Annotated in this window: 45 protein-coding genes (1 of these 45 running past the window's edge); 38 read left to right on the top strand and 7 right to left on the bottom strand. The window is 39.3% G+C overall.

The genetic code is table 11. The features are described 5' to 3' along the window. The 12 genes from V7150_RS09720 to V7150_RS09665 form a co-directional block, all read left to right on the top strand. On the top strand, positions 1-564 hold the end of the coding sequence (locus tag V7150_RS09720; RefSeq protein WP_335516883.1) for a NarK family nitrate/nitrite MFS transporter. 729 nt of this gene lie to the left of the window's left edge; the window shows 564 of its 1293 coding nt (coding positions 730-1293); its start codon lies off the left edge, out of view; the stop codon is at positions 562-564. A gap of 50 nt (positions 565-614) precedes the next feature. Continuing rightward, positions 615-1829, top strand: a complete 1215-nt coding sequence (locus V7150_RS09715; protein ID WP_335516879.1) for a nitrate/nitrite transporter — start codon at positions 615-617, stop codon at positions 1827-1829. A gap of 45 nt (positions 1830-1874) precedes the next feature. Next, on the top strand, positions 1875-5567 hold the full coding sequence (locus tag V7150_RS09710; protein WP_335516875.1) for a nitrate reductase subunit alpha: 3693 nt from the start codon (positions 1875-1877) through the stop codon (positions 5565-5567). After that, a complete protein-coding gene (gene narH, locus V7150_RS09705) occupies positions 5557-7068 on the top strand; it encodes a nitrate reductase subunit beta (protein WP_420490270.1) in 1512 nt (503 codons plus the stop codon). Before V7150_RS09710 ends, narH begins: the two co-directional genes overlap by 11 nt. After that, on the top strand, positions 7031-7606 hold the full coding sequence (gene narJ, locus V7150_RS09700) for a nitrate reductase molybdenum cofactor assembly chaperone (protein WP_335516872.1): 576 nt from the start codon (positions 7031-7033) through the stop codon (positions 7604-7606). Before narH ends, narJ begins: the two co-directional genes overlap by 38 nt. Before the next feature lie 3 nt (positions 7607-7609). Beyond that, positions 7610-8284, top strand: coding sequence for a respiratory nitrate reductase subunit gamma (narI, locus tag V7150_RS09695; RefSeq protein WP_335516870.1), 675 nt, complete (start codon positions 7610-7612; stop codon positions 8282-8284). A gap of 540 nt (positions 8285-8824) precedes the next feature. After that, positions 8825-9343, top strand: coding sequence for a sigma-70 family RNA polymerase sigma factor (locus V7150_RS09690; protein WP_335516868.1), 519 nt, complete (start codon positions 8825-8827; stop codon positions 9341-9343). Next, positions 9340-9945, top strand: coding sequence for an anti-sigma factor family protein (locus V7150_RS09685; RefSeq protein ID WP_335516865.1), 606 nt, complete (start codon positions 9340-9342; stop codon positions 9943-9945). Before V7150_RS09690 ends, V7150_RS09685 begins: the two co-directional genes overlap by 4 nt. Then, on the top strand, positions 9942-11033 hold the full coding sequence (locus V7150_RS09680) for a hypothetical protein (RefSeq protein ID WP_335516862.1): 1092 nt from the start codon (positions 9942-9944) through the stop codon (positions 11031-11033). Before V7150_RS09685 ends, V7150_RS09680 begins: the two co-directional genes overlap by 4 nt. Beyond that, a complete protein-coding gene (locus tag V7150_RS09675; protein ID WP_335516860.1) occupies positions 11026-11121 on the top strand; it encodes an LPXTG cell wall anchor domain-containing protein in 96 nt (31 codons plus the stop codon). The genes V7150_RS09680 and V7150_RS09675 overlap by 8 nt, the downstream gene beginning before the upstream one ends. Next, positions 11118-12038 (top strand): hypothetical protein, encoded by a 921-nt coding sequence (locus tag V7150_RS09670; RefSeq protein ID WP_335516857.1) that lies wholly within the window; start codon positions 11118-11120, stop codon positions 12036-12038. Before V7150_RS09675 ends, V7150_RS09670 begins: the two co-directional genes overlap by 4 nt. A gap of 427 nt (positions 12039-12465) precedes the next feature. Next, on the top strand, positions 12466-13407 hold the full coding sequence (locus tag V7150_RS09665; protein WP_335517075.1) for a diacylglycerol kinase: 942 nt from the start codon (positions 12466-12468) through the stop codon (positions 13405-13407). 519 nt (positions 13408-13926) lie between these two features. Here V7150_RS09665 and V7150_RS09660 read toward each other — a convergent pair. After that, positions 13927-14841, bottom strand: a complete 915-nt coding sequence (locus tag V7150_RS09660) for a response regulator (RefSeq protein ID WP_335516854.1) — start codon at positions 14839-14841, stop codon at positions 13927-13929. Beyond that, positions 14819-16114, bottom strand: a complete 1296-nt coding sequence (locus tag V7150_RS09655) for a sensor histidine kinase (RefSeq protein WP_335516850.1) — start codon at positions 16112-16114, stop codon at positions 14819-14821. Before V7150_RS09655 ends, V7150_RS09660 begins: the two co-directional genes overlap by 23 nt. Before the next feature lie 386 nt (positions 16115-16500). On the opposite strand from V7150_RS09655, the gene V7150_RS09650 reads away from it, so the two are divergent. The 8 genes from V7150_RS09650 to rlmD all read left to right on the top strand — a co-directional run bounded on the left by V7150_RS09650 (position 16501) and on the right by rlmD (position 27553). After that, a complete protein-coding gene (locus V7150_RS09650; RefSeq protein WP_335516847.1) occupies positions 16501-17814 on the top strand; it encodes an anaerobic C4-dicarboxylate transporter in 1314 nt (437 codons plus the stop codon). A 101-nt stretch (positions 17815-17915) separates the two neighbouring features. Continuing rightward, positions 17916-19379, top strand: a complete 1464-nt coding sequence (gene aspA, locus V7150_RS09645) for an aspartate ammonia-lyase (protein WP_335516844.1) — start codon at positions 17916-17918, stop codon at positions 19377-19379. A gap of 75 nt (positions 19380-19454) precedes the next feature. Continuing rightward, complete coding sequence (locus V7150_RS09640; protein ID WP_335516841.1) at positions 19455-20069, top strand: succinate dehydrogenase cytochrome b558 subunit; 615 nt, start codon at positions 19455-19457, stop codon at positions 20067-20069. A gap of 24 nt (positions 20070-20093) precedes the next feature. Continuing rightward, a complete protein-coding gene (sdhA, locus tag V7150_RS09635) occupies positions 20094-21857 on the top strand; it encodes a succinate dehydrogenase flavoprotein subunit (RefSeq protein WP_335516839.1) in 1764 nt (587 codons plus the stop codon). A gap of 2 nt (positions 21858-21859) precedes the next feature. Beyond that, on the top strand, positions 21860-22609 hold the full coding sequence (sdhB, locus tag V7150_RS09630) for a succinate dehydrogenase iron-sulfur subunit (RefSeq protein WP_335516836.1): 750 nt from the start codon (positions 21860-21862) through the stop codon (positions 22607-22609). A gap of 740 nt (positions 22610-23349) precedes the next feature. Further along, complete coding sequence (locus V7150_RS09625; protein WP_335516834.1) at positions 23350-23895, top strand: cysteine hydrolase family protein; 546 nt, start codon at positions 23350-23352, stop codon at positions 23893-23895. Between the two features lie 64 nt (positions 23896-23959). After that, complete coding sequence (locus V7150_RS09620; protein WP_335516831.1) at positions 23960-25423, top strand: nicotinate phosphoribosyltransferase; 1464 nt, start codon at positions 23960-23962, stop codon at positions 25421-25423. Between the two features lie 756 nt (positions 25424-26179). Continuing rightward, positions 26180-27553: a 23S rRNA (uracil(1939)-C(5))-methyltransferase RlmD gene (rlmD, locus tag V7150_RS09615; protein WP_335516829.1), complete on the top strand. Its 1374-nt coding sequence runs from the start codon at positions 26180-26182 to the stop codon at positions 27551-27553. 521 nt (positions 27554-28074) lie between these two features. Here the strand turns inward: rlmD and V7150_RS09610 are convergent. Both V7150_RS09610 and V7150_RS09605 read right to left on the bottom strand, forming a co-directional pair. Then, entirely contained in the window at positions 28075-29628 is a 1554-nt protein-coding gene (locus tag V7150_RS09610; RefSeq protein ID WP_335516826.1) for an ABC-F family ATP-binding cassette domain-containing protein, read from the bottom strand. 927 nt (positions 29629-30555) lie between these two features. Further along, positions 30556-31998, bottom strand: a complete 1443-nt coding sequence (locus V7150_RS09605) for a L,D-transpeptidase family protein (RefSeq protein ID WP_335516823.1) — start codon at positions 31996-31998, stop codon at positions 30556-30558. Between the two features lie 421 nt (positions 31999-32419). Here V7150_RS09605 and V7150_RS09600 point away from each other — a divergent pair, with 421 nt between their 5' ends. The 14 genes from V7150_RS09600 to V7150_RS09535 all read left to right on the top strand — a co-directional run bounded on the left by V7150_RS09600 (position 32420) and on the right by V7150_RS09535 (position 49209). Continuing rightward, complete coding sequence (locus V7150_RS09600; RefSeq protein ID WP_335516820.1) at positions 32420-32611, top strand: hypothetical protein; 192 nt, start codon at positions 32420-32422, stop codon at positions 32609-32611. A gap of 226 nt (positions 32612-32837) precedes the next feature. After that, the gene (locus V7150_RS09595) at positions 32838-33800 is read left to right on the top strand and encodes a tRNA dihydrouridine synthase (RefSeq protein ID WP_335516817.1); all 963 of its coding nucleotides are present in this window, start codon (positions 32838-32840) and stop codon (positions 33798-33800) included. Positions 33801-34383: 583 nt separating this feature from the next. Further along, positions 34384-34881 carry a DUF1456 family protein gene (locus tag V7150_RS09590; protein WP_335516815.1) on the top strand — a complete coding sequence of 166 codons (498 nt, stop codon included), beginning with the start codon at positions 34384-34386 and terminating at the stop codon, positions 34879-34881. Between the two features lie 28 nt (positions 34882-34909). Beyond that, the gene (locus tag V7150_RS09585; RefSeq protein WP_335516812.1) at positions 34910-35617 is read left to right on the top strand and encodes a M48 family metallopeptidase; all 708 of its coding nucleotides are present in this window, start codon (positions 34910-34912) and stop codon (positions 35615-35617) included. Positions 35618-36175: 558 nt separating this feature from the next. Then, positions 36176-36811, top strand: coding sequence for a YczE/YyaS/YitT family protein (locus V7150_RS09580; RefSeq protein WP_335516809.1), 636 nt, complete (start codon positions 36176-36178; stop codon positions 36809-36811). 1289 nt (positions 36812-38100) lie between these two features. Further along, positions 38101-40389 (top strand): YhgE/Pip domain-containing protein, encoded by a 2289-nt coding sequence (locus V7150_RS09575; RefSeq protein ID WP_335516805.1) that lies wholly within the window; start codon positions 38101-38103, stop codon positions 40387-40389. A gap of 130 nt (positions 40390-40519) precedes the next feature. Beyond that, entirely contained in the window at positions 40520-40915 is a 396-nt protein-coding gene (locus tag V7150_RS09570; RefSeq protein ID WP_335516803.1) for a VOC family protein, read from the top strand. Between the two features lie 24 nt (positions 40916-40939). Continuing rightward, complete coding sequence (locus tag V7150_RS09565; RefSeq protein WP_335516800.1) at positions 40940-41311, top strand: MmcQ/YjbR family DNA-binding protein; 372 nt, start codon at positions 40940-40942, stop codon at positions 41309-41311. A 405-nt stretch (positions 41312-41716) separates the two neighbouring features. Continuing rightward, on the top strand, positions 41717-42424 hold the full coding sequence (locus V7150_RS09560) for a Crp/Fnr family transcriptional regulator (RefSeq protein ID WP_335516797.1): 708 nt from the start codon (positions 41717-41719) through the stop codon (positions 42422-42424). Between the two features lie 31 nt (positions 42425-42455). After that, positions 42456-43952: a YjjI family glycine radical enzyme gene (locus tag V7150_RS09555; RefSeq protein ID WP_335516794.1), complete on the top strand. Its 1497-nt coding sequence runs from the start codon at positions 42456-42458 to the stop codon at positions 43950-43952. Next, complete coding sequence (locus V7150_RS09550; RefSeq protein WP_335516791.1) at positions 43949-44788, top strand: YjjW family glycine radical enzyme activase; 840 nt, start codon at positions 43949-43951, stop codon at positions 44786-44788. The genes V7150_RS09555 and V7150_RS09550 overlap by 4 nt, the downstream gene beginning before the upstream one ends. A gap of 133 nt (positions 44789-44921) precedes the next feature. After that, positions 44922-46178 carry a nucleoside permease gene (locus tag V7150_RS09545; protein WP_335516789.1) on the top strand — a complete coding sequence of 419 codons (1257 nt, stop codon included), beginning with the start codon at positions 44922-44924 and terminating at the stop codon, positions 46176-46178. A gap of 382 nt (positions 46179-46560) precedes the next feature. Further along, on the top strand, positions 46561-47718 hold the full coding sequence (locus tag V7150_RS09540) for a C40 family peptidase (RefSeq protein ID WP_335516785.1): 1158 nt from the start codon (positions 46561-46563) through the stop codon (positions 47716-47718). A 216-nt stretch (positions 47719-47934) separates the two neighbouring features. Next, positions 47935-49209 (top strand): chloride channel protein, encoded by a 1275-nt coding sequence (locus tag V7150_RS09535; RefSeq protein ID WP_335516782.1) that lies wholly within the window; start codon positions 47935-47937, stop codon positions 49207-49209. Between the two features lie 342 nt (positions 49210-49551). Here V7150_RS09535 and V7150_RS09530 read toward each other — a convergent pair whose 3' ends face one another. Continuing rightward, a complete protein-coding gene (locus V7150_RS09530; RefSeq protein WP_335516779.1) occupies positions 49552-50382 on the bottom strand; it encodes a S8 family serine peptidase in 831 nt (276 codons plus the stop codon). Further along, on the bottom strand, positions 50382-50672 hold the full coding sequence (locus V7150_RS09525; protein WP_335516777.1) for a S8 family serine peptidase: 291 nt from the start codon (positions 50670-50672) through the stop codon (positions 50382-50384). The genes V7150_RS09530 and V7150_RS09525 overlap by 1 nt, the downstream gene beginning before the upstream one ends. Before the next feature lie 494 nt (positions 50673-51166). Between V7150_RS09525 and V7150_RS09520 the strand changes: the two genes are divergently transcribed. The 3 genes from V7150_RS09520 (at position 51167) to V7150_RS09510 (ending at position 54642) form a co-directional block, all read left to right on the top strand. After that, complete coding sequence (locus tag V7150_RS09520) at positions 51167-51793, top strand: GyrI-like domain-containing protein (RefSeq protein ID WP_335516775.1); 627 nt, start codon at positions 51167-51169, stop codon at positions 51791-51793. A 237-nt stretch (positions 51794-52030) separates the two neighbouring features. After that, a complete protein-coding gene (locus V7150_RS09515; protein ID WP_335516772.1) occupies positions 52031-53947 on the top strand; it encodes a Xaa-Pro dipeptidyl-peptidase in 1917 nt (638 codons plus the stop codon). Positions 53948-54189: 242 nt separating this feature from the next. Further along, positions 54190-54642, top strand: a complete 453-nt coding sequence (locus tag V7150_RS09510) for a hypothetical protein (RefSeq protein WP_335516770.1) — start codon at positions 54190-54192, stop codon at positions 54640-54642. Positions 54643-55196: 554 nt separating this feature from the next. On the opposite strand, the gene V7150_RS09505 is transcribed toward V7150_RS09510, so the two are convergent. Beyond that, a complete protein-coding gene (locus V7150_RS09505) occupies positions 55197-55433 on the bottom strand; it encodes a hypothetical protein (protein WP_335516767.1) in 237 nt (78 codons plus the stop codon). 1088 nt (positions 55434-56521) lie between these two features. On the opposite strand from V7150_RS09505, the gene V7150_RS09500 reads away from it, so the two are divergent. Further along, positions 56522-57631 (top strand): tubulin-like doman-containing protein, encoded by a 1110-nt coding sequence (locus tag V7150_RS09500; RefSeq protein ID WP_335516765.1) that lies wholly within the window; start codon positions 56522-56524, stop codon positions 57629-57631. The last annotated feature ends 40 nt before the right edge of the window (positions 57632-57671 follow it).

The following is a 57671-nucleotide window of genomic DNA, read 5'->3' as shown; positions in this document are numbered from 1 at the left end:
CATACTTGGATCATGTCATGGATCTACACAATGTGCTTTGGCTCCTTTATTGGCTATGCGGCAGCATTTCCATTGCTTATTAAAGCGGAATTTCCGGAAATAAATCCCCTTCAGCTAGCATTTTTAGGACCGCTGGTTGGGGCATCGGTCAGGCCGATCGGCGGCTGGATTGCCGATAAGATTGGCGGAGCAAAAGTAACGTTTTGGGATATTATCGTCATGATTGCAGCAACGGTAGGAGTTATTTACTTCTTAAATGAAAAGAATTTTACCGGATTTTTAATCATGTTTATTATTCTCTTTTTCACAACAGGGATCGCCAATGGCTCTACTTTCCGGATGATTCCGATTATTTTTGAACCAAAGCAGGCGGCACCAGTTCTTGGTTTTACGGCAGCCATTGCTGCATATGGCGCCTTCTTAATTCCAAAGATATTCAGTTGGTCGATATCGGTTTCAAACTCTGCGAATTTAGCACTCTACCTGTTTATCGCTTATTACGTGATTAGTCTTGGAATTTGCTGGTTCTATTACTCACGAAAGAACGCAGAAGTGAAATGCTAGCCCTGATTTGTTGAAGAAACAGGATGTAAAAAAGACTAGGAGTGAAACAGATGGGTAATTTAAAAAACTTTTTAAAAAGTGGAAATTTGCCGACATTACTATCATCCTTTCTCTATTTTGATATTAGTTTCATGATCTGGGTTATGGTAGGGGCCACTTCCACTTTTATTGTTCAGGATTTCGGACTGACACCAGCACAGAAGGGGTTAATGGTTGGGATTCCGGTATTAGGTGGATCCCTGCTTCGGATCCCAATGGGACTGCTTGCCGATCGCTTTGGCGGAAAGCGAATGGGGATGATCGGAATGCTGCTAACGATGATTCCACTTTTTTGGGGATGGTGGTTTGGAAATTCATTAACGGAAGTGCAAGCGTTTGGATTTTTACTCGGGATCGCAGGTGCAAGCTTCGCCGTTGCTCTGCCGCTTGCCAGCCGCTGGTATCCTCCTGAGCATCAAGGCCTTGCGATGGGGATTGCTGGTGCGGGAAATAGCGGCACCGTATTGGCAACCTTGTTTGCACCAAGAATTGCCCAAGCGTTTGGCTGGCATAGTGTGTTCGGTTTTGCTCTTATCCCGCTTTTTGTTGCCTTTATCATCTTTGTTATTTTTGCAAAAGACAGTCCCAATGCACCAAAGCCGCAAAAGCTTTCACAATACTTTGGCATTGTAAAAATTAAGGAAACATGGATTTTCAGCTTCTTTTACAGCCTATCATTTGGCGGTTTTGTTGGTTTGACTAGTTATCTTGCGATTTTCTTTGTGGATCAATACGGAATTAGTAAAGTTGCGGCGGGAGATTTTGTGACCATCACCGTCTTTGTTGGGAGTTTTGTTCGGCCAATTGGCGGGTATATTGCCGATCGGCTTGGAGGTATCAATCTTCTCATTCGATTGTTTGGTTTAGCTGCAGTAGTGCTTTGCATGATTGGATTCCTTCCATCACTTTATGTGACGCTGCCGCTGTTTATCATAGCTATGCTCATTTTTGGTATTGCAAACGGAGCAATCTTTCAGGTGATCCCGACAAGATTTCCGCGCGAAGTTGGGATTTTCACAGGATTCGTTGGTGCAGCAGGTGGTTTTGGCGGTTTCTTTTTACCAAACATTCTTGGAATTTTTAAAGAAATGACCGGTTCTTATGCCCTCGGTTTTTGGTGGATTGGAGCGACCTATATTGCTGCCCTTGCCATCACGGTGTGGCTGCAGCACGCATGGAAAAAAACTAGCATCAAGAAATCTCCAACTAGTCTGACAGCAATATAAAAAAAGCAGTTGAAATGATGCACTGAAAGAAGAAAGGGGATTGAAATGAAAACAAAATCGAGCAGCTTTTTAAAAAAGCTTCGCTATTTTAAACCAATTGACACGAGCTTAGATGGCTGGAGCCAGCTGACTGTCGGAGACCGGGAATGGGAAAATGTTTATCGCCAGCGTTGGGCGCACGATAAGGTTGTCAGGACAACACATGGCGTTAACTGTACCGGATCGTGCAGCTGGAAGGTATTTGTCAAGGATGGGATCATCACATGGGAAAACCAGCAGACAGATTATCCGAGCTGCGGACCGGATATGCCGGAATTTGAACCAAGGGGGTGTCCGCGGGGGGCAAGCTTTTCCTGGTATGTGTATAGCCCGCTTCGTGTGAAATATCCTTATGTTCGCGGGGCTCTCCTAAAATTATATCGTGAAGCGTTAAAACAGGAAAACGATCCGGTCAAAGCATGGGCAAGTATTGTCGAAAATCCTGAAAAGACAAAGCAGTATAAATCTGCCCGTGGTAAAGGAGGCTTCATCCGAGCCACAAAGGAAGAAGTCAATGAAATGATTTCCGCATCGCTTATTTATACAACGAAGAGATTCGGACCTGATCGGATTGCTGGATTTACCCCTATTCCCGCCATGTCTATGGTTAGTTATGCTGCGGGATCACGCTTTTTATCGATGCTTGGTGCTCCGATGCTTAGCTTCTATGACTGGTATGCTGATCTGCCGCCAGCCTCCCCGCAAATCTGGGGTGAGCAAACCGATGTTCCGGAGAGCAGTGACTGGTATAACTCCGGGTATATCATGATGTGGGGCTCCAATGTACCAATGACCAGAACACCTGACGCTCACTTTATGACAGAGGTACGATATAAAGGAACAAAAGTGGTAACCGTCAGCCCGGACTATGCGGAAAATGTAAAGTTTGCCGATGACTGGCTTCCAATCCAGCCTGGAGAAGATGCTGCTTTAGCGCAGGCGATGACCCATGTTATTTTAAAGGAGTTTTATGTCGACAAGAAGACGGATTACTTTTATGAATACGCCCAAAAATATACCGATCTTCCATACTTGATTACGCTTAAACAGAACGGGCAAGCTTATGTTTCTGACCGCTTTTTAACGGCAAGTGACTTAGGAATGCCATTCACGCATGCAGAATGGAAAACAGCTGTCATCGATAGGCAGTCAGGGAAAATTATGATTCCTAACGGTAGTATCGGTCATCGTTGGGGGAACAAAGGACAGTGGAACCTGCTGCAAGAGGATGAACAAGGGAATATGTTTGAGCCGGAGTTAACAGTTCTTGGCCAGGAAGACCGTATTGTTGACATCGAATTCCCGTTTTTTGACCGTGATCAAACAAGGACGGTTTCTCGCCCTGTCCCCGTGAAGATGGTGGTCAAAGCATCTGGTGAAGAAATATATGTTACGACAGTCTTTGATCTTATGCTTGCCCACTATGGGGTGAATCGTAAGGAGCTGGGCAAGGGAAAGTCATTTAGTTATGAAGATCAGCACCCATACACACCGGCCTGGCAGGAAAAATATACAGGAATAGATAAAAAGCTGGTAGTAAAAATCGCCAGAGAATTTGCCCAAAATGCCGTCGATACAAAGGGACGTTCCATGATTATCATGGGTGCAGGAATTAACCACTGGTTTAATGGTGACACCATTTACCGAAGCATTTTAAACCTAGTGTTATTGACAGGTTCACAGGGCGTCAATGGCGGTGGATGGGCCCATTATGTCGGGCAAGAAAAATGCCGCGTCCCGGAAGGCTGGGGAACGATTGCTTTTGGCCGTGACTGGTCGATGCCGCCGCGCCTGCAAAATGCAACGTCTTTCTATTATTTTGCCACAGATCAATGGCGCTATGAAGAGACAAAGATGAATGAGCTTGCTTCACCACTTGTGAAAAAAGCAAGATACCGGCATTCAGCCGATTACAACGTTCTCGCCGCAAGATTAGGCTGGCTGCCTTCTTATCCACAATTTAATCGAAACTCTATCAATCTATACGAAGATGCGCAAAAAGCAGGGGCCAAAACGGCAGAGGATGCCATTAAGTATGCGGTGAATGAGTTGAAAACTGGCAAGATGGAATTTGCGGTTGAAGATCCGGATCATCCTGTTAACTTCCCAAGAAACTTGTTTGTTTGGCGTTCCAATTTAATTTCAAGTTCGGGGAAAGGACATGAATATTTCCTAAAGCACCTGCTTGGCACCTCCAATGGGCTCCTGGGAGAAGAAAATCAGTCAATGAGGCCGGAGGAAATGAAATGGCGGTCTGAGGGTGCAGAAGGTAAACTCGATCTCCTTGTCTCCATCGATTTCCGAATGGCGGGGAATGCGCTGTATTCTGATATTGTTTTACCTGCGGCCACTTGGTACGAAAAGCATGATATTAGCAGTACTGATATGCATCCGTTTGTTCATCCATTCAATCCAGCGATTAATCCACCTTGGGAAGCACAATCTGATTGGGATACATTTAAAGGGATTGCCAAAGAATTTTCCGAAATGGCAGAGAAGCATTTCCCTAAACCAATCAAGGATCTGGTCACAGTCCCGCTCCAGCATGACACGCCAGATGAAATAGCTCAGCCTTTTGGTAAAGTGCTTGATTGGAAAAAAGGTGAAGTAGAAGCTGTGCCGGGTGTTACAATGCCGCGAATGATTTTTGTAGAACGCGATTATCGGAAAATATATGAAAAATTTATTGCCCTTGGGCCACTAGTAGAGAAAAATCCTGTTGGAGCACACGGAATTTCTTTTTCCGTGGCAGAGCAATATCAGCAGTTGAAGGGTATGAACGGGACGGTCGAAATGGCGGGAATTTCCCATGGCATGCCAAGCATTGAATCAGGACGACAGGCAGCGGAAGCGATGATGACCTTATCTAGCGCAACAAATGGGAAAGTGGCAATGAAGGCATGGGAAGCGGAGGAAGCAAAAACAGGTCTTTCCTTAAAGGATATCGCCGAAGACCAAGCATCTGTACATCATACTTTTCAGGATATTTCCATCCAACCGCGTAAGGTGATCCCAACGCCAGTATTTACCGGGTCAAATAAAGGGAATAAACGTTATTCACCATTTACGACCAATATTGAACGCTTTGTCCCATTCCGAACGTTAACTGGACGGCAGCATTTTTATCTTGATCATGAAATTATCACTGAATATGGGGAAAATTTCCCTATTTATAAGCCGACTTTACCGGAAATGGTTTTTTCCAGCCGTGATCAAGTACCGAAGAAACAGGAGAATGAAATTACCCTTAGATATTTAACGCCGCACGGGAAATGGAATATTCACAGCACCTATCAAGATAATTTAACGATGCTGACGCTTTTCCGCGGTGGACCGCATGTATGGATGAGTGAAAAGGATGCTGAGCAGGCGGGTATTCAAGACAATGATTGGGTCGAAGTTTACAATCGTAATGGCGTCGTAGCAGCAAGGGCGGTAACAAGTCATAAAATGCCAAAAGGTACGCTGTATATGTACCATGCGCAGGATAAGCATATTAATACTCCAGGTTCGACGATTACCCATGAACGGGGCGGAACGCATAACAGTCCTACCAAGATCCATGTGAAGCCAACCCAACTTATTGGGGGCTATGCACAGCTTAGCTATGGGTTTAATTACTATGGTCCGATCGGAAACCAACGTGATCTTTACGTTTCTGTCAGAAAGATGAAGGAGGTGCCTTGGCTTGAAGATTAAAGCACAAGTGGCGATGGTAATGAACCTAGACAAATGTATTGGCTGCCATACCTGTAGTGTTACGTGTAAAAACACATGGACGAATCGTCCGGGGGCCGAGTATATCTGGTTTAATAATGTCGAAACAAAGCCAGGGGTTGGCTATCCGATTGAATGGGAAAATCAGGAGAAGCACAAAGGGGGCTGGACGTTAAAGAACAATCAACTTGAGTTAAAATCCGGAAGTAAGCTGAATAAACTTGCTCTCGGAAAAATCTTTCACAATCCCGACCTGCCAACGATTGATGAATATTATGAGCCATGGACATATGATTATGAAAAGCTGACGAACAGCCTGCAGAAGAAGCATCAGCCTGTTGCCCGGCCGAAATCTCTGTTAACTGGGGAAACAATGGAGCTGGGATGGGGGCCAAACTGGGAGGATGACCTTGCAGGTGTCCATGTAACGGGCCTGCAAGATCCGAATTTCAGGAAGCTTGAAGAGTCAGTAAAGCTTGAATTTGAACAAGCCTTTATGACGTATCTGCCCCGGATTTGTGAGCATTGTTTAAATCCTGGTTGTGTCGCCTCCTGTCCTTCTGGTGCGATTTATAAAAGAGATGAAGACGGGATTGTCCTCGTCGACCAAGAGCAGTGCCGGGGCTGGAGATACTGTATGACAGGCTGCCCTTATAAAAAGGTTTATTTCAATTGGGAGACGCAAAAAGCAGAAAAATGTACGTTTTGCTTCCCGAGAATTGAAGCAGGACTGCCAACGGTTTGTTCGGAAACGTGCACAGGCCGTATCCGTTATATCGGGGTTCTACTCTATGATGCAGACAGGGTGAAAGAAGTGGCAAGCATCCCAAATGAAAAAGATTTATACAAGGAGCAGTTAAGCTTGTTCCTCGACCCCAATGATCCTGAAGTAATCGAACAGGCAAAAAAGGACGGCATTTCTGAAGATTGGCTGGAAGCAGCCAGAAAATCACCTATATATAAAATGGCGATTAAATATAAAATTGCTCTTCCGCTTCACCCAGAATATCGAACATTGCCGATGGTTTGGTATGTTCCGCCGCTAAGTCCATTTACAACCATGTTCGAGGGAAAGGATACAAACGGTGCGTTAGAAGAAATGTTTCCGGCGATCAACCAAATGAGAATTCCACTGGAATACCTCGCCAACATGCTTACAGCGGGAGACACAGACATCATTATAGAAGTACTGGAAAAAATGGTCACCATGCGCCATCATATGCGGGCAAAAACATTAGGGAAAGCAGCAAATGAACAACTTCTTAAAAAGATTGGCATGGACTCGGAAGTAATCGAGGAAATGTACCGCTTGCTGGCTATCGCGAAGTACGAAGATCGATTTGTTATTCCTCCTGCACATAAGGAACACGTCCAGAATCTCTACGGGGAGCAAGGTTCAATCGGGTATAGCTTTGACTGTAATACTTGTAAAGTAGGTGGCTATGATGGATCAAATGATGAATTCCATGTTCTCAAAAGATGAGACCGAGGTTCGCGACTCCTTTAAAATGATTTCTTATCTACTACAGTATCCTGATAAAAGGTGGCTGCAATGGAGAGAACTGGTTGAAGAGGTCGAGGAATTTGAAAGTCTATCGCTCAAAACTCCGCTTGTCTCTTTTTTGAAGGCAATTGGCGATATTTCTATCGATGATTTAGAACGGTATTATGTTGACTTGTTTGATTTTAACCCGGCCTGCTCCCTTTCGTTGAGCTACTTGAAAGCGGGGGAACAGCGAGAACGAGGGCAAATTTTAGTAGAATTAAAGGCGTTGTATAAAGACTATGGCTATGAAATGACGGATGAGGAGCTATCCGATTATTTGCCGGTTGTATTAGAATTTGCCTCGGTTGCCCCCCTGCAAATTTCCGCTAATCTGCTAGGAAGTTTGCGGGAACCGATTGAAAAATTGAAGAATGAATTCGAAATGTTGAAAAGTCCGTATCTATTTTTAATCTCAGCCTGTTTAGCCGGAATGGATTTACTCGAAAAAACAATTTTATCAGGGAGGAGGGAATAGAAGGTGCTTCAATTTCTATGGGTGATATTTCCTTACTTAATGATTACGATTTTTATTGTCGGGCATATTTACCGTTACAATGTGGACCAATTGTCATGGACGGCTAAATCAAGTGAATTTTTGGAAAAAAAGACGTTAAAATGGGGAAGCATGTTATTTCATATTGGGATCCTACTTGTTTCTGTCGGGCATATAGTCGGTCTCTTGGTTCCGAAATCTCTCCTGGAAAGCTTTGGAGTGAGTGAATCTATGTATCACTCTGGTGCTGTGTATGTGGGAGGGCTTGCTGGGATTATTACTCTGATTGGGATTCTCATTCTGTTGAATCGCCGGCTTACGAATAAACGTGTGCGGATTACAAGTGATACTAGTGACTTCATCACATTGATCCTCATCTTTCTGATTATCATAATTGGAATCTATAATACTGTTATCGGAACCCGGCTCCATCCCGATTTTGATTATCGCGAAACCATTAGTCCATGGTTCAGAGGCCTGCTCACTTTTGTGCCGAATCCTTCCTTAATGAGAGGGGTGCCTCTTGGTTTTCAGTTGCATATCTTGATATCGTTCGCCTTGATTGGAATCTGGCCATTTACTCGGCTTGTCCATGTGTGGAGTGTCCCTCTAACCTATTTCAAGCGGCGCTACATCATTTATCGAAAAAGGGCAGGCTAAGGATTCTCGATTGCCGCAGTTGAACTTTGAAACTGACTTAAAAGGTCGTTGAAAGACGACTCTTCTGAGTCAGTTTTTTTCTTGATTTTTGGCGTTACTTGAAAATTAGTGGCTCCTAAGAGCTAGTAATCTCCCCAATTCTTTAGGTATTTTCATCAGTTTTTGCCTCCTGCAAATGTAGGAGGTTTTTTTCGTTGTGATCGTCAACCAGCACTAGTGGCTGTCCTTACTGTTTATCCATGCTCAGCATTGGAATGAAGTGGAAGATGACATAAAGGCCATGGACATTGCAGAATTTTTGAATTGGTGATCTAATTCTTTTTACACTAAAGGAATCGGTCTATTCAGGAGAGTCTTAAAAAAGAGCTTTTGATATAAATATATTTTTTTACGATAATACCAACCATGGTATGATGAAGAAAATCTAAAAAGTTTTTTTAGAAAAGTGTAGGGGTTTATTAAATAGCATTCGTCTATTAGTGTGTTGGACAAAAAAGAAAGGGGGAGAGAACGATTAGCGACACAGCCTTAATAGAAAAAGTGCTGGAAGGCAATGATCATGCCTTTCGTCTTTTGGTTGAGAAGTACCGCAATGATGTGTTCCGGACTGTCTTTGCTGTTCTTCGCGATCAAAAGGAAGCTGAAGACGCTGCACAGGAAGTGTTTATGAAAATTTACACCTCTCTCCCTAAATATGAATTCCAAGGTTTTAAAACGTGGATGACGCGTATTGCCGTTAACCATGCGATAGATGTTAAACGAAAACAGGCAAGACGAAGAGAGGAAGTTGCAGAGGCCCTCGAGCAGCAGGCATTAGCGACACCGAGGGATAGCGTGGAAAAGGAAATTATTGAGCAGGACCGACGCACACTTGTTAGGAAAAAGTTGAATGAAGTACCTGAGAATTACCGTGAAGTAATCTACGGCTTTTACATAGCGGAAAAAAGTTATCAGCAAATGGCCGAGGAACAAAATGTCCAAGTCAAAACGATTGAGACGAAACTGTACCGGGCTCGAAGCTGGATGAAAAAGAATTGGAAGGAGGATGATTTTTCATGAAGCATTACACTTACGATGAATGGCAGCAATACGTTAAAAACGAAATTAATGAAAACACCCGAGAGGAACTAGAAAGTCATTTATATACGTGCGACCAATGCCTTGAGGCCTACTTACAAGCAGTCTCAGCAAACGAATCATCCCTCCCGGTTCTTTCAAGCGAAAGCAACTTTACAGATCAAGTAATGGCAAGGGTAATGCCTTCAATGGTGCCTGACATCGTTACAGATATTAGCACTGTGCCAACAGTTCCATCGGTGCCTGACACCATTAGAACGCTTAGCACGGTGGTAATGCTTCCTTTAGTGCCTGACACTAAAGATGTTGACACCGAAGATGATACAAAAGATGACACCAAGGAGTTTAGTAAGATTAAGAAGAAGCGTTTTTATCAGCAGGCGGTGTTCCATTATTTTTTGGCGGCTGCTGCGACGATTTTATTAATGTTTACAGGTGCGTTTCAATCGCTTGTCAGCTATGCAAACTCGTTAGAGAGTCCGCTGAACATTCAGGAAAAAAAGCCTTCGGTGACGGAAGGGGTTATTAATAAAACATTTGCATGGATGGATTCACTAGAAAAAAAGGAGGCAGATAAGAAATGAAAAATTCCACGAAGGCTTTAACACTATCGTTATTTCCCGGCCTCGGTCACATTTATTTCGGAAACATGTTTCGCGGGGTGTTGTATTTATTATCGGTTATTGGCTTGGCGTTTATAACGGTTATGGCTTTATTTACCCATAATGAGGAAATAGCAGTCCTGGCCTTTATGGCTGGTATTTCGATCTATTTAATTAGCTTCATTGATATGGGTGTACAGATTTCAAAACAAAAGAGGATACTAACGGAAACAAATCCCGACTACATGTATTCTAAGGCAGCCCAGGACTCAGAACGTTTTTATACAATCGTCTTATCGTTTATTCCGGGACTTGGCCATTTTCAACTTGGATTAATGAATAGGGGCTTAACGCTGCTGGCCACATTTTTTGGCCTAGGCGTCATGGTTATTTTTATTACGGCACTATCCAACCGTGGAGAATTTCTTGTCTTTTTGGCGGCACTTCCCATCATCTGGGTGTATGGTTTTTTTGACGCTGTACAGCAGGTAAATAAAAAGCAGCGTGGTGAGGAGCTAGTTGACCGAACGATTTATGAGGATTTTGAAATACGCAGAGAAGACAGTAAGAAAAGTAAGGCAATCGCGACGTTTCTTGCGATTTTTCCAGGTGCGGGTCACTTGTATATAGGCTTGCAGCGGCGCGGCATTCAGCTGATGGCGGCGTTCCTGTTTTCGGTTTATATCTTAGACATTTTACGACTTGGCATATTCTTGTTTTTAATCCCGATTATCTGGTTTTACAGCTTTTTTGACGCGATGCAAAAGGTTTCGAGGTATGGTGAAGAAGAGATTGAAGATGTTCCTATTATCGCCTATTTCCTTAATCATCAAAAATGGGTAGGAATTGGGCTTGTCCTGATGGGTCTTTATTATATGGTAATGAACGTCTTAATCCCGGCATTTTCACCAATGTTAAGAAAGATTATTAATATTGATATCTCGTATTGGATGCAATACTACTTCCAACCATACCTTCAGACCGGCCTTGTTTGCGTGCTGTTAATCGGCGGGGGAATTAAGCTTTTATCCGGAAGTAAACAAAAAAGGGAGGCTGAGAATCATGAGTAAGTGGGGAAAAGCGATAGCAGGAATGGCATTAATCGGAGCCGGGATCGGCTTTCTTTTTAGAAAAAGAAAGAGAGGCGAAGGAGCATGAGAACTTGGCGTGTTGGGACGTTTTCGATGGGGGCCTCGCTCTTGTTTCTTGGCCTCTTTCTTTTCTTTTCAAAGTTTTTGCATTTAAATCTTGTTCAGATTATGACGGCGTGGTGGCCGCTTTTATTAATAGTCTTAGGAGTTGAAATTCTCGTTTATTTGTTTCTCTCACGGCAGGAAAAACCAATGTTAAAATATGATTTTTTGAGTATTATCTTTGTTGGAGTGATCGGCATGGTTGGAATTGGCTTTGCTGTCTTAAACACAACAGGTTTAATGAACAAGGTAGAAGAGGTAATGGCACGGGAGGAACGCTCGTTTGAACTGCCTGCTTATTCCTATCAAATGGATGACAGTATTAAACGAGTGGTGGTCAGAACGGTTGGCTATGACATGACAATTGAAGCTACAGAGGAAAAAGAAGTCTCAATGTTTGGCACATACAGGGTGCAAACGGGGAAAAAAGAGAAGCTGTTGAAAAGTGCAGATGATATTATTGCAGCAAACAAAAAGGGAGATACGCTTTATTTAAATGTAAAGACGCTGCCAAACGAGGTTGGGCCGTTTGATTCGCAGGGAATGATGGCGGGAACCATACTTGTGCCGAAGGATGTAAAGCTTGAGGTCATCGGAAATAATAATTCTTTAACCTTAAAACCGCGCACTCTTGCGAACGACTGGAATATTGAGAGTGCCTCATCGATTGTAGTTGATGTTGCGGAAAACAGTAATTTGAAGGTAGCCGCTGTTGGTGTGGAGAATGTAAGCGGGAAAGACGGCGAGTGGCAAGTGTCAGAGAAAGAGAATGCTGAGGGTGTAGATAATAATGCGAGAAAAAATGCTGTTTATCAATCAGGTGAAGGTAAATACCGTATTCATATTGCAAACGCTTTTGAGGTCAGCCTAAACACGAATTAATAAATTCTTCTTCTCTTATTTTTTGCAAAAAAATAAAAAGTGGTTATGATAGTAGAGGGACGTTCAGGGAGATACTAGTTCTTATCCCACATTAATGGACAGAATGGTCCCCGCTTTTGTGGTAACTAACAAGGATAGTTGAAGCTCAACTGCCCGTAAAAGCCCATCAGTGAGATACAGTGAAACTTGCCGATACGCTTTTTATCGGCTTAGTTAAACCAATCGGGTTTGTACTTTCTCTTTATCGAGGCTGCAGCCTTGATATTATGGACAGTAGAACGTGACTAACAATCAGCAGAAGATGGAGAGAATTCCCACTGATTGAAGGTTCACCTTATGGCTTGTCAATATGTTTGTAAGTAATGATGATAATTGGTAGAATATAGAATTGACAAAGCCATGTTATTTAAAAAATAGGATGATGATGATGAAAAGAGCAAGACTGATTTACAATCCTACATCAGGACGAGAAGTTCTGAAACGGAATCTGCCGGAAATCCTTCAAAAATTAGAGGTTGCCGGATATGAAGCATCTTGTCATGCTACGACGGGTGCGGGTGATGCCACGAAGGCAGCACGATTAGCCGTCGAGCGCCAGTATGATATTGTCATTGCGGCCGGCGGTGATGGAACGATTCATGAGGTCGTAAACGGCTTAGCTGAGCAGGAGTACCGTCCAAAACTAGGTATTATTCCAGCCGGTACAACGAATGATTTTGCCCGAGCTCTTCATATTCCCAGAGATGTTGGGGCTGCTGTGAATATTATCACGAAAGGGGAATTAATCCCTGTAGATATTGGCCGTATTAATGATCGATATTTTATTAATATTGCAGGCGGCGGCAGAATTACCGAGCTTACATATGAAGTGCCAAGTAGGTTAAAAACGATGCTCGGCCAGCTTGCCTACTATTTAAAAGGGGTGGAAATGCTTCCATCGATTAAAGCCTCGGATCTTAAGATTGAATATGACGGAAAGCTTTTTGAAGGAGAAGCGATGATGTTTCTGGTTGGACTGACCAATTCGATTGGCGGATTTGAAAAGCTTGCACCTGATGCATCTATTAACGATGGATTGTTTTCCCTTTTAATTTTGAAAAAAGTAAATCTTGCCGAGTTTATTCGGATTGCAACGTTAGCGATTCGCGGTGAACATGTGAATGACACGAATGTAATTTACACACAGGCAAATCGAATCAAAGTTTATTCCGATGAAAAAGTGCAGCTAAATTTAGATGGAGAATTCGGCGGCTTGCTGCCTGCGGAGTTTGAGAATCTATACCGACATTTAGAAGTGTTTGTCCCCTTTGATAACATTCGCCCAAATGACCGGCCGACAGATTGGGAGTCGGGAAAAAGATATAGCTAAGAAAAAGCCTAGTTTCTATGGTAAAAGGTTCCGTTTTCGGGTGCATAAGTATAAAATAGCGTGAGAATTGACTCACGCTATTTTTCTTTTTTTACAAAGGGATATTACAATTTTTAGGCTTATTGGGATTTGGAATGACACACTTTACTTACAATGACAAATGAGCTCAACATTCGGACAATCAAAAGTAATAATCCACTTGTCCTGTTTGAATGAGCCTTACATTCGGACAATCAACAGGCAAATCCACATAATGATCAGCTGCCATTATTGGCGGTTTTTTTTTTCTAATTGCAAGATCGGGTGCTTCAGTCGAAATAAGGAATTTGATTGTCAATTAGTCCATATGACAATTAAAAATGGCGTGCTAAAACTGAAAGCAGTTTTACACGCCATTTTCTATGTCATTTAACTTTTGCACCTAAATACGGAACCCTTCATTCTCTAGGAGCGGGCTATTTTTAATAGATTAAATAGTAGACTGTCAAACTCTAGCGCTTTACTACGTTGACAGGTCTGTTAACTTTTTGCTTCTAAATAAAGAGCTTGAATAAATTTTTTAATATTAATCCGACAATGACCGTAGTCGTCTTGGATTTTGCCTTCCAGTTCGAACATTTTCATTCGGACTTGGGTATAGTCAAAGAAACTGGATGAATAATGTTCAAACTTTGGATTACTGTAGTCGGTAAGCCCAAGTGAAGCAATACCCTGAAGTGCTTGATGGATGGCACGGCGGATACGCTGCTCAACCGCTTTTATTTCTTTTTTAAGCTCCTGTTGCGGAGAGGAGTGTCCGAGACGTTTTTCAACTACTTTTTCATATAAATCCTTTAGAGACGGTGTTTCACGTACCCCGCCTTTTTCTAATTGTGATAATATCGCTAAAATATCAAGCAGATCCTTACAACCACTCTCTCCAATAATACCAAGCTCATACAGGATGTTCTTTCCAGATTGAATAATTGGATTTTGAGTCGAGTGTTTAAGTCTTTCAGGACTTTTCTTTTGTGAATGGTTTGTTAAAAAGCTTAATGATTTTTGAATGTCAGTTAGCGATTTTTCAAGTTGCAGTTGATTGGATACCTTCTTTAGGATGTTGACGACTTCACAACGGTTAATTGGCTTTGTAATATAGTGATCAACCCCTAACGAATAGGCTTCACCAATCATATCCTTTGTTTCAACCTGTGAAATCATAATAATTTTTCCACGGAAGAAAGGAGCAATTTCCCTAATCGTTTCAATTCCATCACGGTTTGGCATTAGCAAGTCGATTATCAAGATGTCTATTCCTTGTTCAGCAAGAATATCTGCATAAACCTCAGAACCATCCACTGCCTCTCCTGCTACGGTCCCCAATTCTTCTTCTTCAATAATATTAGAAAGCATTACCCGAATCGTGGGGGAATCATCGACAATTAGAAATTTCAAAGCTATCATCCTCTCTCTCTGTTAAACTTGCGACCGGAAGAAGTATTTCAAAACTGGTTCTGTTTATCTCATCTGTATCTAAAAGTTTGAGCTCTCCTCCGATATTTTCAATCACATTTTTTATGTATGATAAGCCAATCCCATTTGAGGCTATCCCCATTTGGTCGAATTTAGTGGTAAAGCCTGGTTCAAAAATGAAGGGTTTATTTTTCTCAGAAATTCCCGGGCCGTTATCACTTACAATGATGTGGATCATTTCATTGGCTCGGCCAACTGTCAGCTCCACATTTCCTTTTTCGTTTATTGCTTCGACAGCATTAGAAACTAGGTTGTTAATAAGTGAAAAAAGTATAACCGTCCGGTAAAAGGGATGTGCTCCCAAAATAGTTACTTTGTAGTCAATGGATTTTTCGAGCATTTCTCCGTAACGTTTATTAGCAATAATAATTACCTCAATTATTTCTTTCATGTCCATATAGTCACTTAAGTTTTCTTTAACCATTAATTTTGATAATCCCGCATAGATACGCTGATTATCTTTTTTAATTTCATGCATTTGGCCGGCTATTTTCAGTGCAGTTTGAGCTGAATTATGGTGCAATCCCTTTAAATCTCGATAAAGCCCGTAACATGCACTTGTTAGCTCCTCCGCATTCTTAGTTGATTTCTTCAATTGAAACATTTCTACATATAAATTTGAAATTAATAATAAAATTTGCTCGTTTCGCTTTCGCTGCTGTTCTTCTGCTAATCTTGTTTCTCTTACGATAAGAATATTATAAAAGCCGAGGACGAAGAAGCTGCGGATAATCGCAATTCCGCCAATAATCACGAAAGTATGGACGGTTATTGGCATATGCGAAGTAAAATAGCGGCAGATTATTTCGGCTATACTGGCAATGATCTCGATTATGGCACCGAACAAGCCAATGAAAAATGGTTTTTCATGCCAACTATTCACTTTGAAAAGGTGAAAAAGTATGGCGAAAATCAAGTAATAAAAAAAGACAGGGAAATATAAATAAAAGGCGTCATGAAACTGAAAGGAGTCGAATTGGATTCCATACAAGAAAATACGGAAGAGAACCACTGCAACTCCTGCCAAGAGTCCAGAGAGAATAGGATGAATTTTTCGAGAAAATAATAAAAAAAAGAAAAAAACTGGTGTTCCCAAACTAACCCTAATATCCCCCTCAGTCGGATAAAACTTCAACTCACCAGCTATTGGAACAACGATGAATATCATTAAATAGGCTACTAATTTTTCGCGCACAGAATCACTTCCATTACAGATACCTTTAATTCTATTTCTCTATTATATCGTAAATGTTTTTCAGCCAATTGTAATTAGAAAAAATGACAAATTTATTAAGTTTCTAGTTGATTTTGTTAGTTATTGTAGGTTCTTGTAGGTCAAGCGTTATGCTCAATGTGAACAAAGGAAGCTTTACAAAGTAGTTTTGAGGTTCCAACGTTCCATAGTTTTAGCAATTATTTTTTAAATTGGAATGCGCAAATGGAAGTGCGGGCTTAAAAGGTGAAAATATTTGTGAATGTTTTCACAAATATACTACTTGAAAGCAGGTGATAAGGTCAAGAATTACGGAAAGCTGAAGGGGTCGTTTTATAAAAAAACATTACCGTATGGAGGTAAACGACATGTTTTGGGTTCAATTTTTAATCGTCCTTGGCTGTATTTTTATCGGAGCAAGATTAGGCGGAATCGGCCTTGGCGTCATGGGCGGCGTCGGACTGGCTATTCTTGTTTTCGTCTTTGGTCTCCAGCCAACATCAGCTCCTATCGATGTTATGCTAATGATTTTAGCTGTAATATCAGCAGCTGGAGCTTTACAGGCCGCAGGCGGAATGGATTACCTGGTTTTTCTAGCTGAAAAAGCATTGCGGAAAAATCCGAAGTGGATCACATTCATTGCACCGCTAGTTACTTACGTTTTTACTTTTTGCGCCGGAACCGGCCACGTAGCTTATTCTGTATTACCAGTTATTGCAGAGGTTTCCCGCGAATCAGGTGTAAGACCTGAAAGACCAATGTCTATAGCGGTTATTGCTTCACAGCAGGCTATTACAGCAAGTCCGATTTCAGCTGCAACCGTTGCCTTGCTTGCCTTATTAACACCTTTCAATATTAACTTACTCGATATATTAATGATTTGTATTCCTTCTACGCTTATCGCATGTATGATTGGTGCATTTGTTTCTAGCAAAATGGGAAAAGAGTTAAATAATGACCCAGAATACCTCAAGCGTTTAGAAGAAGGATTAGCACCGATTAAAAAGGATAAAAAGGAATTTATAGCGACAACAGGGGCAAAACTTTCCGTAGTTTTTTTCCTAATAGCAGCAATACTTGTAGTCGTATTGGGTTCATTTGAAGCGTTACGTCCTGGATGGACAATTGACGGGACATTCACAAGAATGTCAATGCCAGCTGCCATTGAAATTGTAATGTTGACGATAGCTGCTTTAATCATCATCTTCTGTAAACCAAAAGTGGATGAAATCGTATCCGGCAGCGTCTTTAAAGCTGGTGCTACAGCTGTAGTCGCAATCTTTGGTATCGCATGGATGGGAGATACGTTCTTCCAAGGTAACCTAGAGTTAATTTCTGGATCGATTTCTGATTTAGTAACAGCAGCACCTTGGTTATTCGCGATTGCTTTATTTGCCCTTTCAATCTTGCTTTATAGCCAGGCCGCAACAGTTCGTACATTAATGCCGCTTGGAATCACACTTGGTATTAACCCAGCTTTATTAATTGCAATGTTCCCGGCTGTTAACGGATACTTCTTTATTCCAAACTATCCAACTGTTGTTGCAGCGATTAACTTTGACCGCACAGGAACAACAGGAATCGGGAAATATATTTTGAATCACAGCTTTATGTTGCCAGGGTTAATTTCAACTATTGGCGCCGTTGGAATTGGTATTTTACTAAGCATGATAATTTTATAAAGTGAAGCTTTAAAAATAAATAACGGTTTGGAAACAGTCTCCTGACTGCTTCCAAACCGCCAATCTATAAATGTTTTAAAAAAAAATTGGAGATGACAATTATGAGTAATTCAGAGAATTTCCGTATTGAAAAAGATTTCCTTGGGGAAAAACAAGTTCCGGCAGAAGCCTATTATGGTGTTCAAACAATAAGAGCAGTTGAGAATTTTCCAATTACAGGATATCGAATTGACCAAGCGCTTATAAAAGCAATGGCGATGGTGAAAAAAGCAGCTGCTTATGCAAATGCGGAAATTGGCCAATTGGATACAAAAATTTCGAAGGCTATCATGGCTGCAGCGGATGAAGTAATCGAAGGAAACCTTCATGATCAATTTATCGTTGACCCGATTCAAGGTGGAGCTGGAACGTCCATCAATATGAATACAAATGAAGTTCTGGCCAACCGGGCTCTAGAAATTCTAGGTGAACAAAAAGGAAATTACAAGGTCATCAGTCCGAATTCCCATGTTAACATGGCTCAATCCACTAACGACTCCTTTCCAACTGCGATCCATTTGTCAACACTGATGACATTAGAAACATTAGTCAAAGCGATGGAAGAGCTCCATTTAGAATTCATGAAAAAGGCGAATGAATTTGATGGAATTCTCAAAATGGGCCGCACCCACTTACAGGATGCTGTACCTATTCTTCTTAGCCAAGAATTCGAAGCCTATGCAAGAGTACTAAGAAGAGACATTAAACGAATTAAAGCGACTCGTGAGAATTTATATGAAGTAAACATGGGCGCAACAGCTGTTGGAACGGGATTAAATGCAGAGCCTGAATATATTGAAAAAACCGTTAAATTTTTGGCGGATATTACAGGAATGCCAATCAAAGGCTCAGAGGATCTAGTAGATGGAACACAAAATACAGATTCTTATATTGAAGCTTCAGCAGCCCTTAAAGTTTGTATGTTGAACATGTCTAAAATTGCTAACGATTTACGGATGATGACATCCGGTCCACGCTGTGGGTTAGGTGAAATCAACCTTCCTGCCCGTCAGCCAGGGTCATCTATCATGCCAGGAAAAGTAAATCCAGTAATGGCTGAGGTCTTGAACCAAAGTGCCTTCCAGGTGGTAGGAAATGATTTAACAATCAGTATGGCTTCTGAGGCAGGACAATTCGAGCTTAACGTAATGGAACCGGTCATCGTTTTCAACCTTTTACAATCAATTAAGATCATGACCAATGTATTTAACGTTTTCCGTGAACACTGCTTAAGCGGTATTACCCCTAATAAAGAAAGAATGGAAGCTTACGTGAATAATAGTGTTGGTATTATCACCGCTATTAACCCGCATGTTGGCTATGAAACAGCTGCATCGATTGCAAGGGAAGCTATTGTGTCAAACAGACCGGTTAGGGAAATCGTCCTTGAAAGAGGCGTGTTAACAGCAAGTGAGCTTGATACCATTTTACATCCATTTGAAATGACCAATCCAGGAATCGCTGGAAAAGAATTACTTGAGAAGAAACGCCGTGAACAAAAGGAAAAAGAATTAACTTTAGTATAGTTAAAAAATTTAAGCGCCTAGCTTCAGGGCTTGGCGCTTAAGCATTATTTAAGCAACATTTGGAGGTTTTGCAAAATGGAGAGTGGAAAAAATCAGCATTTTTACCGTAAGCTGCATTCATTGTCGGGAATTATTCCTGTCGGCGTATTTATGACTGTTCACTTATGCGTCAACTATTCCGTGACATATGGGATAGATTCCTATAACAAAGCAGCAGACTTTATGGTGAATCTGCCGTTTAAATATTTTCTGGAATTATTTATCATTTTCATCCCGTTATTATTTCATGGGGTGTACGGAATCTTTATTGCCCGTCAGGCAAAAAACAATGTCACCCGGTACGGTTTTTTCCGAAATTGGAAGTTTTTTTTACAACGAATCACTGGCCTAATTGCCTTTGCTTTTATTATCTGGCATATCTGGGAAACGAAGATACAGGTAGAATTTAACGGAACCGAAGCCAACTATAATTTAATGGCGGACATCGTTGATAACGGAATTTCTCTAGGTCTTTATATCATTGGGATTGTTTCTTGTATTTATCACTTTGTAAACGGAATTTGGACTTTCTTAATCACATGGGGAATCACCGTTTCACCTAAATCACAAAAAGTTACACAATACATTGCAATCGGATTATTTATCGCATTATCCTTTATCGGGATCCGCGCAATCCTAGCATTTGCTTAAAAGCTAGATAGGGAGGACAGACAAATGAGCAAAGGAAACATTGTCATTGTAGGCGGAGGTTTAGCCGGATTAATGGCCGCTATAAAAATTGCAGAAGCAGGGACGAAGGTCGATTTATTCTCGGTTGTTCCTGTTAAGCGATCTCACTCAGTTTGTGCCCAGGGCGGCATCAATGGAGCAGTTAATACAAAAGGGGAGAACGACTCTCCATGGGAGCACTTTGATGATTCGGTGTATGGAGGCGACTTCTTAGCTAACCAGCCGCAGGTAAAAGCAATGTGTGAAGCTGCTCCGAAAATTATCCATATGTTTGACCGGATGGGGGTTATGTTTAACCGGACCCCAGAAGGTTTGCTGGATTTCAGACGCTTTGGCGGAACGCAGCATCACAGAACTGCATATGCTGGGGCTACGACAGGGCAGCAGCTCCTCTATGCACTAGACGAACAAGTGCGCAGCTTCGAAGTAAAGGGCTTAGTAACAAAGTACGAGGGCTGGGAGTTTGTCTCTGCGGTCATCGATGACGAAGGTACCTGCCGCGGAATTACCGCACAGAATTTACGATCAATGGAAATGAAGTCGTTTCCTGCAGATGCCGTTATCATGGCAACTGGCGGACTTGGAATGATTTTTGGAAAGTCAACCAATTCAACGATTAATACGGGCTATGCAGCGGCAAGACTATATCAGCAAGGTGCTTTATATGCGAACGGAGAATTTATTCAAATTCATCCAACGGCTATTCCGGGAGATGATAAGAACCGCCTCATGAGTGAGTCAGCACGTGGTGAAGGCGGCAGGGTCTGGACGTATAAAGACGGAAAGCCATGGTATTTCTTAGAAGAAAAATATCCGGCATATGGAAATCTTGTGCCGCGTGATATTGCAACCCGTGAGATTTTCGATGTGTGTATCAATCAAAAGCTTGGGATCAATGGGGAAAATAAGGTTTATTTGGATCTTTCTCATATTGACGCAAAAGAGTTGGATATTAAGCTTGGCGGAATTATGGAAATCTATGAAAAATTCATGGGTGATGATCCGCGTAAGGTGCCAATGAAAATATTCCCTGGTGTCCACTATTCAATGGGCGGTCTATGGGTCGATTTTGATCAAAAAACCAGTATCCCAGGCTTGTTCGCTGCCGGTGAATGTGATTATTCGCAGCACGGTGCAAACCGTCTTGGTGCAAACTCGTTGTTATCAGCGGTATACGGCGGAATGGCAGCCGGTCCAAAAGCGCTTGAATACATTCAAGGACTTAATAAGACGACCGAACAGGTTTCAAGTTCTGTTTTTGAAGGACAGGTACACGAAGATAGCAAAAAATATGAATCTATTTTAGCGATGGATGGAAAAGAAAACGCCTATGTACTTCATAAGGAACTAGGCGAACTCATGACAGCAAACGTAACCGTTGTTCGGGAAAATAAGAAATTAAAAATGACGTATGAAAAACTTCAGGAATTCTCCGAACGCTTTAAAAATATCAATATTGAAGATACGGCAAAATGGAGCAACTCCAGCGCCTCGTTTGTCCGCCAATTAGAAGGCATGATTAATCTTGCCCATGTCATTACCCTTGGAGCCTATAATCGGAACGAAAGCCGCGGGGCTCATTATAAACCGGAATTCTCGGATCGTAATGATGAGGAATGGCTAAAAACGACAATAGCGGAATACAATCCAGCAACGAATCTACCAGAATTGTCTTATCAGGAAGTAGACATTTCGTTGATTAAACCACGGAAACGAGATTATACAAAAGCGAAGAAAGGAGCCAAATGATGATGGGAACCGAAAAGACCATTCATTTAATTATAACTAGACAAAAGGATGCAAAATCTGCCCCATATACAGAAGAGTTCATGGTTCCTTATCGTTCAAATATGAACATCATCTCGGCTTTAATGGAAATTCAAAAGAATCCAGTGAACGCCAAAGGGGAAAAAACAACTCCGGTCATTTGGGAATCTGTTTGCTTAGAGGAAGTTTGTGGTGCCTGCTCGATGGTCATTAATGGGAAGCCGCGCCAAGCGTGTTCTTCATTAATTGATCAGCTTGATCAGCCAATTCGTATTGCGCCGCTGGCGACATTCCCCGTCATGCGCGATTTATTGATTGACCGTTCATGGATGTTTAATGCCTTGAAAAAGGTAAAAGCGTGGATTCCGATTGACGGCTCACATGATTTAGGTCCAGGACCAAGAATGCCGGAAAAAACAAGACAATGGGCTTATGAATTATCGAAATGTATGACATGTGGCTGCTGTTTAGAGGCATGTCCTAACGTCAATGACAAGTCCAATTTCATCGGTCCGGCACCATTGTCACAGGTACGCTTGTTCAATGCCCATCCTACTGGTGCAATGCATAAGGAAGAACGTCTTATGGCCATTATGGGCGAAGGGGGACTTACCTCCTGCGGTAACTCGCAAAACTGTGTTGAGGTATGTCCGAAAGGTATTCCACTTACCACCTCAATTGCCGATTTAAATCGGCAAACAACGATTCAGTCGCTAAAGAACTTCTTCGGATAAGTTGCCAGCCACCATCTGAACGATGGATTGAAAACGAATTACAGTTAAACTATTGGTTAGTATAATTGGATACCTTTCTCTTTCCCCTTATACAGAGAAGGTATCCAAGAAAAGGCTATTGGATCCTGTTCTTTCTCTCTTTTAATAGAAAGGGATCCGATGATAGTTTTTGGATCCCAACCCCTCTCATTTTTCCAAGAAAAGGTATCCAATAGCCAGTATTAGAGCCAGTTTTTTCTCTTTTTTAATATAAAGGGTATCCAATGATGATTATTGGAGCCCGAACTCTCTTTTTTATATAAGAATGGGTATCCAATAGCTGTATTGGATACCCATTCTCTTTTTATTTTACAGAAAAGGTACCCAATAGACTGTATTGGAGCCCATTCTCTTTTTATTTTACAGAAAAGGTACCCAATAGACTGTATTGGAGCCCATTCTCTTTCTTTTTTCACAGAAAGGGTATCCAATGATAGTTATAGGAGCCCGAACTCTCTCGTTTTTTCTAGAAAAGGTATTCAATAGACTGTATTGGGGCCCATACCCTCTCTTGTTTCAAAGAAAAGGTATCTAATAAGCTCGAGCTCTCTCTTTTCAATTAATAAAACTTTGTTCAGTTTCCTTCCAAACAGAAAACGCCCTTATGTACCTTCATCGGTCAATTTTGCTTTTAGGTGGTTCATTAAATGTGTATAATGAATTAAAGACATTAGTCAAGACACTGGAAGGGGCGATGGGAAATGAAGGCATTAATTAATATCGATTACACGTATGATTTTGTAGCGGATGCGGGGGCATTAACCTGTGGCGAGCCAGGGCAGGCGATTGAGGGGAAAATCGTTGAACTGACGAAAGCGTTTATTGACAATGGCGATTATGTTGTTTTTGCTATAGATGTTCATGACCAAGGGGATGAATACCATCCAGAAACGAAGCTGTTTCCGCCGCACAATCAGCGCGGGACAGCGGGCCGGGATTTATTTGGCGGACTGCAGGATATTTATAATGAGAATAAACATCGTGAAAATGTCGATTATATGGATAAAACGAGATACTCAGGGTTCGCGGGAACAGATCTTGAAATCAAATTGCGTGAGCGTGGAATTACCGAGGTTCACCTAGTTGGTGTTTGTACCGATATTTGTGTTCTTCACACAGCAGTAGATGCCTATAATAAAGGCTTTAAGATTGTTGTTTATAAGGAAGCAGTCGCCTCGTTTAATCCATCAGGGCATGAATGGGCACTCGGACATTTTGCACAATCACTCGGAGCTACGGTTAAATAGTGTTTTTAATGGTATTATCGGTTATAATGGTGAAAAGCTGTAATAGTACGCCGGAGGGTCGATTATGAAACACATTTATCATGATGATAGTTTTACTCTACATACGGATCTATACCAGATAAATATGGCAGAGACGTATTGGAGAGATGGGATACATAATAAACGTGCAGTCTTCGAGCTATTTTTCCGCAAGCTACCTTTTGGAAATGGTTATGCTGTTTTCGCTGGACTAGAAAAGATCATTCAGTATATCCAAGGCTTTCGCTTTAGTGAGGATGATCTCGAGTATTTGAAAAATGAAATTGGCTACAAAGACGATTTTCTCGAATATCTAAAAAATATGCGTTTCACTGGTACCATTCGCTCGATGCAAGAGGGCGAGCTCGTTTTTGGCAATGAGCCCATTTTACGGGTGGATGCACCACTTGGGGAAGCCCAATTAATTGAAACGGCTTTGCTTAATATTGTGAATTACCAAACATTAATTGCCACGAAAGCCTCAAGAATCAAGCAAGTTGTCGGCAGTGAAATGGCGATGGAATTCGGGACAAGACGGGCACAGGAAATGGACGCAGCGATTTGGGGAACGAGAGCGGCTTATCTTGCCGGCTTTGACGCTTCAAGCAATGTACGGGCAGGTAAACTGTTTGGTATTCCTGTTGCTGGAACCCATGCCCATTCAATGGTTCAAGCCTATAAAGATGAATATACTGCTTTTCATAAATATGCAGAATCACATAAAGACTGTGTCTTTTTAGTAGATACGTATGATACCCTTCGCCTCGGTGTGCCAAATGCCATAAAAGTAGCGAAAGAGCTGGGGGACAAGATTAATTTTATTGGGATTCGCCTAGACAGCGGTGACCTTGCTTACCTTTCTAAAAAAGCACGAAAACTGCTTGATGAAGCAGGATTTACGGATGCGAAAATTTATGCTTCAAGCGATTTAGATGAGCACACAATTATCAACTTAAAAGCGCAGGGTGCTAAAATCGATAGCTGGGGGATTGGCACGAAGCTGATTACCGCCTACGATCAAGCGGCACTTGGTGCTGTATATAAAATTGTTTCGATTGAAGATGAGAACGGCAAAATGGAGGATACGATTAAGATCTCCTCAAATCCAGATAAAGTAACGACTCCGGGGATAAAGAAGGTTTACCGGATTATCAATAATACGAACCACCATGCTGAAGGAGATTATATCGCGATGGAGGACGAAAAGCTTCCGGAAAAACGGCTTCGCATGTTCCATCCAACCCATACGTATATTAATAAGGTGGTTACGAACTTTACGGCAAAAGAGCTCCATCAAGATATTTTTGCGAACGGTAATCTCGTTTATGAAATTCCTTGTCTGGAGGAGTCCCGTGAGTATCTGAAGCAAAATCTTGATGCATTATGGGACGAGTACAAGCGGATATTGAATCCAGAGGACTATCCACTCGACTTAAGTCAAAAGTGCTGGGATAACAAGATGAAAAACATTGAAGAAGTGAAAGAGCAAGTTGCGGCGATGAAGGAATAAGATGTAATGGGGCGTCCTAAGAAATCGGGCGTCTTTTTTTCGATAAAAAGAAAGGCAAGCCCAAGGTGGTTCGGCATTTTCCACCTGAGTCTGCCTCTCTTTTATTTTTGTTTAAAGTAATCGATAAAGGCATGGAAAATCTCAATGCCTTGGTAGGTAAGCATTCCTGCCGCTGATATCGAAAAGAACCCAATCATCAAAAAGCGGATCCACATATTTACTTCCTCCCTTATTTTTGATTTTTTCCCTTATGATTCGGGAGGGAGGATTAAGTAGTTTGATTGATGGAATATGGGGATCAGAAAAATATGCTTTCTGTTAAACCTAAAAATCCAAAAAATGAGTGGAATCACGACTGTTAAAAGAATTAATGAAAGCTGGAAGAGTATGTGCAGGTCGAATAGTTGTTTTTTCTCATCGTCCGATTGCGACTTCGCCTTTGAATCATCTAAGTTGATGACTGCTTTGATCGCAGAATGTGAGTGCGAATTGGTGGTTGAAAAGTGTGAGAAATTAAAAGCAAGGAAGGCAAGGAGTAAGGGAAAAGAAAAGGCTTTTATTTTTTTTATCGTTATCCACTCCTTCCAATGAGATTGTTTTAATCATATCCACTTTTATTATATTTGGAAACAAAAATATTCTGACAATTTTCTTGGTTTTTGTTGAAAAAAGGCTATTATCTTGCGCCAGGTTTCGCAATTAGCCTTTCTTTGTGTTACAATCTTAGCTAGTCAAATCGTGTAAAGGAAGAAACGGATGAGCAGACCATTACCAGTAAACAAAAATGATTATATAGATGTAGTTTTTGAAGATTTAACCCATGACGGGGCAGGAGTAGCGAAAGTGGATGGTTATCCGCTGTTTGTACCAAACGGGCTGCCTGGTGAAAAGGCCAAAGTTAAGGTGATTAAGACGGGCAAAGGCTATGGGATTGGACGCATGATTGAGCTTTATGAAAAAAGCCCTTACCGAGTCGATATTGCAAGCAACGAAAAGAACAAATACGGCGGCTGCCAGCTAGAGCATATCAGCTATGAGGGTCAGCTGCAATACAAGGAAAATCAAGTTCGCCAAGTGCTTACTAGGATCGGCAAACTAGAGGATGTGGTCGTTCACCCGATTTTAGGGATGGACAACCCATGGCACTATCGGAACAAGGCACAGGTGCCTGTTGGCGAAAAGGACGGCAAATTAATCGCAGGTTTTTTTAAACCAAGGAGTCATGAAATTGTAGATACAAATGAAAGCTTAATTCAGCTGCCTGAAATTAATGAAGCAGTTCAAGCTGTAAAGGAAATTTGCAGCAAGCTTGGCATCCCTGCCTATCACGAAGAATCCCATAAAGGTGTGCTCCGCCATATCATGGCACGGTACGGTCAGCAAACAGGCGAGCTAATGGTTGTGATCATTACGAGAACAGCTGACCTACCTCAGAAAAATAAGCTGGTTGAGGAAATTGTTGCCCGGCTGCCGAAGGTGAAGTCGATTATTCATAATGTGAATTCGAAGCGGACAAACGTCATTATGGGGGAAAAAACGACCGTTCTCTGGGGAAATGAAGTCATCTATGATTACATTGGCGATGTGAAATTCGCCATATCTGCGCTGTCGTTTTATCAAGTGAACCCTGTTCAGACAAAGGTTTTGTATAATAAGGCGCTGGAATATGCGGACCTAAGCGGCGAAGAAAACGTGATTGATGCCTATTGCGGCATTGGAACGATCTCATTATTTTTAGCGCAAAAAGCTCGTAAGGTTTTCGGAGTCGAAGTGGTTCCAGAGGCGATAGAAGACGCACGCCGAAATGCGGAATTGAATGGCATATCAAATGCAGAATTTGCAGCCGGGGAAGCAGAGGTTGTGATTCCAAAGTGGTATAAAGAGGGCAATGCTGTAGAAGTACTTGTCGTTGATCCACCACGAAAAGGCTGCGATGAGGCTTTGCTGCAAACGATTATTGAAATGAAACCGAAGAAGGTTGTTTATGTGTCATGCAATCCAGCTACCCTAGCAAGGGATTTACGGATTCTAGAAGATGGCGGGTATAAAACGGTGGAAGTACAGCCGGTGGATATGTTTCCGCATACGACGCACTGTGAGGCAGTTGCTAAGATTGAATTAAATAGCTAAGGACAGATTAATGTTGAAAGATGTCATGTAATTACAAATTACTAATAGACAGGGCTATCCCTTACGGGATAAGCCTTTCTGATTTTTGTAGCCTCGGAAAACTTTATTCGAATTAGAGAAAAAGCGTGAAAAAAGAGCGGGAAAAAGTGAAAAAATGAGAAGAAAAAGCGGGTAAAGCGGGAGATTTCGGAAAACTTTATTATGACAGCGAACGAAGGAATGCGGGTTTGAGTGGGGGAAAATCGGTGGGCATTTTTAGCGATGTACAGAAATAGATAGAAGCTCATTCGATGAAACTGATTCGGAGGACTTCTTGCTCATAAGAAACTCAGCTTTTGATGGATTAATCGGCAATTGGCCACAGATCTAATGTTAATTTAAGCTTGATAAATAGGAAAACTAAACAGAGTGAGAAGTTATTCAACTGTTTAATAATTTTTAATAGAAGTGATATTTTATTAATATTAATAAAAGGGGTACCCAAGTGGAATTTTACTCATTGGGTACCCCTTAATCTTTATTTAAAACACTTTCGTAGTCCAATCCTCACAATTCCAAATATCAGTCGCAATTTCACGATAGAAATCAGGTTCGTGGGATACCATCAAGATGCTTCCGCGATATGCCTTTAAAGCACGCTTCAATTCTTCTTTTGCATCCACATCCAAGTGATTGGTAGGTTCGTCTAGAATTAATAGATTCGTTTCTGTGTTTAAAATTTTACACAATCGAACTTTGGCTTTTTCGCCACCAGAAAGGACTTCAATTTTACTTTCAATATGTTTCGTCGTTAATCCACATTTTGCAAGAGCAGCACGGACTTCAGCCTGATTCATACTTGGGAATTCGCTCCAAATCTCTTCAATACAAGTGTTGTAGTTGGACTGTTTAACTTCCTGCTCGAAGTAACCGATGTATTGATACTCACCACGTTCCACTTTACCCGAAATCGGATTAATCAACCCAAGAATACTTTTTAAAAGAGTAGACTTACCAATACCGTTTGCACCAACGAATGCAATTTTTTGTCCGCGTTCCATTTTCAAATTTAGAGGGCGAGAAAGTGGTTCGTTATAACCAATCACAAGATCTTCAGTCTCGAAAATCCAACGACTAGCTGTGCGAGCTTCTTTGAATTTAAACTCTGGTTTCGGCTTCTCTTTCCCCAATTCAATAACTTCCATTTTGTCGAGCTTCTTTTGACGAGACATCGCCATATTACGAGTCGCAACACTTGCCTTGTTACGAGCAACGAAATCTTTCAAATCAGCAATTTCTTGTTGTTGACGCTTGTAAGCAGACTCTAGCTGTTGCTTCTTCATTTCATATATTTTTAAGAAGTTATCATAGTCACCAACATAGCGATTCAACTCTTGGTTCTCCATGTGATAGATCAAGTTAACAACATTGTTCAAGAATGGAATATCATGTGAAATCAAGATAAATGCATTCTCATATTCCTGTAAATAGCGCTTCAACCATTCGATATGCTGTTCATCCAAATAGTTCGTAGGCTCGTCAAGTAATAGGATTTCAGGCTTTTCTAGCAAAAGCTTTGCTAGCAAAACTTTCGTACGTTGCCCACCGCTAAGATCATCTACATCTCGATCGAGTCCAACATCGTCTAATCCTAGACCACGAGCAACTTCCTCAACTTTTGAATTAATTTGATAGAAATCATTACTATCTAAAGTTTCTTGTAGCTCTCCAACTTCTGCAAGTAATGCATCGATATCAGCACCTTCATCACCCATTTTTGCATAAAGTTCATTGATCTCTGATTCAGCATCAAAGAGATATTGAAAAGCAGTACTCAAAGCGTCACGCATCGTAGTACCTTTTTGAAGTACAGCATGCTGATCTAAATAACCAACACGAACTTTTCGTGACCACTCAACTTTCCCCTCGTCGGGTTGCAACTTCCCAGTAACAATATTCATGAAAGTAGACTTACCCTCACCATTTGCCCCAACTAGTCCAATATGCTCTCCTTTTAAAAGTCGAAAAGACACATTATTAAAAATCGCACGATCACCGAAACCGTGACTTAAATTTTGTACGTTTAACACGCTCATTTTTTTAACCCCTTATCTAATGTCACATGTGGATATCTTACTAGATTTTAGCTACTTTTTCTATCTTGAAGTTGTTTTTTATGAAAAATGTAATTCGATTTTTGGGCTAAATTGAAGTCTGCCCCTTCTTAATTAAATGAGATTATTGAATTATATTTACTTGGGCGAATCACAATAGGGTAAGAGTCTATTATACAACCGAACTAGGATGTATGATATGAGGTTTTCCTATGTGGGAATAGTTCAACAAAAAGTGAAAGAATTGGTTGAGTTCTAAACAAAAATTTTAGGGTGTACATTCCATAGGCAGGGCGAGAAGAGAGCTCGTTCAACATGATCCGACTATTCCTTCAAGTAAAATAGTGGGGATAGTAAAGAAAGAATTTTAATATGGATTCATCTCATTTTTTTTAATAATGAGAATAAAAAATTGTTATTGAATTTGGAGTCGCATGTCAATGAAATGGTCTGAAATACATCAGCATTTTCCAGAGCGTTGTGTCTAAATAGAAGCATTGAAATCGGAAACAAGAGGAAAAGAAAGAATCATTGAGGAAATGTCAGTGATTGATGACTTTGAAAATGGGAACGCCGCATGAAGAGAATACAAAAAACTACATGCGGAAAATCAAAGCCGTGAATTATATATTTTTCACACAAATAACGAAGAAATAAAGGTAATTGAGCTGCCTTATGTAGGGGTGGAAGGTACGAAAAAAACTAGGTTAAGGTAAGCACTACCACATCTATATGAATCTGCCATCACTATTCAAGCCACGTCGAGTGCGTGTCGTAACTCATTTTAAAAGAAGGCAACTAACCCCACCGACGGACGTTGCCTTCTTATTCTTAAAAACCAATCATTTTTTGAAAGGAAAGAGCCAGCTGTTCCTAAAAAGCTATGCTTTTGGGAAATCCCTCCATGCCTCAGTAAATAACTACCGGCTCATAGGCGCTGAGATTGTCATACACAGTTTTCATAATGTTTGGCGGTGTGTTGACACAGCCATGCGATCCTGCACTAAGATAGGCATTACTTGCCCAATTGCCTCGCCAGCTGGCATCGTGGAACCCCTGTCCGTCATTTGTAAAAGGAGCCCAATAGTTAACATCTACCTGATAAGTGATTTTTCCGTTTTCTCTGCCCGTTAGTACGGAAGGTGTTTGCTTATAGAGGATATACCACACACCTGGTGATGTATCATGACCAGTGCTGTGGTTACCGGTAACAACATTTGTTGTGACGACTAATTTTCCATTTTTGTAAATCCAAATTCGCTGCTCTGCAATGGAGACTTCAGCATACGTATCGCCAATACCATTGTTTGCGATTGTGTCATATCCGTAGCCTTCACCTTTCCAGCCCTGTCCGTAAATATTAGAGGCGGAAACCGAGTTCTCCCCATTTCCAAAAGCCTCCATAATACGCGGTATTTCTTTATCAATATCTATGGCCCAGCCATAGCCTTTACCTTTCACCGATATCACCGAACCTGAATGGGTCGTGAATGTGAAGTCCTTATTTAATGTGGATTGGGAATTGTTAATTTCAGCAATCTTATTCTTAATATCACCGGCATCATCAAACTTAATCTGCAAATCTTTTGAAATAGATGCATTTTTAATTAATTCGCTTGCCTTTAACGTAAAAACTTTATCCTGTACCTGATAATCGACAGTCTGTGCAAGGAATTCCTCCAGCTTTTTCTGTTGATTTTTTATAAACTCGCTGTCTTCTTTAATTGGCTGTATGTATGCTGGATTGAGACGGATTTCACTAATATATTCTTGCTTTTCGAAGTCCTTCAAAAGACTGGCGACATCATACTGCTCTCCGCTAATGCTGCTAGTGACAACAATTTTGCCTTGTTCTAAACGAACCACCGCATCTTGTGGCGCTTTTAAACTCTGATTCATGGCTAATAGCTTTTCTTCCAGCTGTTTTTTTAACGTCTGGTTTCGATATTGATCCTGATTGCTGGGCATTAATGAATAATCTTTCGCCTTTGAAGAAGGAAAAAAAGTCCACTGGCTCTTTAATAATTTTTTGACATCGGGCAGATCCTTATTCGTAAATACCATCTTTGTATCTTTTCCATCTAAAATTTGCTGTTCTCCGACATAGACAACATTTTTTAATACGGTTGCTTTTAATTTTTTTAGTGCCTGATCAGCAGTCATTCCACCGACCGTGATGCCATTAATCTTGATTTGTGAATTAAAATGGTTTGCCTGATAGTAGCTGCCTGCTGCAATGAAGAGCGCGATAATAAGAATGATACTTGCTGTAAAAAACCTCCAGTTTGCATACCACTTAGCAGATTTTACATGTTGTATCTCCATTTCTTGAACATTTACCGTGCTGTCCATAAAGTTCCCCCCCATACCTGACCTTATGTCGTAAACTTCTTAGCCATAAGCAATTGATATTGTATTATTGGTTACCACTGTTTAGAAGTAATTTATACTACTATTCTACAAAATGTCATATTCGAACATTGTCGGTTTTTAGGCATGATTAAATTTTATTCTAAGCAAAGCCCAATACACTTTGCGTATGTGGAGACGGTCTTTCTGCTGGGCGTGATTGTCATCGAGCACAAATTTGATGTGATCAGCCAAGTGGATTGGATCATCGATACGGGAAGATACTTGAGAACATATTAAAGGATAAAATTACGTATTTAAAAAAGGGCTACCGGAAAAATCGGAAGCCCTTTTGCTTTATCAACAGATTTATTAAGATGTCTTAAAGTTAAAGATTTCAAAGGATCCTGAAAATGAACTGACAATGGAGACGTATAAAGTTCCTTCGGCCACTCTGTTCCTTAATGAGGATAGGCAACCAGTTAATCCACCAAAGGTAATTAACCCTACTTCCAATATTTATGGATACTTGATGCAATCACCTACAATGTTAACTACCATTGAAGCAGCAAAACAAATTTTACATCGTATCCTTTCTTCTGCGGAAAATATTTGACCCTCAATATATATGTCCCTGTATCCCACATTACCTCGTCTTACTCGATTTTCCTTGCACTTCTTATTTTATAATTTTAAAGTGTATAATGATAAAAATTTACTATAGTTTAATAAATAGTAATTAAGCATGGTATAAATGTTAAGGAAGTAGGGGCATCTTTGCTTTTGATTTTTAAGGACAAGGGCTTGTCCTGATGTCCTATAATGAGAGGAACTGAGTTAATATGATCGATAATTTTTGGTGTGATTTACCACGACCATTTTTTGTACTTGCACCAATGGAAGATGTGACAGATGTTGTTTTTCGTCACGTAGTAAGTGAAGCCGGTCGACCGGATGTATTTTTCACAGAGTTTACAAACTCGGATAGCTATTGTCATCCAGAGGGCATGAAAAGTGTGCGTGGCCGTTTGATTTTTACAGAAGATGAACAGCCAATGGTGGCACATATTTGGGGGGATAATCCCGAATATTTCCGTCAAATGAGTATTGGTCTGGCAGAGCTAGGATTTAAAGGCATCGATATTAATATGGGCTGCCCTGTACCGAATGTGGCATCGAGAGGGAAAGGTAGTGGCCTTATTCTGCGTCCAGACGTTGCGGCAGAACTTATTCAAGCAGCAAAAGCGGGCGGATTGCCTGTCAGCGTGAAAACACGACTTGGCTATAAGGATGTAAATGAGTGGGAGGAGTGGCTAACACATATTTTAAAACAGGATATTGCGAACCTTTCTATTCATTTACGTACAAGAAAGGAAATGAGCCAAGTAGATGCGCATTGGGAGCTAATTCCGGAAATCAAAAAATTACGTGACCGTATCGCACCAAATACGCTGCTAACAATCAATGGAGACATTCCTGACCGTCAAACTGGGCTGCATCTTGCTGAACAATATGGTATTGATGGCGTTATGATCGGGCGAGGTATTTTTAAAAATCCTTTTGCTTTTGAAAAAGAGCCAAAAGAGCATAGCAGTAAAGAATACCTTGATCTTTTAAGACTGCAGCTTGATCTTCAAGATCAATATGCGGAAGCACTGCCACGTTCAATCACAGGGCTTCATCGCTTTTTCAAAATTTATATCAAAGGATTCCGTGGAGCTGGTGAATTAAGAAATCAATTGATGAACACGAAATCAACAGATGAAGTGCGTGCATTGCTTGATAACTTTGGAAAAGAATGTTGATGGGACGGGGACAGTGAAATGATGTAACTCTCAAAAAGTTAGAGAAAAAATGAATCCCATCAACTCATGTGTGCTTATTTTATTCAATTTCAAGTTCCTTTGCAGCCGGCAACTTTTGTTTTGATAAAGTCTGTTTTCTGAAAGAAAAAGGTCTTAAGAATGTAATAAACCCACCAGCACCTTTGTGTTGCCACATACACTCTGAACATGTGGAGTGTGTGTCGCAGTTAATTTTAAATTAGGTCTGTGATTACTATTCAACCCAAGTTGAAGCTGTAACAAAGGCAACAAACCCTTCGGGGAGTTGCCTATTTACTTTTTTGATATGGTATTAACGTAGAAGTATTATTAGTTAAATCAAATGGCTTTGTGGGGACTGAATTAAGATTATATGCATCTATAGTGCAAGCAGCAAAAATAAAGCTAATTTTGACTGGTTTGAGTATATAGGTTATAAATGAATAAGCATGGAGACTCTAACTACATCTGACTATCACTATCGCAACAAAAACACAGTCGAGGAAGATGCGGAGATTGAAAAATAACGCCTGTCGTTTAAGAGGACTGATATAGGAGGTTCATTATGGATAATAATGATATATTAATTCGATTGAGATATGCAATGGAGATAAAAAATAAAGAAATGGCAGAGATATTTAAACTTGGCGCTGTGGATGTAACAGTACCAGAAGTAATAAAGATTCTCACAAAATCAGACGAGGATGATGCTGAAAGTGATGATCAAATAAAATGTAATAACAGTATGTTAGATTCATTTTTAAATGGTTTTATTATTTTTAAACGAGGAAAACAGGATCCAAAACCAAAACAGTCCGATACGCCAGAATCGTCTATAAAGAAAAGTGCAAACGTTAATAATCTCCTGTTAAAGAAAGTTAAAATAGCATTAGCATTAACTACTGAGGATATGCTGGATATATTCGAAAAAGCAGGAATCACGGTTTCAAAAGGAGAACTCGGCGCTTTATTAAGAAAAGAAGGGCATAAGAATTATAAAGAGTGCGGAGATAAATATGCCAGGAATTTCTTAAAAGGGTTGGCTGTCAAATACAGGGGATAATGCATTAAAGAATAATTTAGGTGATTACATGATACATACCTACTTAGGCGAGACCATACGTTTTGAGATCAAGTATAAAAATCGTACATCTATAGGAATTACGATAGATAGTTATGGAAATGTGGAAGTCCAGGCTCCGAAAGGGACACCTGATGAGAGAGTGCATCAGTTATTAGAGGAAAAATGGGAGCTTATTCAGCAAAAATTAAGAGAAATGAAGGCTAGGTTGCATGGGCCACAGAAAAAGGTTTATGAGTATGGTGAGAGTTTTCTTTATTTAGGAAACACCTATCCCATACAAATCTTTCAAGATATAAATATCATGCAAGACCATGTAGTGTTTAAAGAAGAAAAGCTACATATATATGTAAAGCAGTCTAACACTGAAAAAATAAAACAAGCTTTAAAACGATTTTATTACCAGCAATGTAAGGCTTTAGTGGAGAAGAGCATATCTTCCTATCAGAGCAACTTCAAAACAAAACCACGTTCTTTTCGTATCACGGATAGTAAAACTACATGGGGAACCTGTGATTCAAAACTGCAGTTAACATTCAATTGGAGACTAGCTATGGCACCACGGGAGGTAATCGACTATGTAGTCATTCACGAAATGTGCCATATGGTTCATCTGAACCACGACCGATCCTTCTGGCGTCTTGTTGGAAAAATAATGCCTGATTATAAGGAAAAGGAAAACTGGTTGGCTTTATCAAGTTGGAAAATGACTGTTTAGTAGCCCCTTACAGTTATAAAATAGAAATAAAATTAGAATGGTACCTTTCCCTTACACAAAGATTTTGAGAGGTACCTTTTTTATTATTAACCGTTAATCCTTGCGGGAAGGAATAACTCACTAGCACCCTCTGTGTTGCCAAATACACTCTGGACATGTAGAAGCGGTTGTGAAGTTAGAGCAGATGTAAACATGTTTTTACTTGTGGTGTGAGGAACCATATCATAAGTAAATGAGTTCCTTTTCTTAAAACTAAATAAGTTGATTTAATGTTCTCCTCCTTGAATTTTAGGTAAAATCTATTCAAGAGCCAAACTTAGATATATTGTTCTTATTGATGATTTTTTATCTTCAAAAAGAAAAAGCTGACGTGGCTATATGATATTGCCTTCGTCAGCTTTTCCATTGTTAAAACGAATAAGACCCCATAATTCTCCTTTAATAAGAAAATTAAAGATACGCTTTTGGGGTGATATTTCGGAAAATATAGATTATAAGTTCTGTCCAAATTTAATGTTATATTAATAAAAAAATAAAATATAAGATAGAGGAGCAGTTATGAAAAAGGAATGGATTCTACGCTGGTCTTTTTTTATTTTTGGATTAATGGTGTTAGCATTTGGCATATCTTTAACAATTGAAGGAAAGTATTTAGGGATTGGACCATGGGATGTTTTTCATTATGGTTTATTTACTAAATTTGGCTTTACTATTGGAACTTGGTCGATAATAAGTGGATTTTTACTTTTGTTGATCAGTTCAATTTTCAATAAGGCATGGCCAAAAATAGGGGCTTTTCTAAATATGTTGTTTCTAGGATTATTTATTGATCTTTTTAATTCGATTTTACCTAGCATTGATAGTTTAGCAGGAGCAACAATTGCCTTTATCATAGGTGTTGTTTTAATTGGGTATGGTATTGGATTATATGTTTCTGCTGATTTTGGAGCAGGCCCTAGAGACAGCTTTATGTTATTAATTGTTGAAAGAACGGGTTGGAGTATTCCGTTGGTTAGAAATGGAATTGAAGTACTCGTTTTTCTTCTTGGTTGGATGTTAGGGGGGCCTGTTGGAATTGGAACAGTGTTAATTGCGTTTGGATTAGGTCCAATTTTAGGATTTTCTATTCCTCAATGTAAGAAATTGATGGCATATTTCCTTAACCAAAAGGATCGCCTGTTAACGCATATGTAGACAATGAAAAAAAATCACGATGTATGAGTATCCCTTCAGGGGGGGGGCCCAATAGTATTTGCCAGTCCCCGGTTTTGAGAAACCTCATTTAGATGCGTTACGGTGAAAAACATCATAAGTAAATGATGTTTTTGTTTGGTGCTTTTTGTGTTTAATAGGATTATAAAACATATAAAATTGAAGTCTCTATAATAATTACGGTATCAGTTTTACCACAAAAAATAGGGATTTCAATTAGAAATTGAAGCCGAGGAGGAAAAGAGAGATTATGAACAGTTATTCATAATCAAGTAAAGTGCAGCAAGTAAACGAAATACATACATATTTTTCTTTGGATTTCTGGGGTAAGACCCCGGGGGCCGGATGGCCCCACTTTATCTCCAAGGCAGGGAGATAAAATTAGAGTGGGTAATTCCCATTACTCCCAGATATGTATGGGTTCTTTTCCTCAACCATCGAAAGAGAGCGGGCAATCTGCTCTCTCTTTCTTTTTGCTTTTTACTAATCCTACAATAGAGGTGAATCAAAACCATGAGTACAAGAATAGAATCATACAGTAAGGAAGAACACTGGAAAGCCTCTTGGCGGATGTTTTACGATTGTAAAAAGCAGCGAAAAATAAGGCTTTTTTTACCTAGGCTGTTCAAAAACTTTGTTGTTTTTATTAAAATAAAATAATATACTATTATGGCATAATAAGGATAAATAGGAGACTTTATTTGGTAAAAAACTTTCCTTTATTGATGGCTATGTAGGTCATAGGGTGTAGTACCGTATCAATCGCTTTAAATACTCATTCAACGCAATTCATAAAATGGGGTCTATTAATAGTAAGTGCTGTTTTGAATGTATGGAGTATGGTGGGTTTGATTTTACTCATCGATACGCAAAAAAGTAATCAATGGGATTTACACAATTTCTCTTAGATGATTGATTGTTAATTTATTCAATTTTTTGCAGACGGAAAAAAGCATTTGATTGACTCTCTCAACAAATGCTTTTTTTTTACGTTTTCAAGCCATCTGAGCCAAAAAATTGTTTACTAGGAATAATCTCTTAAATGTGCATTAATCCCTACATACTTGAACACCTCCAGATCGCAGTACATCAGTATCTGAAGTAAGGTTAAGAATGCAACAATCTATACCAAAACAATTCAACAAAAAAGTGAAAAACGTAAATTCAAGACAGGGAAGCTATAAATCCTTTTCTGATTTCTATAATAAATAGAATTAGAAAAAATAGGCATTGGCAAAGCCAATACACTATATTTCAGGAGGAATTGAATAATGAAAAACATCTGGAGAATTTATTCAACTGACATTAAAAAGATTACAACAAATTGGGTTGTATCTATTATTGTCTTGGGATTGATTATCTTGCCATCCCTATATGCATGGCTGAATATTAAGGCTTCTTGGGATCCGTATAAAAATACGGAACGGATTTCCATTGCCATTGTCAATCAAGACTCAGGTGGAATGATTCAAGGTCAAAAAATTAATGCCGGAGAGGATTTAGTTAAGACATTAAAGAAAAATCATTCATTTGGTTGGCATTTTGTTGACTACGATAAAGCGATGGAAAAAGTAAAATATGGTGATTATTTTGCGGCCATTGTAATCCCAAAAGATTTTTCGCAAAAATTAAGCACAGTTGTTAGCAAAGAACCGACAAAGGCTCATGTTAAATATTATGTAAACGAAAAAATCAATGCTATCGCTCCTAAAATGACAGAAAAAGGAGCTAGTGTACTGGTGGAACAAATAAGTAGTAAATTTACTTCCTCAGTAAATGGTGTCATTTTTGACCTATTTAACAAATTAGGCATTGAGATGGAAAAAAACTTACCAGATCTTGAGCGTTTTCAAAATTACGTGTTTACATTGGAAGAAAAGTTACCAGATATAAAGAATACGCTTGATGGCACAGAACGGGATGTCGTAGAAGCTAAAAGTATCATCGTTACGAGTCAGGGGATCATTCCAAATGCAAAAGATGCGATAACGAATGGATTAAAAACGATTGACGATACTACAGCTTTTGTAAATGAAGCAGGGAATAAGTTTAATGACATATCTCCAAAAGTGAAAAGTCAGTTATCTACTATCCAACAAGAGGCTCATAAATTAAATTCATTCGTTAATGGGATTCAAAAACCTATTCTGGACCCAACTCAAATCAATGATTTTACAACGAATTTAAATGCAAAGATTAATCAAACCATTACCTTGATTGATTCTATTCAAAAAGCATTGCAAACGGCGAAAGAACAAGTGAATACAAATGGTTTGAATCAGCAACAATTTGAACAGACGATGAAAAATTTGCAGAGTCTTTTGACCACAAATAATGGAGACCAGAATACAGAAGAGTTGAAGAAAGAATTAGACAACTTGAATCAATTGCTATCTAAACAGCTTACTCCACAAGGTCAAATTGAGGCCATTGATAAAGCGATTAAACAATTGGATGTTGTAAAGCAAACCCTTCAAGAAATACAAAAAGACGCAACTAATTTTAATCATTTAGTAGAAAACATGCCTACACTTCAGGAGACAAAGGACTTTTCAAATGAGGTAGCCCGTCAAGTGGATGGCTTTGTAAATGATTATAACAATCAAGTAGAGCCGTTTGTACTAAAACAAATGAGTGCAGCTAGTACCACATTGACACAAGCTAGAGGGGTTTTAGTCAGTATTCAAACCACGATACCAAAAGTAGAAAGTCTTTTAATAGACGTAAATAAACGACTAGATGATGGAAAGAAAATTCTTGATTATTCGCTAGCACAATATCCATATGTCCATGAAAAAGTAGGGCAACTAGCCGATAAGATTAGAAAATTAGAGAAGGAAGCCAATATTCATGACATCATTAATACATTGAAAAATGATCCGCAAGCAGAGAAGGGGTTTTTTGCTGAACCAGTTGTTTTGGATGCAAATAAAATTTTCCCTATCGCCAATTACGGAACAGGTATGACACCATTTTATACTGTTTTGGCTATATGGGTCGGAGGATTATTGTTAATCTCTCTTTTGTCAACGGATGCACATTTTGATGGAAATTATACAGGAAGACAACTTTATTTTGGTCGATTGCTCACCTTTTTGACTATTGGGATGTTGCAATCACTTGTTGTTACAATAGGGGACATCTTATTATTGGGAGTAGATGTTCATTCGCCATTTTATTTTGTATTATTTGGTTGTATCAGCAGTTTTGTTTTTATTCTGATTGTTTATTCATTGGTTGCAGTATTTGGTGATGTAGGAAAAGCCTTATCTATTGTTCTACTTGTCTTGCAAATATCAAGCTCAGGAGGAACCTATCCGGTTGTGTTATTGCCAGAGTTTTTCCAAAAAGTAAACCCATTTTTACCTTTTACCTATGCAGTGGATATGATGCGAGAAGCACTTGGCGGAATTGTTTGGAAACGAGTAGCAATTGACCTTTCCTATTTAACTATGTTTGGGGCTATCGCTTTTGTGTTTGGATCTTACTTGAAAGGACCAACGAGTAAACTTATAAGAAAATTTAAAGAAAAATCAATGGAGTCTGGGCTGTTTCATTAAGCCCAGGCTTTTTCTTTAAACTTCATTGATTGAATATTTTTACAAATTCTTAACGATAATAGAGAGGAAATTGGAAGCGAACATTGAATGACTATAAGGAGAATTTTTTTATAAAAAATAGGAGGTAATCATGGGAAGATTAGTTCATTTCGAAATTCATGTGGATGACATGGAACTGGCAAAGAAGTTTTATGGAGAGGTATTCGGATGGTCATTTCAAGATTGGAGTGATTATGCAGGAATGCCTTACTTTGGAGCAGTGACTGGCGATGAAAATGAACCGGGAATCAATGGTGCTTTGATGCAGCGTCAAAGTGCGCCGCCGGAAACAAACCAAGCATTAAATGCATTTGCTTGTACAATGGGAGTGGAAAATTACGATTTAACGGAAGCTAAAATTATCGAGAATGGCGGCAAGGTCGCAATGCCCAAATATGCCCTGCCTGGAATGGCGTGGCAAGGATACTATATTGATACCGAAGGCAATATATTTGGAATTCATCAACCCGATGTGAATGCCAAGTAAAATTCATGATAGGTGAATAAAAACATGAAATCACAAGACACGGCAGGCATGCTTGAAAATGTGCGCAATATCTGTCTTGCACTGCCCGAAGCTGTTGAACATATCGATGGTTTCGGTCACAATACTTTTAAAATCAATGGAAAATCTTTCGTGATTTCAGGTGAAAGCGAGAAAGGATTCAGCTTGTCGTTCAAGTCAGATCGGGAAACCCAAGAATTATTGCTGCAAAAAGAGCATTTTTACAAAACCCCGTATATAGGCCGTCACGGCTGGGTATCGATTCAAAATCCAGATAGGGAAGACTGGGATGAATTGACCGATCTAATTCAAGAAGCTTATTTACGTGCGGCACCGAAGCGTTTGGTTAAGAAATGGAATGAGTTACATGAAAAGTGAAGAAAGGCGGATGATCTGCCTTTCTTTATTTATGTTCTTTTATCGGTTTTATATATACAGGAAATGAAAACCTCGCTTATATACATAGTAGTATACTTCACCAACGCCCCATGTGTTGTAATATAGACTCTTGGACATGTGGAGTGCGTAACCCAGCACATTTTAATATAGTATAATAATCGCCCAGTCTTTGGACTGGGTTTTTATCTTTTATATAAAATACTAGATATAACAAAAATCAACAATCTTCAGGGAGTGAAAGGGACCGCTAATCATTAGGCGCATGAACTTAGTGAAAGTATGAACAATTTCTGAACATATATATAATAGATAAAAATAGAGGACAGGTGTCCTTTTGGGTGTATAATTCTCGAGATATAATTTGATTAAAGGAGGAGATATAGTATGGAGGATTTGATAGCAGCAATTGATATGGCGCCAAAGCCTCAAAAGGCTTATTTGAAGCAATTGTTTAAACACATCCCCATATCTAGTCGTTCCTGTCGTATTGTTGAGTTGAAAGCGAATACAAAATTTGTATCGGCAAACGAACCCTGCAATGCAATTTGGGTGTTAGTTGAGGGGCGCGTAAGAGCAACGGAAGAGCAAATTTCAGGTGATGTTTATGTTTTTACCGAGTTTCAGGCCCCAGAGTTGTTTGGCGAAATGGAGGGATTTGCAGGAATCTCTTATTACAGAGTAACTTTAGTGACTGTCACTGACTGTAAATTTATCGTCATGCCGATGAACAGCTTCTTAAACTGGATACGGAATGATTCGGAGGCGTTGTTTTTACGAGTACGCTCTCTCATGAGCCGCACTCTGGAAGAGACAAAAAACAATCATACCTATTTGTTTCTTGACGGATTCGATCGCCTAATGCTTTATATGACACAATATTATAGAAAGCATGCAAAAAACAAAACATGCATTTTGCAAGTCAAAAGACAACAGATTGCAGAGGAAACGGGTTTCAGTACAAAAACAGTTAACCGATCTATCAGAAAGCTTTCAGACAACGGGTTAGTTACAATAGATGGAAGGAAAATCATCATATCCGAAAGACAATACGACCAACTTTTAGAATTGATTGATAAAAAGATAAGTCATTAATTCAGCCAAAGTAAAAGAGGGAGTGTGAAGTATGACTAACGTTTTAGAAATTGTCACATCAAGAAAACTGACGTACGAGCAAAAGGTAATGTCACTTGCACATGCTGCAGAAGATACTCTGTCCATTATGAGTATTCCAGAGAAAGCCAGATATTATTTTGATATTAAGGCAATAGATGATCTGTATGAGGGGCATGCGCCTTATCGCCCGCGCTATATTATGCCTGATTATGAGAAGTTTATTAAAAATGGCAGCGAGTTTTTACGGATTAGTCCACCGGAGGATTTGGATGAATTGTTGAACTCCTTAATGATTCTTTATAGGCATGTTCCGTCTATCACGGGATTCCCGGTTTATCTCGGCAACATTGATAAGCTCATTGAACCATTTTTGGAAGGTGTTAGTGATGAGGAGGCAAAGAAAAAGCTTCGTTTATTTTTAAATTTCCTAGATCGCACTATTACCGATTCTTTCTGTCATGCTAATATTGGTCCGGAGCCAACTCGGGCTGGGAAGCTAATACTGGAGTTGGAAAAGGATTTGCAGAATGCCGTTCCTAACTTTACGCTGAGATATGATCCGGATATTACTCCTGATGACTATGCAGAACTAGGAATTTACACCAGTTTATTCTGTGCCAATCCTGCCATATGCAATCATAAGGTGCATAAGGAAACCTATTCATCTGATTACGGTATTTCTAGCTGTTACAATATTCTTCCAATTGGCGGTGGTGCCTATACGCTTTCCCGTATCACTCTGCCTGGACTTGCAAAGGTTGCCACAAGTATAGATCAATTCTTAAATCAGCTGCTTCCAGATTGTCTGCTGGAATTGGGAAATTACATGAATCAACGTGTGAGTTTTTTGGTTGGAAAATCTGGGTTCTTTGAGACTTCTTTCCTTGTTAAGGAAGGTTTAATTCATCCGGACAATTTCATTGGTATGTTGGGAATTACCGGTCTGGCTGAGTGCGTAAATCTTCTGATGGGGGATAACGGCAAACGATATGGACACGATGTCGAGGCTGACAATCTTGCTGATACAATAATGACTATTATTTCAGATTTTGCCGCACAGTTCCCTGCCGAGTATTCTAAAATATCTAATGGTCGTTTTATGCTTCATGCACAGGTTGGTATGGATTACGATCTAGGAATCACGTCAGGTGTACGGATCCCTGTAGGTGATGAACTGGAGAATGTATACGATCATTTGCGTCATAGCGCACGATTCCATAGGGTCATTACGACTGGCTGCGGAGATATTTTCCCATTTGAAACCACTGGTCGAAATAATCCCGGTGCTATTCTTGATATTGTAAAAGGATCATTTTCTTTAGGTGCAAAATACATTAGTTTTTACGAAGAGAATAGCGACTTAGTGCGTATTACCGGTTATTTAGTAAAACGCAGTGAGATGGAAAAATACCGAAATGAGCAGGTAGTTCTGCAAGGTACTACACATCTTGGTGCCCCAAATTACGAACATAACCGTCTTGAAAACCGAAAGGTGAGGGGAGTATGACCAGGGCTCCTGTCAACAAGATTATCCCCTTAAGCCTTGTAGATGGGCCGGGTAATCGTACTTCCATATTTTTGCAAGGATGCAACGTATCCTGTGCTTATTGCCATAATCCTGAAACTCAAGCTGTATGCAATCACTGTGGCATTTGTGTAAGCGGCTGTCCTTCGGGTGCATTGACGATCGTTGGCAGCCGTGTAAAGTGGGACCCTGAAATATGTACGCTCTGCGACCAATGTATTAAAGTTTGTCCGACTTTTGCCTCACCGCGTGTGAGAAATATGAGTCCAGAAGAGGTCTTTCAGGAGATTCAAAAGAATATTCCATTTATACGAGGGATCACTGTATCGGGAGGTGAATGTACCCTTTACCCTAATTTTTTGAAGGAACTGTTTGCCATAGCTAATGAAAATGGACTTACATGCTTAATTGACAGCAATGGTACGACAGATTTCAGCCGCTTTCCCGAATTGATGCAGCTTTGCAATGGTGTCATGCTGGATGTGAAGGCTTGGGATGAACAAATTTACAAAAAACTAACTGTGGGTCCTACTAATTCTATCGTTAAGAAGAATCTTCAATATCTTGCAGATTGTAACAAGTTAGAGGAATTACGAATTGTGTGCCTACCTGGCGAGGTTGACGCGGAAGCCGTCATCAGTGGAATTGCACAGACAATTGGTGAAAAAGCCTGCAGCGTGAGATTAAAACTTATTAAGTTTAGGCGTTATGGGGTAAAGGGGCGTTTACAAAATACTCCCTCTCCAGACGACATATATATGCAGAAACTTTTGCAGCTCGCTGTCGGATTTGGTTTCGAAAAGGCCGTCATAGTTTAATAGTAAGTTGTTATAGAATATCCTTATCAACATTTTTAAGTTCAGAATAAAATCAATTAATTGAATATTCGGTTTTATTTTTAATATCCATAAAAAATATTGCTTCAGAACCGAAGCTCATTTGGAGGAAGAAATGACTGTTAAATCACGACTTAAAATTATGATGTTTCTTCAATTTTTCATTTGGGGATGTTGGCTTGTTACTCTTGGCTCGTATATGATCAATCATTTACATTTTACTGGTATGCAAGTTGGACTCGTTTATAGCTCAACAGGACTTGCATCACTTCTTATGCCAAGTCTAGTTGGTATTATTGCAGATCGTTGGATAAAGGCAAATAGATTATATGGAATTTGCCATTTTCTTGGTGCGATTGCCTTATTTATAGCTGCACGGATTTCAGACCCTGACCTTATGTTTTGGGTGATGCTTTTTAACGCAATGGTTTACATGCCGACGATTGCTTTATCAAATACTATTTCTTATTCGAGCCTGGAAAAAGAAGGACTCGATGTAACGAAGGATTTCCCATCTGTTCGTGTCTTTGGCACAATTAGTTTTATCCTTGCCATGTGGACAATTAGTCTTGGGAAACTGGAGTTAAGCAACGTCCAACTATACATTGCTGCTGGAGCTTCGATCTTACTTGCGCTGTATTCATTACTATTACCTGACTGTCCAACATCAAATGTCAAAAAGGACAAGTCGTTAGTAAGTCTTTTGGGACTAGATGCTTTCGTATTATTTAAACAAAAGAGAATGGCGATATTTTTCGTTTTTGCTATGCTATTAGGTGCTGCCCTGCAGATAAACATTACATTTGGCGACCCATTTTTACATGACTTTGCATTAAATCCTGACTTTAAAGATAGTCTTGTTGTTAAATATCCAGCGATTTTATTATCAATGGGACAAATTTCAGAAGTATTCTTTATTCTTGCCATTCCATTTTTCTTAAGGAAACTTGGGATTAAGAAGGTAATGCTGCTGAGTATGGTGGCATGGACATTACGCTTTGTTTTCTTCGCTTATGGAAACCCATCTAGCGGCGGGTTCTTCTTATTGCTATTATCAATGATTGTGTATGGTGCGGCATTTGACTTCTTTAATATTTCCGGATCTATGTTTGTAGAAAAAGAAGTGGATCATCGAATTCGTGCGAGCGCACAAGGCTTATTCATGACAATGGTCAACGGAATCGGTACTTATTTAGGTGCTGTTATTAGTGGAAAAATAGTAGATTATTTCACAGTTGATGGCGTGAAAGACTGGCAAAATATCTGGCTAGTTTTTGCAGCATATACAATCATTCTCGCAGTCATTTTTGTGGTAAGCTTTAAATACAAAAATGACCGTGATGAAATAAAAAATGTAAATGCAGCTGCGTGATCGGCTAATCTTTATCATTTCAGTTCTGTTAAAAGTGGAAGGGCTTAAATATTACGAATGTAGGCGTTTTCGAGTAACTAATATAAATAAAAATATCCAAGTTTGGAATTAAGGAAAGTTTTCCTACCAAGTGATTTTATTTATAATTCTTCACCATTGGTTGCGATAACTCCATCCAAAACCCGAATAAAAAGTTATTCGGGTTTTTCTATTTCCATCATTTAAAATCCGTTACACCTGCAGCAAGAGTTTACAGATTTTTCAACATAAAATTACATTTATATTACATTTCGACAGATTCATTGTTTTTAGGCCATTTGGAATATAAACTAGTAATATATTAGGAATCGAAATATTGATAGGTAATAAAAGGAGATCTAGAATGATAAAAAAATCATTAAAATATACTTTATCGGCTGCCGTCCTCGCCACTATGATTCAAGTAACACCTACTTTTGCAAGTCCAGTAGAGTCACCAGTGACAAAAGGACAAATTGATGCGACAAAAGGACAAATCAATGACTTTGAAACAAAGGTTCAACAATTAGACAACCGAATCGCCTTATCAATGGAGAAAAGTGATAAACTGAATAATCAAATTAATATACAACAAGGAAAAATTGAAGAAACTGAGGCTGAAATTGAAAAAGCCAAAAAGTCATTAGACGCTCACAAAAAGGTTTACTCTGAACGACTAAAAAGCATTCAGTCAGAGGGAAAACAATCAATCGCTACATATGCGGAACTTTTGCTTTCATCTGAAAACTTTTCTGATTTTTTAACTCGTTATAGTGCGATTTCGCAAATTATGGAAAGTGACACTGCCTTGCTGAATGGTTTAAATGACAAGCAAGAAGCGTTAAACGAAGCTGAGAATAAATTACAAAATGAATTCGACAATTTAAAAAAGAGCCAGGATGAATTAGCTGCTGAACAAAAAAAGATTGAAGAAGATAAACAAGCAATTGAAAAAGAATTAGCAGATGCGAAAAACAAATTACAAGACCAAGAGGGTCAGCTGGCTCAACAAGAGGCAGAGCGGCAGGCTCAATTAGCCCAACAGCAAGCGCAACAACAGGCTCAACAACAAGCCCAAAGAGCTCAACAACAGTCAGAGCAGCAATCTTCAGGAAAAAATGTTTCAAACTCAACGCCACCTGCAGGTGTAGCTAATCTACCAGACGCTAATGCTGCAAGTGCGGTCATTGCGTATGCTAAACAATTTTTGGGCGTTCCTTACGTTTGGGGCGGGACAACGCCAAGCGGATTTGATTGCTCAGGATTCACTTCATATGTGTTTAGAAATTCAGTTGGCATTAGTCTCCCACGAGTGTCATCAGCCCAGCAAAATGTTGGAACAAGAATTTCTCCGAGTCAAGTACAGCCAGGAGATTTAGTATTCAGGGGTTCCCCTGCCTATCATGTCGGCATTTATATTGGAAACGGGCAATATATACATGCTCCGCAAACGGGTGATGTTGTGAAAATTGCTTCTTATAATCCGTCTGCTTTTTCTAGTGCTGCTAGAGTATTGCATTAATGACAGCAATTTTTTGAAGTGTAACCTTAAATAGTGCCCAACTTTAAACATTCGCTTTCATAATAGACGTTTCGTACGTAATAAAAAGTTTTCGCAAAGTAACTGGCGAAAAATTCAAAGAGTAAAAAGCGGGACAAAACGAGACGAATTACACGAATTCCTAACCGAAGATCAAAGGGAAATAAGCCCTTGAGACCTTCGGTTTTTTTCTGTAGAATGAGAAAAAAAGAAATAAAAGAGGAAATAAGGATGAAATTTTCAAAGTTAGCTTTTATAGTGCTATTTAGCATAATTATAGGAGGAATTGTAGGATTTTTGACATGGGGTTTTTTAGCTGTTACTTCTTTTACGACTCACTTTTTATGGGATACCTTACCAAAGACACTTCATGTTAAAAATTGGACCATATTACTGTGTTTAGTTGGAGGCGTTCTGGTAGGGTTATGTCAAAAGTACTTTGGTAATTACCCGCGTAAAATGGAGGATGTATTAGCAGAATTCAAGGAAACTAAAAGAGTTGATTATAGGTCAGTACATAAGAGTACATTAACTGCACTGTGTGTTCTTTCTTTTGGAGCCAGCCTTGGTCCTGAGGCGGCTTTAGTTGGTATAATAGGAGGTCTTTCTACATGGGCAGGAGACACTATTAAATCTTTAGTTAAGAAAAAATCAGTTTTAAATGAATATGGAGAAATAATTACTGAGTATAGTATTGAGGCTACAATTGGCATGATTTTTAGAGCACCACTATTTGGCGCTACTACCTTCTTTGAAGATAAAAAAGATTCAAGACGTATAAGGCTGATAAAAATAATTGTATATTCAATAACTACTGTTGCAGGTTTTGGTGTATTTATATTTTTAACAAAAATGGATTACAGAAAAATTTCTTTAGTTGATTTTGGTTCAGCAGTAGTAGGTAAAAATGAAATTATAGCTATAATACCACTTATAGTTATAGGGTTATTATTTGCCTTATTATATGAGTTTTTTGGAAAAATTCTTCATAAGGTATTTAAACCACTTGAAAATTATAAAATAATAAAAGCTGTAATTGGTGGATTAGTATTAGGATTAATAGGTACTATTCTTCCTACAATGTTATTTTCAGGGGAGCATCAGCTAACAGAATTACCAGAAGAATGGAAAGATATGTCGATTTATTTATTGTTGATATCTGCTGTTCTAAAGTTATTTATAACAGAATTTTGTTTAGCAAGTGGTTGGCGTGGAGGACATATATTTCCTGTTATTTTCGCAGGAGCAAGTTTAGGATATGGAATGGCATTGTTATTTCCAATAGATCCAGTAACATCCGTTGCAATTGTAACTACTTCACTCACAAGTGGATTAATGAAAAAGCCGATAGCAGCTGTATTAATTTTAATTATTCTATTCCCAATAAAGCTAGTTATACCAATGATAGTAGCAGCATATTTGCCAATATATATATTAAAGTACAAAAATAATTTAACGCAAAAATCATATTAATGCTTATTACTATTAGGCTCCTATCAAAACACAAGTAGTGTACATCTCGTTTTTCATTTTATAGAAAGTCAACTGAAACGGGAATTAGTGTTGAAACTTGAAAGGTTCGAAGGAGATTTGTTAATCTTTTGATTTTCAAAGCAGTATGTGATTTAGTAACATTCCAGATATCAATGGAAACTAAAGAAGATGACCTCTGTAGAAACAGAGATCATCTTCTTTGTATGGCCTGTCCTTTTTCCAAATGTCATTTACAAAGATACATTTTACTTAGGGCATTGCCTTTTTATGTTTCTAGTAACAGATTAACAAAGCTGTATTGAATATGAACTGTCACTGTCATTACAAAGTTCCTGCTGTAATTATGGCGGAATTAGCATTGATTCTTCCAAATTGATATAATGTTCCAGAACCAGGTACATCATCTGTAGATGATTCTATTGCCTGGCGTATTGTTTGGTTGTTCAATAATGGAAAAGTTGCCTTTATCAAAGCTGCAAGGCCTGATACAAATGGAGCAGCTTGGGATGTTCCATTTAAAGAGCCAAAATTTATGCACCCAAGGACATTCGCATGGGTTGGACATGTGGAAAAGATGCCTACACCTGGAGCAGCAACATCAACTCCATCCCCGAAATTCGAAAAAGATGCTTTTTGGTCATTCTCATCCGTTGCCGCAACACTGATCACATTTGCATATGCAGCAGGAAACGATGGCGTATCAGTGTTATCATTGCCAGCTGAAGCAACGATTACCACTCCGTTATTAAAAGCAAGATTTACTGCGTCTTCTAGGGCTTGTGACCCTCCTGCTCCTCCAAGGCTCATATTGATGACGTTTGCTCCCGCGTCTGCTGCATCAACGATTCCAGCAGCAATCCCACTAAATGGGCCAGTACCATCATCACCTAATACTTTTATATTCCAGAGATTCCCTGAGTTAAAGCTTGTCCCAGCTCCAAATACGAGATTATTCGTTATAGCTCCAGCAATTCCAGCAACATGTGTACCATGACCAAAAAGGTCATCAGTAGTTGGTGAGGTTGTGAAATTGGCGGTTTTAGTGATTTTTGCAGCTAAGTCTGGATGATTTGGGTCAATGCCTGTATCAAGAATGGCTATATTGATATCTTGAGATGTAATTACAGCTCTACACCATGCCTCTGGTGCCATTATTTTTTCAAGACCCCATTGTAAATCGAATTCGGGATCATTAGGAATAATTCTTCTACAACCGTGAGCATGAGCAATTTGATCAATTTCAACATAACGTACCTTCGTGCTTGCAGAATATGGGTTAAATAGAAACCAACATTTTGTGCAGGCACAGTTACAACCTCTGCATGTATCTGGTCTATTGCTTGGACTAAAGTTGATCCCATCATTTTGTGAACTTCTTTGCGTTCTTCCTTTGTAACATTTGGGTAAAACCCAACAATTAAACGTTGATCTGTATTTGCCAAATAAGAACCTCTCCTTTAAATAAAATATTTTTTAAAGAATGAGGAGAAAATCATTATTCTTAAGATTCTTCCAGTTCAACAATTAGAAAAAAGGACCTCTTTTTTAAAAAAAAAATTCACTAATCGATTTAGTTGTTATGTCTAACCCTCTCATTCCTCTTCTATTAATAAATTCAAATTGAATTACATTGGTGTGGACAATCTTTACACATTTTAAAAATGGGTTCATGATTATTCAGTTGGGATAGAAGGCGATGTCTAAGCTCCACACCGATACGAGTGGTCCTACCTTTTTTTCTTCGAACCATCGCCTTGGTCTAGGCCGAGCCTTCCTTCAAATTCTATTAATTTCTCATAGAGTTTTTGAAAGTGAAAAATTGATATAATGTGCAAATAGCAGGGGATTTTCTAGGGATTCATCTGCTTTTTCTTCTTTTTCTAATAAAGCTCCAGTAAAATATAGACAAAAGGATAAAGGAAAGGAGAATTTAGCCATGGCTGAAAAAATTGATTATAAAAAAACGTTTAAAAACTTGTACCTTCCAAAAACCAAGCCTGAAATCATTGATGTGCCTAAGATGAAATTTATCATGATTAACGGGACTGGCGATCCAAACAGTGAGGAATTTGAAAAGGCGGTTGAAGAGTTATACGCTCTGAGTTATGCGGTGAAAATGTCCTACAAAACGAAGGAAGTCCCTCCAGGTTTCTACGAATATACAGTTTTTCCTCTTGAGGGAATTTGGGATTTGATCGATCCATCTCTATCAGAAAAAGATAAGCAGAACTTCAAATACACGATTATGATTCGCCAACCCGATTTTTTAACAGATGAATGGTTTGAAAAGTTTTTAGCGCAAACCAAAAAGAAAAAGCCAAACCCATTTCTTGAAAAAGCAGTTCTTGGTGAAATGACCGATGGATTGTGTTGTCAAATGATGCACAAAGGCAGCTACGACGATGAGCCGGAGAGCTTTACTAAAATGCAGTTATATTGCGAGGAGCAAGGATATATTCGAACCATAAATACCCATCGAGAAATCTACTTATCCGACCCCAGAAGGACAGATGCCGCTAAGATGAAAACGGTTTTAAGATTCAATGTTGAAAAATCGATATAAACTAAGGGTCAGAACCAGTATTACTAGAATTTATAAAATAGACGGCATAACCTAGCAAAAGTCCTGCTTTTCAACAAATTTGAAAAGTGGGACTTTTTGTTTATGGATCTTTTTTTGAGGAGCAGTACTTTTCTCCTGTTTTATTTCTTCGACACAGTTTAACAAAAATTTTGAAAATTCACTCTTATACTAAAAATGGTGGTAACCGCCGAAAACCATGTCTAAGGGGGAAAAGTAGTGAGGAAAAAAATTTTGTCCGTTAGTTTGTGTTCAGTTCTATCGCTTTCATTAGTAGCTGGAGTAGATACTTGGACTGTAAAAGCAGAAACTAAGCAAAATAAAACAGCTGCAGCTCAAAATGTCTCTAACCAAAAGGGAAATTTACTAGAGTGGAATGGGATTCCGCTGAATGGATTGATTCCAGAAACAGCATCGGATGCAACAAAAATTGAACTTGAAAATGGGATGACAAAACCAATCTACTCTACCGACGACGCAATTATTGAAAACTTGTTTGTTGAGACAGAGATAGATAGTGACAGAGACGGTAAGCGTGACAAGGTCTCCATTAAAGTATACCGTCCTAAAACCGAGCCGGGGATTAAAGTACCTGTTATCTATGAGATGAGTCCTTATCGCTCAGGCATTCTCGATGTCCCTGTTTTTAATGTCGATGTTGACTTAATTCCAGTTAACCACCCAGGTAATGGGAACGGACGTGGCGGCAAGCCATTTGCACTTGCGGAAGGACAAGCTGCAAATCTCGGCTCTTTAGGGAATTACTATGTCCCGCGTGGCTATGGTGTTATTCTTGCGGAGAGTATTGGGACAGGCAAATCGGAAGGGTGTCCGACAACAGGGGATGATCGAGAAATTCTTGGTACAAAAGCTGTTATTGATTGGTTAAATGGACGGGCTAAAGCATTTACTGTGGATGGAAAAGAAGTTTCTGCTGATTGGTCAACAGGGAATGTGGGAATGACAGGTGCTTCCTACAACGGGACCTTGCCAAATGCGGTTGCCGCTACCGGTGTGGACGGGTTGAAAACGATTATTCCAGTGGCCGCAATCAGCAGCTGGTACGACTATTATCGTGCCAACGGAGCGGTTATTGCTCCTGGCGGCTATCAAGGTGAAGACACTGATAATATGGCTGAAGCTGTGTTAACACGAAACATTCCTCAAGTTTGTAAAGATGTTATTGCCGAGCTAAAAGCTGCTCAAGACCGTGAAACTGGTGACTATAGTGAGTTCTGGGCAGGCCGTGATTACGTGAAGGATGCCAGTAAGGTGAAGGCTAGTGTTCTTATTGTTCATGGGCTTAATGATTGGAACGTCAAGACAAAACAATTCGCGCAGTGGTGGGAAGCATTAGAAAAAAACAATGTCCCTCGTAAATTGTGGTTGCATCAGGGCGGTCATTCAGGTGCTTCAGGGAATAACTGGCCTCAGACCCAAAATAAATGGTTTGATTATTATCTGTACGGAATTGAAAACGGAATTATGAAGGAGCCTGCTGTCGATATCCAGCGGGAGGACAAAACCTGGAGCAAGGAAGCCAACTGGCCGGCACCAGGTTCAGTAGCGACAAGGTTTCATTTAACAGGCACTGGAAATGATTTAGGGGGGCTTCATCTGAATCCTGTTCCAAATCAGCCGCATAATACGCAAACAATTATTGATGATCCATTGAAGAAGGCCAATACGCTGATAGCGAACCCAGAGCTAAATTCTTCAAATCGATTAGCTTATGTCACCTCGGAATTAACTGGGGAAGTTCGGTTAAGCGGTACACCTAAAGTAAATCTACGGGCAAGCATTGACCGCCCTGTTGCGAACTTAACAGCACTGCTGGTTGACTATAGTAGTTCGTCAAACCCTGTTATTGTGTCGCGAGGCTGGGTCGATCCGCAAAATCTTCATGCAGCAGATCGTTCAGAATCACTTGTTCCAGGCAGAGACTACACCTTCGAATGGGACATGCAGCCTAAAGACTACGTATTTAAGGCAGGTCACCGTATTGGCGTTGTTCTTATCGCCAGTGATTACGACTATACGATTCGTCCTAAAGCCGGTACAAAAATCACAATAACACCAACCCGAAGTGAAATAACATTGCCAATTGTCAGCGTCCGTAACGCCTTTAATCAATAAACAAAAAAAAAGAAGACTTAATTGCTATTTATGGAGTGAAATTTAAGCAATCAAAGCAGAAAAGGGTCATTCTTCCGTTTCGAAAGAACGGTGAGAATGACCCTTGTTTTAACTTCTTTTTCTTTTTCCCTCTTAACAACTGCATAGTTAAATATATTCAATTTTTTTTGGATATTAAATCTCCAAATGAGCATCTTAAAAAAGGGCCCGATTAGGTCTATTTATAAAATTTGGAGGTAATTATGGATAATAACACTAAGAAAAAAATTGAAAATGAAGTAAAAAGAACAGTGGATGTTGAAATTGCCCAAGAATTTAGTGACGTAAGGCAGCAATTAAATCATTTACAAAGTACACTTGGTAGTTTACAACAAACACAGCAACAAGCTAATCAGCAGATGGGGATGGGACAAATGGGGCAACAAAATCAACAACAGCAAAATCAAATAATGCAACAATTACAACAATTTGCAAGCCAAGCCCAAGACCAGTCAAAACAAAACGATCAACAATTACAACAATCAATTCAACAAGCTATTCAATCTTTAAATCAATGTCTGCAATATGCTCAAACAACCCAAACTCTAAACCAAATCAATCAGGTAATAGGTCAGGTACAACAACAATTTAACCAAGGCCAACAAGGTCAGCAACAAGCTGGTCAACAAATGGGACAACAAAATCAATTACAATAAATTTAACACTATAAGCATTTATACAAGCCTTCGAGGATTCAGTTCAAGAACTGAATTCTCGATTTTATAAATATACTTTCTCTAACTTATTACAATATACATTCCCCGTTTCAATCTATTCAAAATTTTAAGAATCAAGATGGTTTTTGCGGAGTTTCTTGGTCTTTTTTTTCTAGATTACTGTGCTTGAACCAACAAAAATAGCGTCAATTAGACTCATCTATGAGTATTGTCGAAAAGCTCGCAAGGGATGAAGCAACTTTATTTATTTTTTGATGTAAACAAAATAAAAGAACAGCCAATTTCTAGAAAAAAGCCCCTTCTCTTAATTGAGAGGGGGCTAACTTATTTAAGCTGCTAGTTAAACGAGAAATGTTGAAAATTTATCAAAGTTAAGGATTATTTACGTAAATTATTCGAAATACTACTTTAACTATAGCCCACCCCGTGAATTTAACATTTTCTCATTAAATAGTCTATTATGCTTCGAAAAAGAACCTTGGGGGTAAAACCTCCAAGGCTCTTTTGTTTGTGATGAACATTGTTCAGTCCGTTTAAACGCTTGGAATATTCGGAACCAAACCACGAATAACACCGAGTAGGTCGTTTACAACGCTTGTTTGAGCGGATGTAAGACTTGTCCCACCTGTGAATACAGTAATACAGATTGGGCATGCTTCAACATGAATACCCAATAGGTTAATAGCTAGTCCACCAGGTACGCTTACTGTAAGGATTGGTGTCGAACCTGCGGGAGGCGTACAGGTCTGACAGTTAGTTTGAAGTGCCATATGATCACCTCCTTTCTTTATATGCTAATTATTAATATGTATAAGTTAAAACTTGTGGATAGACTGATGGACATGCTTTAAAAAAAATGTGCTGATTTCATCCTCTTTTTGTCCCAAATATTTAAAAAATAGTTTCACTTTTCTTAATTTTTGTCCATATACTAGGTATCATTCTAACTAAGGGAGATTATTATGGATCGGGACACACACAACCTTGACTATATAAGAAAAGACCAAATTATAAGGAGTAATTCGGAAAAATTAAACGGTGAAATCAAAGAAAATAACATAGAAGAATTAACAAAAGAAGATCAGAATGACATCCCCTTTAATAATCAAAATTATTCTGATTTATTAAAAGGCATTACCGAAAAATTAAAAAGTACTTTTGAACAAGGTGACCAAATTCGGATTGCAATCAATAGTCCCATTAGCCAAAAAGAACCCTCTGAAATAATTAATTTAACTAAAGATNNAAAGATATTGAAAACATTTCTAAAGAGTTAAATGAGTTGAAGACTACTATAAAAGAAATCAGATCTTCTCTAAGTAAGGTTTTAAAAAATCAGGAGGAGGAAAAAGCAGAACGAAAGTGGGTTATTAAAATGGTAAATCAAATCAGAAGTTGGTTTAAAGAATTACCAAGACATAAAAAAAGCAAAAAAAATAAATCAAATTTTATCATAAAAATAAAGTTATAACAAAAAAATTAACATAAAAGGAGTTTATAAATTTTTAATAAAAAAGCTTTCCTTTAACACAAAAAATGGTTGTTTTTTTTGGCAGCCAAATTTTTAAGAAAAGAACCTAGTTAGGAAATCCCTAACTGGGTTCAGTACTTTGAGCAATTTCCATGTTTATTTTGGATGTATTGAACGAGTGTGGAATGGAGTTTAAGGTGAGACTTCCTATATAAGAATAATTCACAAATAACCAAAATGTTCTGAAAGAGTGCGAAAATCCGTGAAATGAAATTCTTATTTGTTATCCCAAATATCTATATAAATAACTAATTAGAATAAGTACGAAAAACCGCATAACGTACAAAAAAGATGAGTATTATTTTAGAAAGAAAGGGAGGGGATATGGTGAAACCGATTGGAATCCTAGGAGTCGGTCAAGCAGGCGGGAATATTGCGGAAATTGCATCATCCATGGGCTTTCAAACCGCGCTTATCAACACGAACCAGCGCGATGGCTTAGTGAACACGAGAGTTGAGAAGAAGTATTTTGTTCCAGGGTATAATGGAGCCGGGCAAGATCGGTCCATCGGATTAAGAGCTGTTAATGAAAACTATCGAGAAATGATTGACTTTGTACAGAAGTCTTTTAAGAACATCAGGCTTTTATTAGTGGCCTTCTCTACTGACGGGGGTACTGGCTCTGGGATGAGTCCGCTATTAATTGACCTGTTATTGGATCAGCTGCCTGGAGTCAACATTGGTGCGATTGCAGTTGTCCCTGATCGAAACGTGTTAGCAGGTAACCGAATCAATGCAGCAGAGTGCATCGAGGAGATTTCCAAGATAGACTCGCTTTCATCGGTGTTCCTTGTTGACAATGATCAAATGCGGAAGTTAAACCCACAATCCAGTAAACATCAAATCTATCTTTCTTCTAATCATCAGGTCATGGAAGCAATTAATCATTTGCTGCAAGTTACGAAAAAGAGTTCTTTTTACGGAAACTTTGATGAAACCGATCTGATGAATATACTGGGAACAAGAGGGGTAACGATTATATCCTCAGCTGCGATAACGGACGCAAAGACAACCTCAGACGTAGCAAGTAAAATACAGCAATCCTGGGCAAACTCGATATTTTGTCCTGTTGAAGCAGCAGGAGTCATTCGTGCAGGTTTAATCTATGAAGGACCAGAAAAAATGGCTAAACTAATTAATGTCCCAGCAGTTTTTGAAAAGGTGGGGGAACCGCTGGAATTGTTTGAAGGAACCTATATTTCCGAATCCGACCCGACTATAACGACAATTCTAGCAGGACTGCCATTTCCTGCACGGCGCATGCAGACTCTTGAAGAAACGCTTGAGAAAAATAAGGATCGGTTACAGAACCTAGTGAAAAAGGAATATTCCCAGAAGTATGAGTCCCGAATAACATGGGCTTCCAATCTAAAAGCTAGACCGCAGGAGAGAAAGTCAGGAAACATTTCATCGAAGTTATCGAAATACCAAAAATAAATGGTAGTATACCAAGGTCTAAAGGACAAAACTACATGAG

Source organism: Neobacillus drentensis, from assembly GCF_036965245.1.
GTDB lineage: Bacteria > Bacillota > Bacilli > Bacillales > Cytobacillaceae > Neobacillus > Neobacillus drentensis_G.
This window is presented reverse-complemented; position numbering and strand designations above follow the sequence as displayed.

Bases quoted from the DNA above. Each gene is read 5' to 3' on its own strand.
- V7150_RS09715 (WP_335516879.1), top strand. From the start codon at position 615: ATGGGTAATTTAAAAAACTTTTTAAAAAGTGGAAATTTGCCGACATTA.
- V7150_RS09710 (WP_335516875.1), top strand. From the start codon at position 1,875: ATGAAAACAAAATCGAGCAGCTTTTTAAAAAAGCTTCGCTATTTTAAA.
- narJ (WP_335516872.1), top strand. From the start codon at position 7,031: ATGGATCAAATGATGAATTCCATGTTCTCAAAAGATGAGACCGAGGTT.
- V7150_RS09685 (WP_335516865.1), top strand. From the start codon at position 9,340: ATGAAGCATTACACTTACGATGAATGGCAGCAATACGTTAAAAACGAA.
- V7150_RS09680 (WP_335516862.1), top strand. From the start codon at position 9,942: ATGAAAAATTCCACGAAGGCTTTAACACTATCGTTATTTCCCGGCCTC.
- V7150_RS09675 (WP_335516860.1), top strand. From the start codon at position 11,026: ATGAGTAAGTGGGGAAAAGCGATAGCAGGAATGGCATTAATCGGAGCC.
- V7150_RS09670 (WP_335516857.1), top strand. From the start codon at position 11,118: ATGAGAACTTGGCGTGTTGGGACGTTTTCGATGGGGGCCTCGCTCTTG.
- V7150_RS09665 (WP_335517075.1), top strand. From the start codon at position 12,466: ATGAAAAGAGCAAGACTGATTTACAATCCTACATCAGGACGAGAAGTT.
- V7150_RS09650 (WP_335516847.1), top strand. From the start codon at position 16,501: ATGTTTTGGGTTCAATTTTTAATCGTCCTTGGCTGTATTTTTATCGGA.
- aspA (WP_335516844.1), top strand. From the start codon at position 17,916: ATGAGTAATTCAGAGAATTTCCGTATTGAAAAAGATTTCCTTGGGGAA.
- V7150_RS09640 (WP_335516841.1), top strand. From the start codon at position 19,455: ATGGAGAGTGGAAAAAATCAGCATTTTTACCGTAAGCTGCATTCATTG.
- sdhA (WP_335516839.1), top strand. From the start codon at position 20,094: ATGAGCAAAGGAAACATTGTCATTGTAGGCGGAGGTTTAGCCGGATTA.
- sdhB (WP_335516836.1), top strand. From the start codon at position 21,860: ATGGGAACCGAAAAGACCATTCATTTAATTATAACTAGACAAAAGGAT.
- V7150_RS09625 (WP_335516834.1), top strand. From the start codon at position 23,350: ATGAAGGCATTAATTAATATCGATTACACGTATGATTTTGTAGCGGAT.
- V7150_RS09620 (WP_335516831.1), top strand. From the start codon at position 23,960: ATGAAACACATTTATCATGATGATAGTTTTACTCTACATACGGATCTA.
- rlmD (WP_335516829.1), top strand. From the start codon at position 26,180: ATGAGCAGACCATTACCAGTAAACAAAAATGATTATATAGATGTAGTT.
- V7150_RS09610 (WP_335516826.1), bottom strand. From the start codon at position 29,628: ATGAGCGTGTTAAACGTACAAAATTTAAGTCACGGTTTCGGTGATCGT.
- V7150_RS09605 (WP_335516823.1), bottom strand. From the start codon at position 31,998: ATGGACAGCACGGTAAATGTTCAAGAAATGGAGATACAACATGTAAAA.
- V7150_RS09600 (WP_335516820.1), top strand. From the start codon at position 32,420: ATGGAGACGTATAAAGTTCCTTCGGCCACTCTGTTCCTTAATGAGGAT.
- V7150_RS09595 (WP_335516817.1), top strand. From the start codon at position 32,838: ATGATCGATAATTTTTGGTGTGATTTACCACGACCATTTTTTGTACTT.
- V7150_RS09590 (WP_335516815.1), top strand. From the start codon at position 34,384: ATGGATAATAATGATATATTAATTCGATTGAGATATGCAATGGAGATA.
- V7150_RS09585 (WP_335516812.1), top strand. From the start codon at position 34,910: ATGATACATACCTACTTAGGCGAGACCATACGTTTTGAGATCAAGTAT.
- V7150_RS09580 (WP_335516809.1), top strand. From the start codon at position 36,176: ATGAAAAAGGAATGGATTCTACGCTGGTCTTTTTTTATTTTTGGATTA.
- V7150_RS09575 (WP_335516805.1), top strand. From the start codon at position 38,101: ATGAAAAACATCTGGAGAATTTATTCAACTGACATTAAAAAGATTACA.
- V7150_RS09570 (WP_335516803.1), top strand. From the start codon at position 40,520: ATGGGAAGATTAGTTCATTTCGAAATTCATGTGGATGACATGGAACTG.
- V7150_RS09565 (WP_335516800.1), top strand. From the start codon at position 40,940: ATGAAATCACAAGACACGGCAGGCATGCTTGAAAATGTGCGCAATATC.
- V7150_RS09560 (WP_335516797.1), top strand. From the start codon at position 41,717: ATGGAGGATTTGATAGCAGCAATTGATATGGCGCCAAAGCCTCAAAAG.
- V7150_RS09555 (WP_335516794.1), top strand. From the start codon at position 42,456: ATGACTAACGTTTTAGAAATTGTCACATCAAGAAAACTGACGTACGAG.
- V7150_RS09550 (WP_335516791.1), top strand. From the start codon at position 43,949: ATGACCAGGGCTCCTGTCAACAAGATTATCCCCTTAAGCCTTGTAGAT.
- V7150_RS09545 (WP_335516789.1), top strand. From the start codon at position 44,922: ATGACTGTTAAATCACGACTTAAAATTATGATGTTTCTTCAATTTTTC.
- V7150_RS09540 (WP_335516785.1), top strand. From the start codon at position 46,561: ATGATAAAAAAATCATTAAAATATACTTTATCGGCTGCCGTCCTCGCC.
- V7150_RS09535 (WP_335516782.1), top strand. From the start codon at position 47,935: ATGAGAAAAAAAGAAATAAAAGAGGAAATAAGGATGAAATTTTCAAAG.
- V7150_RS09530 (WP_335516779.1), bottom strand. From the start codon at position 50,382: ATGGCACCAGAGGCATGGTGTAGAGCTGTAATTACATCTCAAGATATC.
- V7150_RS09520 (WP_335516775.1), top strand. From the start codon at position 51,167: ATGGCTGAAAAAATTGATTATAAAAAAACGTTTAAAAACTTGTACCTT.
- V7150_RS09510 (WP_335516770.1), top strand. From the start codon at position 54,190: ATGGATAATAACACTAAGAAAAAAATTGAAAATGAAGTAAAAAGAACA.
- V7150_RS09505 (WP_335516767.1), bottom strand. From the start codon at position 55,433: ATGGCACTTCAAACTAACTGTCAGACCTGTACGCCTCCCGCAGGTTCG.